Genomic DNA, 57,204 nt, shown 5'->3' with positions numbered 1-57,204 from the left:
CGGCAGCGTGGACGCGAACGCCCGGACCGGCCTGTACGTCTGGTCCGCCTGACCGGGCCGCCGTGTGTCAAGTCGAAATCCCGGCGTTGATCTGGCACAATGGACAGGTACTTGATCTGCGTGGCCCCTCTCTCCGCGTCCGGATCTTGTCCTTTTAGAACCCCCTAGTACGGCCCGCCCCACGGGTGCAGAACGCCGGGCTCGACCCCGTTTCAGAAACAGGAGTGACCACAAAAGTGGCCGTAAAGATTCGCCTTAAGCGCTTCGGCAAGATGCGCGCACCGTACTACCGCATCGTTGTCATGGACGCACGCTCCAAGCGTGACGGCCGTGCGATCGAAGAGATCGGCAAGTACCACCCCACCGAAGAGCCCTCGTACATCGAGGTCGACACGGACCGTGCCCAGTACTGGCTCGGCGTCGGCGCACAGCCGTCCGAGCAGGTCGCCGCGATCCTCAAGATCACCGGTGACTGGCAGAAGTTCAAGGGTCTCCCCGGCCAGGAGGGCACCTTGAAGACCAAGGCTCCCAAGGCTGCCTTCGTTACCCCGGAAAAGGGTTCCGTGATCATCCCGGAAGCCATCACCAAGAAGGCCAAGAAGGACGAAGCAGCCGAAGCTTCCACCGAAGCTGAAGCAGAGACCACCGAGGCTGAGTAAATTGCTGGCAGAAGCGCTCGAACACCTTGTCCGCGGGATTGTTGACAGTCCTGAGGACGTCAAGGTCAGCGCCAAGAACAACCGCCGCGGGGACACCCTCGAGGTGCGAGTTCACCAGGATGACCTCGGACGGGTGATCGGTCGTCAGGGCCGCACGGCACGCGCACTGCGCACTGTCGTGGCGGCCCTGGCCGGCGGCGAACAGGTCAGGGTCGACGTCGTCGACACCGACCGCCGCCGGTAAACGCCCCGCACTATTTGTCTCAAGTCCGGCCCCTTCACCAGATTATGGTGGAGGGGCCGGACTGTTTTCAGGAAAACCCGGCGCGGCGGCGGGCGCCCGGTGGAACAAGTCGCAGCAACCGGCCGCAGTAAAACCAGTACAGAACGAATCCCGGAACAGAGGAACAGATGCAGCTTCAGGTGGCACGAATCGGCAAACCGCACGGCATCCGCGGCGAAGTGACCGTCCAGGTCCTGACCGATGCGCCGGAGGACCGCTTCGTTCCGGGCACGGAATTCGTGGTTGAGCCCGCCTCGGTCGGAACGCTGACCGTGGACAGCGCCCGCTGGAACAAAGACATCCTGCTGCTGGGATTTGAGGGCGTCGAGACCCGCAACCAGGCCGAGGCCCTGCGCGGCGCCAAACTGTTTATCGAGACGGAAGAGCTTGACGAAGACGACGACGAGGGGTGGTACGAGCACGAGCTCGTCGGCCTCGAGGTCCGCGTAGGCGGCACCGTTGTCGGTAAGGTCTCCGGGCTCCGCACCCTGCCGGTCCAGGACCTGATTATGGTGGAGGCGGCGGATGGCAAGGAGATCCTGATTCCGTTCGTCGAAGAGATCGTGCCCGAGGTCAACGTGGGGGAGAAGTACATCCTGGTCACCCCGCCGCCCGGACTGTTCGAGATCAACCTTGAGGATTCCGGGGACGATGAGCCGGGCACAACAGGGCAGGGCACAGCAGAGGCCGGAGACAACGCCTAAATGAGGATCGACGTCGTCAGCATCTTCCCGGAGTACCTCGCGCCCCTGGAACTATCCCTGATCGGGAAGGCCCGCCAGGACGGCCTGTTGGACCTGAATGTCCACGACCTCCGGGATTTCACCACGGACAAGCACAGGTCGGTGGACGACACTCCCTACGGCGGCGGCGCCGGCATGGTGATGAAGGCGGAACCATGGGCGCTGGCGCTCAGTTCGGTAGCCGCAGGGAGGGAAGATGCCACCGACCGGAAGCCGGTGCTGATCGTCCCCTCTCCGGCGGGGGAACGGTTCACCCAGGCTCTGGCGCACGAACTCGCCGAGGAGGACCAGCTGGTCTTCGCCTGCGGCCGGTATGAGGGCATCGACGAGCGGGTCATCGAGTGGGCGGAAGAGCACTTTACGGTCCGGCCCATGAGCCTGGGGGACTACGTACTCAATGGAGGCGAAGTGGCCGTCCTGGCCATGACCGAAGCCATCGTCCGGCTCCTTCCCGGCGTTGTCGGCAACCCGGAATCCCTCATTGAAGAATCACACTCGGACGGCCTGCTGGAGTACCCCGTGTACACCAAGCCCTCCACCTGGCGGGACCGCGAAGTTCCGCCCGTCTTGTTGAGCGGCAACCACGGCAAGATTGCCCAGTGGCGCCGCCACGAGCAGTACCGCCGTACGGCGGAACGCCGCCCCGATCTGCTGGCAGAGTTCGACGCCGGCAAACTTCCCCGCGCGGACCGCACCGCGCTCGGGGACCTGGGGTACGACGTCGTCGACGGTCACCTGAGGCTCCGCCCGGCCGAGGGCGGGAACGGCACTCCGGCGGAAGGCTGACGCGGACTCTGCAGCGGCCTCGTCGCGGGCGGGACCGGATTAGCCGGAATCCTCCGGATGTGGCAAAATTAGTCCTTGTGCCTGCTGGGTGCGCACCTGCCACAGGGGGAGCGCCACCAACAGCCCGGCACCCCGGCGTCTTCAATCAGTGATGGCGCCGGATCAGAAAACTTTCGGCGGTGATTCCGGGCAAGTTCCCGGCTTGGCCGTCGTGACCCAAAGTGGATGACCTGTGGCGTTCACCAGGAGTGGATCAATGCATATCCTCGATACCGTAGATGCAGCCTCGCTGCGCACCGATGTTCCCGAGTTCCGCGCGGGTGACACCCTCAAGGTTCACGTGAACATCATCGAAGGCAAGAACTCCCGTGTCCAGGTATTCCAGGGCTTCGTCCTGGGCCGCCAGGGTGACGGCATCCGCGAAACCTTCACGGTCCGCAAGGTCTCCTTCGGTGTCGGCGTTGAGCGTACCTTCCCGGTACACTCCCCGATCATCGACAAGATCGAGGTCGTCACCAAGGGTGACGTCCGCCGCGCCAAGCTTTACTACATGCGTGCACTGCGCGGTAAGGCTGCGAAGATCAAGGAAAAGCGCGACTTCAGCACCGCCAAGTAAGTCCCCGGACTTCCACGGCGGGTCCAGAACCCGGATCCGGCCCGCGCCGGAGCTCTTCCGCAACAGCGCCACAGGATACGGATCATGGACCAGTCAGAACGCCAGCCCAGGAAACTGGGCTGGCGTTTTGCGTTGCTGGCCATCGCGCTGGCCCTGCTCATCAGCGGGCTTGTCCGCGGACTCTGGCTGGATGTCTACTACATCCCGTCCGCCTCCATGGAGCCGCTCTTCGGCGCAGGCGACAGGATCCTCGTTTCCCGCACCGACTTCCAGTCCGAGCCGGTCCGGCGCGGTGATGTGGTGGTCTTCGACGGTCGCGGGACGTTCGCCCCGCTCAACAGCGGCAACGGACCGCTGCAGGACGGCGCGGCGGCAGCCGGCCACTGGCTTGGCATCACAGGCAGTGATACAACCTACATAAAGCGGGTTATCGGGTTGCCCGGCGATCACGTTATCTGCTGCGATGACCGGCAGCGGCTCACAGTCAACGGTCAGGCGCTTGAGGAACCATACCTCTATGGCGGAGACGCTCCGAGCAAGCAGAAGTTCAGTGTGATCGTTCCGGCCGGACGGTTATGGTTGCTTGGAGACCACCGGTCCATGTCCGCAGACTCCCGAAGCCTGCTGGGCGCCCCGGGTGGCGGCATGGTGCCCCTGGACCGGATCATCGGCCGGCCGGTGCAGATTATCTGGCCACTCGACAGATTTGCGGCCGTACCCCGGCCCGCAGAAACCAGCACGACAACGAAGGACGGACAGTAGATGCCCGAGATTGACCCCCGGACTCCTGATCCGTTCAAGCGCGACCGCGCCGGCCGCGAACTCGCGGGGACTGCCACGGACAGGGATACGGCCTTTCCGGAGGAAGCTCCGGCTACCGGCCTGCCTGCAGAAGCCGATGCGCCCGCTCACCGGACCGACAGCCGGGCCGCCGGTTCGAGAGGCGCCCACTCGAAGTCGGGCCCGCCGAAGCCGGCGAAAGAAGGCAGGGCCCATGGCCCGGTGTACCTCTGGATCAAAGAGGTGCTCACGGTGGTGGCCATCGCTGTGGTGTTGTCCTTCCTGATCAAGACCTTCCTGTTCCGGGCGTTTTATATCCCGTCCGAATCGATGGTCAGCACGCTTGACGTAAACGACCGGATCTTCGTCAACCTGCTTGTTCCGGAGCCCTTTGCCCTCGAACGCGGCGACGTGGTGGTCTTCAAAGACACCAAGGGGTGGCTGGTGCCCACGCCGGAGAAGGCTGACGGACCCTTCACCTGGGTCCAGGACGGCCTGACGTTTGTGGGGCTCCTGCCCGATAATTCGGAGCAGCACCTGGTCAAGCGCGTCATCGGACTGCCCGGCGACCATGTGGTGTGCTGCGATGCGGGCGGCAAACTCACCATCAACGGCCAGGCCGTGGATGAAACGTACGTCAACCCCGCGGAGGTCCCGGACATCCGCAACTTCGACGTCGTTGTCCCCGACGGCAAGATCTGGGTCATGGGCGACAACCGGAACCACTCGGCCGATTCCCGGGCCCACCAGGAAAGCAACGGCGGCTTCATCGACATGCCGGACATCGAGGGCAAGGCGGCCGTGATCGCTTGGCCCCTCAACCGCCTGACAGGGCTGGGCAACTATCCCGATGTGTTCCGGAACGTACCCGCACCGGCTGGAAAATAAATGTCCCTTGCACCGACCCTCGACTACGAGCACCGCTTCCTGAGCTCAGGTGCCCGGCTGCTGGCCGGCATCGACGAAGTAGGGCGCGGCGCCATTGCAGGACCCGTGACCGTCGGAATCGCCGTCGTGGACCTGACCCGGCCGGTGCTGCTCGACGAAGTCCGCGACAGCAAGCTCCTGAAGGAAGCCGACCGGGAACGGCTGGAGCCCCTGGTGCGGAGCTGGAGCGTCGCGTCGGCGGTCGGCCACGCCTCCGCCGCCGAGATCGACGCAATGGGCATCATCGCGGCCCTGCGGACCGCCGGGACGCGGGCCTGGCTCCAGATCCTGGCGGCCGGCATCACCCCCGACGTGGTGCTGCTCGACGGAAGCCACAACTGGCTCTCACCGGAAACGCAGGCATCTCTCTTCGACGAGGCACCGGCCGGGCCCGGCTGCGACGCGCCGGTCCACACCCTTGTCAAGGCGGACATGCAGTGCTTGAGCGTGGCCGCTGCGAGCATCCTGGCCAAGGTGGAGCGGGACCAGCTGATGCGTTCGCTGCACGATGAGTACCCATCCTTCAGCTGGAACGAAAACAAAGGCTACGGTACGGCGTCCCACAAGGAGGCCCTCAAAGCCACCGGGCCAACCCCCTATCACCGGGTCAGCTGGCAGATTCTCTGACCCTGGATCTCCGACCTTGGCCGCGGGGCCGCGCGGAATGGTGCAAGATGGAACCATGAGTGCCGAGGATCTTGAGAACTATGAAACCGACATGGAGCTGCAGCTCTACCGCGAATACCGTGACGTCGTCGGGCTGTTCAGCTACGTAGTCGAGACCGAGCGGCGTTTCTATCTTGCCAACCACGTGGACCTGCAGGCGCGCAGCGCCGACGGCGAAGTCTATTTCGACCTCACCCTCCAGGACGCCTGGGTGTGGGACGTCTACCGCTCGGCCCGGTTCGTCAAGAGTGTGCGGGTGATCACCTTCAAGGACGTCAACGTCGAAGAGTTGCCCCGCAACGAGGAACTCGCCCTTCCCAAGGACGTGGACCTGGGCAACTGACCCCAGCGGCTGACGCGCGGGTAGCCGGGCCGGGCGCCTGAAGCGGGTAGCCGACCACCGTATCAGCGGGTGCACTACCTGTTTTTTGCCCGAGGTCTGGCATCCAGGCCGTCCTTGGCGCGAGACTACTGTAAGGGATTGATTCGTAGTTCTGTTCCGACGGCCTACCGCAGTGCGGGGGGTTCCGCGTCGTTCAGACAAATACTGGCGGTGCTTGAATCGAGCACCGCAGGCTCGTACTGGCACCGCCTACCAGGCTGAAATCAGAGAAGATCTCACCGTGAAAATACTCTGCTGGTTCCTAGGGCACATCTGGAGCAGCCATGCCGGATTCTATGATGAGCGGCCACACCAGTCTGCCCACTGCATGAGGTGCGGAACCCGCGCCTAGCGCCTCCCGCCACGCTGCAACATCTCCTCCACAGGACACTTTTGACCGGGTTTCCCACATAGCTCCCTCCGCCGGTTTGCCGGCCTCCGCCTCTCCAGCAGGCTGATGGCGGAGGTAACAATGAGAGCCAAAGACTTGCTTGGCCGGCGCGGCGAAGAATTAGCGGCCGGATATCTGGAATCACAGGGCATGCGGATCGTGGACCGCAACTGGCGCTGTCCCGAAGGTGAAATCGACATCGTCGCCCTGGACGGCGACTCGCTCGTCATCGCCGAAGTGAAGACGCGTAAATCCCTCGCCTACGGTCATCCCTTCGAAGCCGTCGGTGTTGCCAAACTGGCGCGGCTGCACCGGCTCGCGTCGGCATGGTGCCGCGACCACGAACTCCGCATGCCTTTCCGCCGCGTCGACGTCGTTTCAGTCCTGGACGACGGCGCCGGCCAGCCGCGTGTGGAGCACCTCAAAGGGGTGGGGTAGGTGGCCCTGGGCAGGACATACTCAGTGGCGCTTGTGGGACTCAACGGGTACATCGTCGAGGTCGAAGCCGACATCGGCCAGACCCTCCCGGCTTTCGTCATTCTCGGCCTTCCGGACGCCTCACTTAACGAAGCCAAGGAACGCATCCGGTCCGCCGCGCAAAACTCGGGCATCCCGTTGAGCCGGCGAAAGATCACCGCGAACCTTATTCCGGCCTCGCTGCCCAAACGGGGTTCCGGCTTTGACCTGGCCATCACCATGGCCGTCCTTCGCGCTGCGAATGACATCCGCTCCACAGAGCGGACAGTGTTTATCGCCGAACTGGGCCTCGATGGCAGGCTCAGGCCGGTCCGGGGAATCCTCCCGGCCGTCATGGCCGCCGTGCAGGCCGGGTATGCGGACATTGTGGTGGCGCACGCAAATGCGGCTGAGGCTGAACTCGTGCCGGGGGCCAGGGTCCGCGGGTACAGGACCCTGGCCCGGCTCGCATGTGACTTCGGGGCGGATCCGCAGGAGCTTGCCCTGGATTTCGAACCCGACGACGAAGATTCCTCCGACGCCGCCGCCTCCGGGGCCGGGGTGGCGCCGGATATGTGCGACGTCTCCGGGCAAGGTGATGCCAGGAGGGCGCTTGAAGTTGCTGCCGCCGGTGCCCACCATCTGCTCCTGTCCGGTCCGCCGGGAGTCCGATCTAAAGTGTCTATGCGTAAACGAGGCTCAGGCCCAACCACCTCACCGCGGTCTCCGGTGAAATCGAGGGGTGGGCAGAATCGGCCGAGTGTTCCGCCGCTCGAATGTCGGAGGCTCAAAGTATGCTGAACGAGCATCACGAAGGTCTGCAGAAGGGGAGCAATGAAGCTGGCATCGTTCCGGGTTCGCCGGTACAAGAACGTGTTGGACTCGACCGAGGTATCGGTGGAGTCGGATGTGACGACCTTGGTCGGTATGAACGAGTCGGGTAAATCGACGATGCTGGACGCGCTCTACCGGTTGAATCCGGTCTACGGAGATACGTTCGTAGAGCGGGACGACTACCCCCGCTGGCGGTGGAAGCGCGACGGTAGGAAAGAAGACCTCTCCGTGGTGTCGCCCATCCAAGCAACCTTCCAGCTGGACGAAGATGACCTCGAAGCGCTCCGTGACGAATTAGGTGAGGGCGTCGTCACGGCGGAGACCGTGACTATCGGACGACGTTACAATGGCAGTCTCTGGGTAGGGGTGCCGGTCGACGAGGCCCAGTTCTTGAAGAACGTGCTCAAAGATCATGCAGACGCCGAGGCCCTCTTGGAGGCGCACGACACAGTCGCATCGCTCAAGGAGGCCCTCGCAGCCAAGCCTAAGCCTGCGCCAGCCGTCGTCGACGCGGCCGGGGAGACCGAAGAGGTCCCTGACGAGAACGCCGCTGCCGACGCCGAGGTGTTGGAGAGGATCACGTCCCTGATCGGCGATGCAGAGGACCTGGGGGCGATCGCGAGGAAGACTGTGCGATCGCGGATGCCGAAGTTCTTCCGCTTCGCGTCATACCAGAACCTCGAGGGGCGAGTGGACGTCGCCACTCTGCGCACTCTGGACAACGAGCAGCCCGGTGCGTCGCCGAAGCAGACGGCCCGCGCGCTGCTCCGGCTGGCCGACACCGACATCGACTCCGTGACTGACGCAGAGTTCGAGTCCCGCACCGCGGAACTAGAGGCCGTATCCAGCGACCTCTCCCGCGAGATGGCTGAGTACTGGAGCACGAACCCTGAGCTGCGGATCAAGGTGGAGATCGAACCAGAGACCGTTGCAGCCTCGAACGGCCAGACGAGCGTCGTGCGCTACCTCAACTTCCGCGTCGAGGATCGCAAGCACGATTTCACGAACAACTTCTCCCTCAGGTCGTCTGGCTACCAGTGGTTCTTCTCCTTCCTCGCGGCCTTCAGCGAGTTCGAGGAGCGCGACGACGTGGTAATCCTGCTCGACGAGCCCGCGCTCACGCTCCATGCCAAGGCCCAGCGTGACTTCCTGCGCTTCATCAACAAGCGCCTCGCACCCGTCGGGCAGGTCATCTACACGACTCATTCGCCGTTCATGGTCGAGGAGATCGAGCGCGTGCGCGTTGTGGAGGACCGCGGTGAGGACATCGGCTCCGTGACGTCCTCAGATGCCCTGGAGGTCGGCGAGGACAGTGCCTTCCCGCTGCAGGCCGCCCTCGGATACGACTTGTCGCAGAACCTCTTCATCGGGGAACGGAATCTGCTCGTGGAGGGCCCGTCGGACTTGGCATACCTCGACGTGATCAGCCGGCACCTCCGCGACCAGGGACGCGACGGGCTCGACGAGCTCTGGCGGATCCTCCCGGCCGGAGGCGCATCGAACGTCCCCGCCTTTGTGGCCCTCCTCGGGCAGAAGGTGTCCGTCACCGTGCTCCTCGACTCCGGCACGGAGGGTGGCGGGAAGGTCGAGGCCGCGATGAAGGCGAACAAGATCGCCAGCAAACGTGTGGTGTTCGTCGGATCCGTCCTGGAGCAAAAGCACAGCGACATCGAAGATCTGTTCACCATAGGTGACTACCTCGGGCTGTACAACGAGGCATTTGGCACTTCGCACAAGGTGGGAGACCTGCCTAAGCATCCCGATCGGCTGATCCTCAGGCTGGAGGCGTTGGACGGCAAGTTCGATCATTGGCGTCCGGCGGAGATCCTGCTCCGCAACCCGGCCAAGGTCGGGAAGCTCTCGCAGACCACGCTGGGCAACTTCGAGAACCTGGCTCGGCGGATCAACGAGTCGCACGCGTGAGCAGTAACCCGTCGTATTCGGGTTACGCAATTGGTTGCCGGGAGGCACCCGCGTCAGGTGCGCCTGGGACGCACCTACCTGCCTTCTGGACGTTAACTGGCGAATGATGGGGCATGGGTGTCGCAGCCCTGCCGTGCCGCGTTCCCGATATCGGTGGGCGAGATGATCGTCTTGCCGGAAAGTGAATCTAGCTTTTTGGCCTTGGTCTGCACCCCCAGATGTAAAGAGCTCCCCTTCCAGTTGCAAGGGGAGCTCTTGAGGATCACGGGTTGGTTCAGTGTCCGCCGCCGAGTTTGCCGCCGAGCCGTTCACGCATCAGGATGCTGGCGTCGTTGAGGCCGACGATCTTCACGTCTTTACCGTGGTGGTGGTACTTCTCGGTAATGGCGTCCAGGGCGGCGATGGTGGAGGCGTCCCAAAGGTGGGAGGCGTGCATGTCGATGATGACGTGCTCCGGATCATGTGCGTATTCGAACTGGGTGTAGAGGTCGTTGGAGGAAGCAAAGAACAGCTCGCCGTCCACGGTGTAGGTGGCGGTCTCGTGGCCCTCAATGTTCTTGACGGTCCGCTCCACGGTGACGAAGTGGGCCACGCGGCGGGCGAACATTACCATCGCCACCAGCACGCCGACGCCGACACCAATGGCCAGGTTGTGGGTGGCTACCGTGACGATGACCGTGGCAACCATAACCAGGGTTTCGCTCTTAGGCATCATCTTCAGGGTGCGGGGGTGGATGCTGTGCCAGTCGAACGTTGCCCAGGAAACGAAGATCATCACCGCGACGAGCGCCGCCATGGGGATCACGGAAACGACGCCGCCGAGGGCTACGACGAGGATAAGCAGGAAAACACCGGCCAGGAACGTCGAGATCCGGGTGCGGGCTCCGGAGGCCTTGACGTTGATCATGGTCTGGCCGATCATCGCGCAGCCGCCCATGCCGCCGGTGAAGCCGGTGACGATGTTCGCCACGCCCTGGCCCCAGGCCTCGCGGGTTTTGTGGGACCGGGTGTCGGTGACGTCATCGACGAGTTTGGCGGTCATCAGGGATTCCAACAGGCCCACGAAGGCCATGGCCAGCGCGAACGGGAAGATGACCTGCAGCGTCTCAAGGCTGAACGGCACATTGGGGATGAACAGGGACGGCAGCGATTCGGGCAGGTCGCCCTTGTCCCCGACCGTGGGGACGGCGACGGAAGCCAGGACGGTAATGAGGGTCAGGACCACGATCGCGACCAGCGGGGCGGGAACGACGTTGGTGAGTTTGGGCAGGCCGAACACGATCACCAGCGCCAGCGCCACCAGCGGGTAGACCAGCCAGGGGACGCCGATCAGTTCGGGGACCTGGGACATGAAGATCAGGATGGCCAGGGCGTTGACGAAGCCCACCATCACCGAGCGGGGAATGAAGCGCATCAGCTTCGCGACCCCGGAGAGTCCGAGGATGACCTGGAAGATCCCGGCAAGGATGACGGCGGCAATGAAGTAGTCCACGCCGTGGGACTTCACCAGCGGCGCGATGACCAGGGCGATGGCCCCGGTGGCGGCCGAAATCATGGCGGGACGGCCGCCGACGAATGCGATGGTCACGGCCATCGTGAACGAGGCAAAAAGGCCCAGACGGGGATCGACGCCGGCAATGATCGAGAACGCGATCGCTTCCGGAATCAAGGCCAGTGCGACGACGAGGCCCGCGAGGACCTCGGTCTTGAGCCGGCGCGGGGACTTCAGGGTTTCCCGAACAGACTGAAGCTGTTCGGGAGTGTAAGCGGGGGCATCCCCGGCGGTTTTGGTGGCCATTGCTGGCTCCGTTCATGGTCAAGAAGACGCGCGGGTGCGGCTTCGTTTTTGCAAATGACTGGGGGGCGCAGCGCCGCGCCGGCAAGAAGGGGACCTAGTCTTGAAGGTCTCACCCGACCATAGATAACCCTACTCTAACGTGATGGTAGAGTTTAAATCCGAACAGGACGGAGGCGCTGATGACGGTCAAGACCAGCAGCACCAAAACCATGCATATCGGCGAATTGGCAGAGCGGACTGGCCTTTCCCTGCGGACCATTCGGCACTATGACGACGTGGGGCTGCTGCCTGCTACTGCCCGGACGGACGGCGGGTTCAGGGTGTTCTCGGAGGACGACTTCGAGCGCCTCATGGTCATCAAGCAGATGAAGCCTTTGGGATTCTCGCTGGAAGAAATGGCTGAAATCCTTGCCCTCCTTGGAGCGCCGGACAGCGCGTCGCCGGACAAATCCGTGGCGCTGGCGGAATTCCTGGAGAGGGCTGTGCAACAGCGGGCCAAGATGGCGCGGAACCTGGCCCAGGCCGATGAGTTCATTCAAAGGCTCAGCGGCCCGTCCTGAGTAGTCGTCCCGGCAGTGGGCCTAGCCGCCTTACGGCGGTGTCTGGCGAAAAGTTGTGAGGTAGGTGTTGCAGCCCTGCCGCGCCCCACGCCTAAGCAAAGCAGCCGATCAGGTGGTAGTTTCGCGACCCATCCCGGACTTGAGAGTTGGTGCGGACTCTGGCGATCCTCCAGGCTGTGCCTATGCATCACGGGCGTGGGTTCACGACTCCAGGCCCGGCCGGGTCACGAGGTCGAGGCTATGCAAGATGTCCGTCTACGACGTCGCGCTTGCCGTTGGCCCCTCCATGATCTGTTGCAGCGGGTTGCCGTGGCAGGTCGGCGGCAACTTTGCTGCGGTCGGTGCCAGGCCCGTTGCGTCGGAGAGTTCATGCAGCAGATTGCGAAGACTCTCCGGAGCCCGAGCCGGCCGCGCTGGCAGGCCGGGGCAAGCTGGCCTGTCGGTAGTGCCGGTTCCTGGGCAGCAGGACCGCAGCGGCCAGCAGTGAGGCGATGAGGGACGCCGCCAGGATCCCTGTCGTCGCCTGATCACCATAGTTGTTGCCGTGGCCGAAGCTGAGCTCCGCGACCAGCAGGGAAACCGTGAAGCCGATCCCGCCGAGGAGCGAAACCCCGAAAATATCGATCCATTTGATGGAGCGGTCCAGTCTTGCCCTGGTGGCCTTGGTCAGGAGCCAGACCGTTCCGAGGATCCCGACTGGTTTGCCCACGACCAAGGCGATGATAATCCCGACGGTCACCGGGTTAGCGAACAGGGAGCCGATCCCGTCCCGGCCGCCCACTTGTACACCGGCGGCAAAGAAGGCAAACACTGGCACGGCGATACCAGCTGAAACGGGCCGCAGCCCGTGCTCCAGGATCTCGGCCAACCCCCCACCCGGGTCCCGTCCGCTTTTGGAGTGAGCCAGCGGAACAGCGAAGCCCAGCATGACCCCTGCAACAGTCGCGTGAATTCCTGAATTGTGGACCAGCACCCAGGCGGCAGCGCCCAAAGGAAGCAGGATCAGCCAGGCCGCTCCTCGTGTGCCGAAGAACCGCCGGTACCTGTGTGCAAGAAGGGTGTAGGAACTCAAGGCGAGCAGCACAACCAGCAGCGGTTCCGGACGAATGTCGTGCGAATAGAAGACCGCGATGATGCCAATGGCGATCAGGTCATCAACCACGGCGAGTGTCAGGAGGAAAATCCGCAAGGCACCGGGCAGGTGCGAACCGATCAGGGCCAGGACAGCGACGGCGAACGCGATGTCCGTCGCCGTCGGGATCGCCCACCCCCTCAGCGTTTCGGGACTGGCCACGTTGACCACGGAGTAGATGATGGCGGGAACGGCGACCCCGCCGGCGGCAGCGGCAACCGGCACGACCGACTTGCCGGGCTCGCGCAGATCCCCGATCAGGAACTCCCGCTTAAGTTCCAGGCCAACGAGGAAAAAGAAGACGGCCAGCAGACCGTCCGACGCCCACTCGCCCAGGCTGAGCTCCAGATGCCACGGTTCGTATCCGACGCGGATATCCCTCAGCTGGAAGTAGCCGGCAGACAGCGGGGAGTTTGCCCAGACCAGCGCGATGATCGCAGCCACCACCAGCAGCGCGCCGCCGACAGTCTCTTTGCGCAGGATGGAACCGAGGCGCAGCAACTCAGAAGAACTCCCCGCTCCGAACAGGAATGAACGGGGGCGGGGGTCCGGTGACTTCTGGTCCATACGGTGAATCCTCGAGTTGTCCCGACAAACAATGTCCCGCGGCGACGTCCAGGTCAGCGCAGCCGCGTGAATGTCACGTCAGTTCCTCCATGAGCCGGGCCAGGATGTCATTCATGGCCAGCAGCCCGACGAGCTGATTGCCTTCGACTACGATGAGCCGGCTGAGGTGATAGCGGCTCATCAGGGCCGCCGCCTGACGCACCGACAGCTGCTCGTTGACGGTGATCGCAGGGATCGTGGCAGCATCATAAACGTTCAGGAGGTCCACATCGCCCTCCTGCGCAACGACTGTGTCCAGGAGTTCCCTGTAGCTCAACATGCCGTAGGCGTCGTGCGCGTGCTGCCGTTCCACCACCAGGCTCTTCACCTGGCGCTCCTTCATCATCGACAGTGCCTCCCGCAATGTGCTGTACGGGGAGATCGTGACGACCTCGGGGACCATGACATCTTTGACGGTGAGCATCTCTTTCCTCCTTGTAAAGTGCTGGACCGGGTTAGGAGCCCTCGCGGCGCAGATGCTCCTCGAACCTGACCACCTGCCGCATATCGATCCCGGTCAGGTGCTCGATCGGGATCGCGAAGGCCAGGCCGCGGGATTCCGTACCTTGAACCAATATCGAGTGCAGTTCCTTCAGGATCGGCGCTGTCAGGTGTGTCCCCACGATCATCAGCAGCACGGACTGCGTCCCTTCGAAGGTGAGCCCGAAAAACGTCTTCCTGGCCTCGCCCCCGATGCCCTTGCCCGGCAAAATTGTCACACCCGTGGCACCGGACTTCTGGGCGTGTTCAATCACCTTGTCTTCAAGCTCGTCCGGGGCGATCACGATGACTGCTGTGAATTTCACGGCGCTTCCTTCCGAAGCCGGGGAAATCTCTCCATCACCATGGCATACGCCATGACGGAGATGACAGGGAAGATGGAGGCGTAGGCGATCAGGCCAAAGCCGTCGATCAACACGTTCCGGCCCTCCACGGCGGCCGCAAGGCCGATCCCGAGGGCGGTTACCAGCGGCACCGTGACCTCCGACGTCGTCACCCCGCCCAGGTCGAAGGCCAGTGCGATGATGTACTTCGGGGCGAGGAACATCATCACGATAGCGACCGCATAGGCGGCCATGATGAAGTAGTGGAACGGTCCTCCCACCAGAATGCGGTAGACACCGAAGCCGATCCCGAGCGCTACACCAACGGCGACAATGACCCTGACGGCGAACGCGCTGATCTTGCCCGGAGACGCGTCCTGCGCCTGTTCTCCGATAGCCACCAGGGCGGGTTCTGCCATGGTGACCGCAAAGCCAATGAGCAGCGCGAAGAGCAGGATCAGGGCCGGGACTCCCTGCTCGATCAGCTGCTCCGCCATCAGGGTCCCGAGCGGGAACAAACCGAGCTTGAGTCCCACCACGAACGCATACAGTCCCACCAGAACCATGATGAAGCCGGTGACGACCCGCACCGGGTGGGGCAGCCTCCGCCGCAGGGCGACCCATTGGAAGAACAAGACAACGGCCACAATAGGCAGGACCTCCCGGACCATCGAGGCGAGGCCAAGGATCATGCCGACCACCCAATCCGTTGGGCCGTCCCCTGCGTCGGTCACCGGCGGAGACGGCCCGGAATCGCCGAAGCTGTAGACCCAGATGCCGTAGAGCTGAACCCCGATCATCGGCACCATTACGCAAAGCGCGACCAGGCCAAAGCCGTCGGCGAGCAGGCTGCGTCCCCTGATGGAGTTGGCCAGGCCGAGACCAATCGCCGCGATCAGCGGGACACTGACGATGTTGGTGGTGACCCCGCCCGAATCGTAGGCAAGACCAATGATCTCCGGCGGGGCAATATAGGTGAGTCCCAGCGCCATCGCGTAGCCGGCGATCAGCAGTTTGTACACCGCCCAACCCCGCAGGACACGCAGGACGCCCAGGATCAAGACCAGTCCCACCGACACGGCGATGACGAAGCGCAGCACCAGTGCATTGATCCGGCCACCGCTGACCAATTGGGCCTGCTCCGCGACAGCGATCACCGCCGGCTCAGCAACGGAGGCAGCAAAGCCAATGGCAAACCCAAAAGGCAGCAACAACCCCAGGGCCCCGCTCCGGACGAACTGGTTAGCCAGGTTCTTGCCCACCGGGAAGATACTCAGATCCAGGCCATGCAGGAACAGGGCAATGCCCACAGCCACAATCAGGAGTCCCGCCACCAGCCCCAGTGGGTCATCGGGCATCGAGCGGAAGACCAGCAGTTGGAACAGAACAACGACGAGAACGATGGGCAGAAGGTTCCTGAGCGCCTTAAGGAATTCGCGGGCGAATCTGCTGAGGTGCTCCATCGGGTCCTCTCCCGGAATGATCCTGCGAGTACCTGGCTTGTCAGTTCGCCGGTCCGGCCGAGTCGCGTCCATCAACCGAGCCTCCGGTGTGAATCGACGACTTGGGCGGGTCCACAATCGTCATCGCCCGCTCCCTGCCGTCATCGCCCGCTCTCTGCGAGCTGGGCGACCCGGCGTTCGAGTTCGGCTATGCGATCGGTGATCGGCTGGCTGTGCAGGAGCTCGGCGACCTGATCGGCCTCGTCCTCCTCGAGCACGATCCTTGCCACCACCCGGTCGGGGTCCGCCGGGTCGTAAACGAAGATTTCGCGTCCGCCGGGACGCGTGACGAGGATGCGGAATTGCTGGCCGTCGCGGGTCAGGCAGTCGTGCAGCACCCCGGAGCCGGGCATTGTGGAGTGGGTGGTCTCCAATTTGGCCCTCCGTTCCGCCGGTTCTTGGGGTACATTCAGTCTCCCCTCGCGGGTGTGGGGGTGCCATTGGGCCTGACACCCATTTCCGGTGCGCCTCGCGCCCGGGACTGCGACGCCCGTGGGTGCCAGCCCTCATGGACAAAGGACGCAAGCCGGGTCAGGCTAGTCGCATGCGGACTCCGCTCGAAACCAGGGCTGCCGGCGCGACATCCGGCCTGCCTCCGAAGGGACCGGCACAGTTGCTGTTCTGGCGGCTGTTCATCATCAATGGGTTGCTCTTTGCGATCGGCACGCTAGTGTTGGCGCTCTCGCCGGCGACGGTGTCCTCGCCCGTCCTGCTCACCGAGGTACCGGTCCTCCTCATTGGACTGGCTCTCATCCTCGCTGCCAACGCTGCCCTGGTTCGGGCCAGCCTCGCGCCACTCGACGAATTGACGACCGTGATGCGCCGGGTGGGCCTGCTGCGACGCGGTGGCGATCGGGCGACCGAGGCCGGCAATGGTGACCTCAAGGACCTCATCCGCACCTTCAATGAGATGCTCGACCGGCTGGAGGCGGAGAACAGTGCGAGCAGCGCCCTCGCGCTGGCCGCGCAGGAGGGAGAACGTCAGCGGATCTCCCGGGAACTGCACGACCAGATCGGCCAGAGCCTAACTGTCGCTCTCCTCAGTCTCAAGCGGGTTGTAGACCGATCTCCGGACGATCTCCGCGAGGAGAGCCTCGTCGCCCAGGAAGCGGTCCGCGCGAGCCTGGAGGAGGTCCGACAGGTGGCGCAGCGCCTGCGCCCGGGCGTGCTCGCGGACCTCGGCCTACGGAGCGCACTGAGTGCACTGGGCTCGGAGTTCTCCCGCTCAAGCGGGATCCCGGTGGTCTGGGAGCTCGACGACGAGTTCCCCGAACTCAGCGGGGAGGTCGAGCTCGTGCTCTACCGCATCGCTCAGGAGGCACTCACCAATGTCGCCCGGCACGCGCACGCGACACGAGTCCATTTCGCGCTCACCTCGACGACGAAAGGGCTGACCCTCCGGATTCTCGACGACGGGCAGGGCGGGGACCTCCGCGAGGGCGCAGGCATCCGCGGGATGCGCGAGCGCGCCCTGCTCATCGGTGCCGAGCTGACGATCACCGCACGACCGAACGGGGGGACCGACGTTCGCCTGGTCGTTGCCCGGGCAAGGGCAGAGAGCTAAGCCGATGGCCGAACCCACGCGCATCCTGCTCGCCGACGACCACGCCCTGGTCCGCCGAGGCCTTCGCATGATCCTCGACGCAGAACCCGACCTCACCGTCGTGGCCGAGGCCGCCGACGGCACAGAAGCAGTCGCCGCAGCGGCCGCAGGCGGGGTAGACCTCGCGATTCTCGACATCGCAATGCCCCAAATGACCGGAATCCAGGCGGCACGGCAGATATCACGCAGCGCCCCCGACGTACGGATCCTCATCCTCTCGATGTACGACAACGAACAGTACTTTTTCGAGGCGCTGCGCGCCGGTGCCTCTGGCTATGTGCTCAAGTCGGTCGCCGACCGCGACCTCATCGAGGCATGCCGCGCAGCGATGCGCGGGGAGTCCTTCCTTTACCCTGGCGCTGTCACGGCGCTCATCCGCGACTATCTGGAGCGCGACCGGCGTGGTGACCGGATGCCGGACAGCATCCTCACGCCCCGCGAGGAGCAGATCACGAAGCTCATCGCAGAAGGGAACTCCACCAAGGAGATCGCCGACATCCTCAGTATCAGCGTGAAGACCGTGGACCGGCATCGGGCGAACGTCCTGCAGAAACTAGGGTTGCGCGACCGGCTGGACCTCACAAGGTTCGCCATCCGCACCGGGCTCATCGAGCCGTAAGCGGTCTCCGGTTCGAACGCGCAACATCGCGAACCTAGGCAGGCCTGTTCGTGCTGGCCGGGGGTGCTGCAGGGGCAGTCGAACGTAGCCCGCAGCAGTTGAGGACGCACAAGGAAAAGCGGCCGGCCCAGAAGGAGAAACTGTCCAGCTCACCAATCCGGAGGGGCGACATTTACCCCGCCCCGTCGGGGAAGCTCGTAGCAGGTTGAGCTCGGCCAGGTCGGGGAGATGCTGCGAGGGTGCGGAGCACGGCAGCTCGCAGGCGCTTCCTGCCGTTGATGTCAAGGACGTGCTGCCGGGCGACGATCCGACGGCACTGGCAGCAGGATGCCGAAATGGAGTGTCCCGGTTCCGAAGGTGTGAGCAGGTTAGTTGGAATGACGGCTGGTCAGACACAGTTCCGACAGTGCTGTTGTCTCTGGATACGCTCCTGTAATGGGAACGGAACTTACGTATGACCTCTGGGCTACGGCAGCTGCGCGGGCCGCTGCAATGACAGCGGCGGGGCAGGAGCCAAGACGCCATCATCTCGTCCCCCGGTTCTACCTTGAGCGCTGGGCTGTCGATGGGCGAGTAAGAGTCGTTGACCTTCTGCGCGGGCGGAACGCTTACGAACTCTCTCCGGCCCAGGCCGCGTTGGAGACTGACTTCTATCGACTCGATGAGCCAGACGATGATTCGTCTCCGGTCTATTGGGAAGCATGGCTTTCCGAGGTGGAGAGGAAGGCCTCGGCCTCGATCGTACTCATGGATGCCGCCGGCCCGGGGGCCATGGACGACGAAGCGCATCAATGGCTGTGTCTCTTTCTGGCTGTGCAGATGACGCGCAGCCGTTCTGCGCGTCTGCGCCGGCGTGCAATGTTTGCCGAGCAGATGGCCCGGGTCTTGGAGGTCGGCGGACCTGGACATCTCGCGCGCGAATTGTCGGCCACTGACCGGTCGTTCCCTTCCAAGGACCTCGACGCACTTGTTGCAGATGTCGAACGTTTCCGCGCCGATCCGTCGCAACTGCCAATCCCTCGGAAAGAAGACTTGGAGTCTTCAGCAAAAACGGCGACACATATCGCCGGCATCCTCATGACACGCCATGTGACCCTTTATGGGACTCGAAGGGCGTTAATTACTTGTGATGAGCCTGTCGTCGAGCTACACGAGTACATGGCCAAGCCAGCCATATGGGGTGGAGTGTGGGGCGCTCCGATTTTGGCCTTCCCTTTTGGTCCCCATTCAGTGCTTGCTTTGTACCGACGCGATCTGGAACCTCCCTTGGAGCCGGGCTCGATGCTAACGGCGAGCGAAACGATCGACCTAAACAGTTCGGTCCTCGCGAATGCGCACAGCTTCGCGATTGCTCCCGCGGGAGACCACATTGCGGAGGGACTGTACCTTCCCGCTCTGCCGGTCAGCATCCGGTCTCAGCTGATCAACTTACCCAATTCGGACGAATCCCTATTTCGGTTCTGGACGCCGCGGAGGTGGGAAGGCCAGCACGATGCACCCGTCCGTGTGGTCAAACGGTGGTGGCCCAAGCAAGTGCCCGCAGCTCCTCGTCCGACTCCTGAGGAACAGAAGATAATTGACGCTTGGGATTAGTGGTCGCTGCCAAGCACCCATTGTGCGAGCAGGACAGGGATGTGCATTCAGGTCGCAAGCCATCGAAGCGAGCCGATGTTGGATGGGTCCCCACCCGGAAGTGCTCTATCTCAAGGTTCGCTTATCCCGAACGAGAACTTGCTGATTCCCCCGCTTGAGTTCGAACAGGCCTATTCCCTCAATGAGGTCACTCAGCTTCTGATAGCCATAGTTGCGGGGGTCCAGCGATGCTTGGTTACCTATTTGATTTCCAACTGCGGAGAGGTGTGCCCAGCCATCATCTCCGCTAGCAGCTTCGACGGCGTTGCGTACCAGAAGCACGAGTCTGGCGTCCCCGCGCAACTCCGTCATTCCACCAAGCCCGTCTAAAGACTTATCAGGGATCGTGTGGGGTTGCCCCAGTCCCTCGACATAAGTAAACAGCGAGCAAGCGTTAACAAACGGCTCCGGCGTTTTTCTCTCACCAAATCCATACACTTTTAGGCCGTCCGCCAAGATGCGCATCACCAACGGGGTGAAGTCGGCGTCGCTCGAAAAAAGGGCGAGCCCATCCACCGAGCCTGCCGTAAGCAGGTCCATAGCATCAATAACCATCGCCATGTCAGCCGCGTTTTTTCCAGTGCTGTACGCGAATTGCTGCATGGGCCGTATCGCGTACGGATGGAGAGCAGCTTGCCATTGCTGCAGGTAGGGGCTCTTCCAGTCCCCATAGGCCCGCCGCACGTTGGCCACGCCGTGACGTGCAACTTCAGCAAGGACGAGATCAATCTTCGACGCTGGCGCGTTGTCGGCATCAATGAGCAAGGCAATGCGCTTCTCGTCAGGATTCACCCTGTTGATCATGCAGGGAGACATGAGCCTGGTCAACTTGTTTGATGTGGCATCGTGAAGTTGAGATCTGAGAAGTGCAACGATAATAAATCGAATCAGACCACATGATGCAACTAGACCTCGGCGGAAGGCGCACTACGGTGTATGTACCGGCAAGACGTGATGAGATGCTCCGCTTCTTCCGGGCGCGGATTTTGGGTGATTTGCCCAGGTTCAGATGGGGTCTCTTTCAAGAGACTGTCCGGGCCAAAAACTACCCGCATGCGCTGGACATCGCCGCACAGGCGTTGGACGAAGAAGCACAGCGATACGCAGTCCGCAAGACGATGTTCGGCAGCAGCCACGTCAATGTGTCTGCACCGGACAGGGTTCCCCTTTACCTGGCCTCAATTTTCGGGCGGTTGGACGTTATCGATCGGGTAATAGCCCTTGAACGGTTCGCGCTGGATGAGGCAAAAAAGCCCTATGACGGAGCAGAGGGGGAAGCGGGACGCATCCGGCACGATCGCAACGCGGCCTTCGCCGTGGAAACCCACGAAAGTCGGCTGGAGCAAGCCCTCGAGCACAAGGCCGATTACGAACGCTTCGCAGCCATCCTGAGTGCGGTGCGCCAACGTCCCGGCATCCTCCAGGTGGACCTGACGGGAGTGGTCACAGACAGGGACACCAAAGGGGCAACCAGGATGGTGGACCAGCTGGAGGCCACCGATCTGGTGGCGACAAAGAAGGTCGGAAGCCGCGTCGGTGTCTGGCCCGCAGAACACCCGGAAGGTCCGTCCCCTTCTGATCGCCGCGAACAGCGATGGTATTGGGCAGTCGATGATTATTGGGAGGAGCGGCCTTTCGAGTGGCTGGATCTGTCCGCCACCATCTCCGGTATCGAAACCTTGGCGCGAACCGTGGAGGAAGCGGCACGGCAGACCGGCATTGACGGTGGCCTCCGACCAACACCGTTGGACTTTATCCAAGGCAGCAAATGGCATTTCGCTTCCCCCGCACTGTCCGGGGGAATACCCACTCATGAGGACCCTGATCAGCTTGCCATGGTCTTCTGGGGCCACCAGGACCTCACTCAGGCAGCTGCGATGGCCGGGAGGATCATTCACGACGGGGGAGCCCAAACGACTGCGAACCAGAAGAAGAAATGGTTGCTGGCCGAGCCGCGGCATACGCACATGGAACGGATGCCGTTCACCGAGGGTTTTAGCCTCGACACGAGCCGTCACACGGGGTGGCTCCTGCGTGAAGTCCCGGAACCGACCGCAGACAGTGTCCCGGCCACCGCATTCACCGCCGCCGGAGTATGCACGGACCAGGAGAAGGCAGCCGAGCTGGGGGTCGCATGCTGGCTGAAGCGGAGCAAGGCTCGGGCCCCAAGACCTGCTTGAGGTCAGCTGCGGATCCCTCGTAGGTAACGCGAGCTGTGAGGTTGCCGAAGCCTAAGATGCCTGGCTGAGCGATGTCATTGTCCGAATAATTGGCTTTCTCGCCTTTATCCCACAGCTCGTCATAGGTCATCGCAGCCTAAATAATGCGGCACCAGTAGAGGATCCTGCATTGGGAGAGCTTCAAGGTCGACCCAACAGCCCGGGATATGGGCAATCGCGGCGGCTGAGCAGGTCGTTGAAGTCCGAGTCGACGCTGTCAAAGTGCCGGCAGGCCCAGACGACGTCGGAGACCGGCGGCTTTGATCCTGTAGCGGACCAGCATCCCATCCATCGCGGGGGACGATGACCAACTTCGGTATGACTCGTCAGCTCGGCCTGCAAGCCGAGAAGAACGTCCGCCGAAACGGATCCCTCACTCACTGACCGCTGTCCGTCTGGACAAAGCACGAGGGCGTCGCGGCGAGCGGCAGGACCTGGTCGTCCAGCATCGGATTGCCCGGCTCCATCAAGAAGCCCCTCCGCACATCGCCACGGTCGGTCCGGCAGTCATGTTCCCTATTGCTCCGACGGCGTGGTCCCGAGCGAGTCAAGCGTTGAAACTTGGTCTTGAGGACGTGCAAGCAAGCATCGGCTTCACTGCACTACATCCAGGAGAGTGGCTAGCTCCGCCGACTGAAGCCGAGCTTGATGTTCATGTGATGATCGCACCCTTTCGCCTGGTATTGCAGCGGTTGCAGTATCACTCTTCATGCTGTTATTCGCACTCCTCCGGGGGTATGTCCTTAACCGTGTATGCGTGAAGGGCCAGCAGGCTAAGCCATCTCACCGCGGTCTCTGGTCAAATTTAGGGGGTGGGTGTTGCAGTCCTCCCGCGCCGCATGCCTAAGTAAGGTGGCTCCTTAGAGGAAATTCTCGCCAGCCTCCCCGGACTTGAGAGTTGGTACGCACTCTGGCTGTCCTCAGGTTGTGCCTATGCACCACGAGGGAGAGCGTTTCGCGACTCCAATCGCAGCAGGGTCCACTTGATTGCGGCTACACCAGGTGTCCGTCTACTACATCCCGCATTAGTCGCCTCTTCCTGGCTCCCGCGTTCGAAGCGCTGAACCTCTACTTGGGTACGTCGGGTGCTGATGTTGTTCCCATCCTAGGCGCTGTCCGGAGTCTGCCGTTGTTTACCATCAGGACAGGTCGTCCATGGAACCGCTCGGGGACATTCAGGACAATCCAGCGGCTGGCGCGGAAAGCAGGTGTGGACGGACAGATCAGTCCGCACAGCCTGCGGCACACCTTCGCCACGATCGCCCTGGACAACGGGGTGGCCCTGCACGATTTGCAGGACAGCCTGGGGCAGGCGGATCTGCGGACCACCAGACGCTATGACAGATTCACGGCACAAGCTGGCAAAGTCGGCCGGCTACGACGTGGAGCGGGCGCTGGCGTAAATAGACCTTGTTCAACAGGTGCCATGGGGCTAACTCTTGGCAAGGAATCGATTTTGATTCGCGATGACAGCTTTTGTCGCCTCCCTGATATCCGTTCCCCATGCCTGGGCCAGGACTTCGGCGACATCGCCGAGTTCGTGTGGATGGGCTGCGCGGCCCTGAACCTTCGCGAAAGGGCCGTCTGTCTCCAGAAGGACACGTTCGCGCGGGATTGCCCGGACCAGGGAAGCGAATTTTCGAGAGCGGGTCATTGCGATGTTCAATGAGAAGTACAGACCCGACTTCACGGCCTCATCGACAAGGTACAGGGGTCCTGTATACCAGTGAAGAACGGCCTGCGCTTCGGCTTCGGCCAGTTTCTGGATCACTTCCTTTTCGGCACCTCGGCTATGCACCGAGAGTGGGTGGTGCCCGCGCGGCGCTTCGGCAAGGACGGTGTCGAAGACCTTTTGTTGGGCTTTGGCCGTCCCTGCTCCCGCACGGGAAAAGTCGAGTCCTACCTCGCCGATCCATTTAGCCTGGGGCAGGAGGCGAAAGAAGCGGGCCAGATCGTTGGGTCCGAACGATGCCGCCCGGAGCGGGTGCAGGCCTATCGCGACATCGACGTGTTCCCGTCGCCCGAGACGGGTCTTGAGGCGCCGGTACTCATCGGGGTCTTCGGTAACGGCGACGACCCCGATGCCGGCCTCCTCCGCGGCACCGAGCATTGCTACGGGGTCGTCATAGGCGCTGACGTGGCAGTGCGTGTCGAGTAGGCGTTCCTGAGTCACTTCAGCACCCTTACGATCCGCTCGGTCTCACCCGTGGCGCCGTCGAACCAGGACCGCAGCTCGGTAATGCCTCCCCGCCAGACCTGCAGGAACTCCCTGTGTTCGCCGTTCGGGATCGGCCCGTTGCGGAGGATGTCGCGGTCAGGCCGATCTGCGTAAACGCCGTTGATGACGGCACGCAGGTCGGCGGCCCTTTTTGTGTCACGGTCGAGAAGGTTTTTACCGCTCAGGGCGTCCCAGGCGTAGCCGGCAGGACCGTCCCATCCGACATATGCCATGGAAGACCGCCGGATCAGGCACGGGAAGCAGTATCCGCAGTTGCCTTGCTCCCGGCCCGCGTAGCGTGCCGCTTCAGGATGGGAGCACGAGATGCTGTCGGGCGCCAGCTCTTTGAGCAACCCGGGATTGCGGGAGCCCGCAAGGATCTCGCCCTTGGTTTTGAGCCTGAACGGATTGAGAATCGGGTTGCTCACCCCTACCCGTTGTGCCTCCGATTGCAGCATGTCGATGAAGTACGGGTGTGTCGTGCGAGTACTGTAACTTCCAGACCGAGCCCGGGTGAGTGGAACATTGATTCCGATAAAGCCGTTCTCCGGGATGTACACCGGCACATCGGGCCCGACTGAGGCGGCGAGAGCGAGCCCTGCGGTGAGAAACAACATGGATCGCGAACGAGTCGTTGTCTCGCGGTGCTGGGGTAGTGGACGTGCCTGCTGCGGCGTGGTCGGCGCCGGGCGCAGAAACAAACGCTTGATCTTCAGACGGTCCTCACCGTAGTGCGACCGTAACTTCACCAAAAGCTTCTTTTGAGCTGTGGACGCCTGATCGCCCTCGTTGTGTGCGATGAGGCAAAGCCTGCGATCGGGTTCCTCTTCGAGCAGGTCGATGACGCCGGTGAGTGAGTCCAGCCCGCCCGAGAAGAGACTCACGGCGGCTATGTCCCCGACCGGCGTTACATCGTCCGGGACGAGGCGCATTCCTTCCACCGGCGAACGTTGCTCGTCGTAGGGAGTTATCGTCCACCGGTCGCCGGTGAGGAAGTTGAGCGTTTTGTTCCAGTGGGCAGCACGCCAGGCGTCTTCGTCCTGGACCGGCAGCTCTATGGAAATGTCGCGCGTCCACACATCGGACGAGGGGGAGCGTAACGCGGTTTTGTCGGCGCAGTAAAGCGATGCTCCGAGCAGGAACAGGTCGAGAGCTTCCCGTGGCGCGCGCCAACCGGTAAAGAATTCCGTTCCGGCCCGGTTGCCGAACTGGATCGTCGCCGCGGTGTTCCCTGGAGCCCAGTCCAGCAAACGGGTCTGAGCAGGAACGGTCAGCTCCGCGGTGAGTTGAGTCCTGACCCGGTACTCGGTCATGCCCGGGCCTCGCTGTCCAGCTCGGTCAGGAGTTCGTATGTCGACGTGACCGCACGCTCGGCTATGGAGCGACCCTCTGGACCTCTCCAGTCGATGTTGAACGGGTCCGATGGCAGGTGGATGGCGACCAGGTCGGCAATGATGTGACGCATTTCCTGGTCGGCTTGCCGCATTGCGGCGGGGTCTGTCATCCGGCTGAGGCGTTCGGCGACAACCGGAACGCGGTTGTAGACGTACAGTGCGAGGAAGCGTTCGAGGACGGTCCCAAGTTGTTCCCGGCCGACGCTGACATCGTCCAGCTCCTCCCACGAATCCGCGTCGCCGAACACTTCGTCGAGCACGTCGCAGGCAGCGTCGCGGGCTGCGACGGAGTCAAGGTCGTCTCCAGTGCCCGCGATATAAGTGACGAGCTCGTCGAGGACTGTGAATCTGTCCTGGCCGACGAGGTGGCCTAAACCAAGGGACGTGAACGCCTCACCCGCCTGCCCGGTCCCGAGACCGGCCAGCAAGCCACCGAGGCGGCTTATGCCAGCGGTGCCGGCACGGGCAGATGACGCAGCGCCATGTGTGCCGCCGAGTAATGGAACATGCCGTCCCAGGACGCGGCCTGCCCGGTCTTTGGAGCCGCCGTTCCCAAGGCCACGAACATACGTGGTCGTGGCCAGCTTGAGCGGGGTCCAGTCACCACCGGTGCCCGCGGAACGGTCAGCGGACGTTCCCACCAAGGCCGCCCTTCGCTTTGTCCGACGCCTTGCGGGCTTGTGAGACCACGATTCGGAGCCTTGCGTTATCGCTGGCTTCCCATCTGTCGAAAAGCTTGGCGACGTTGGGGTTGCCGTGAGGCAAACGGCGGACTGCCATGGAGCCGGCCGATGCCGGGATTGCTGACGGTGGTATCTGCTGCAGAGCAGATGACACCGCCGAGACCATGTCCTGGTTCTTTTCGGCCAGTTCCAGGGCCGCCGTCAGGGCCATGGACGCTGGATCTCGCTGAACCCGTTCAAGAAGCGCTTCGACAAACTGCGCCCGGTCATTAGAGTCTAGGGCTGAGACAGCAGCATACTGCTGGCGCCTGCTGGCATCGATGTCGGACTGGACGTCGGTGATCAGGCGCTGCAGGTGGGGTGCGAGACGGGAAGCGGACACTCCGAAGGAAAGCTTGTCCCGAGAGTAGGTGAAGTATGGGCGTAGGTCCGTGCCGGCAAACGCAGGGTCTGCCCGAAGCCACTCGGCGATGTGCGTCTTGCTGGCCCAGTTCTGGGCTCCATTCGGCGGGGCGGGGGCTTCCCTGGTGGTCTTGTTCTTTTCGGTTTGTTGCGGCGTCACGGTCGCCCCTGATTTCCCGGCTGTCACCGAGGCCTCAGCATCGATGTGTCCGATCCGGGCATGAGCCTCAGCGTCCCGCATTTCCGGACAGGCACCAGCGGCTGCCAGCTCCCAGTCGAAGAGCTTCTGGAAGTCGGTGTTGTATTGATCTTCCAGAACCATCAGTTTCGCGAGGACAGGAAGTTTGAGGTCGGCTCCGCGGCGGACCGCGCTTCGATGCTTCAGGAGAAGATTGTTCAGGAACCGTTTCAGCTGGCGGGGGTTACCACGCAACGAAGCTCCCATGACGGGGGAGATGTCGGCGGCCCACTTCAGGTCCGCCGCGAGCTTGGCTGGAATGTCTTTTAGGACATCACCGGCGATACCGGTGTTGAAAGCTACAGCCAGACCGTTTCCCCGGCGTACGTCGGCGGATTTTTCGAGGACCTTTGTGAAGCTCTCTTCGTCCAGGTGCAGCTCAGCGAAGAGCAAATTCACGTATGTCTCGGCCTCGGGCGCGGACAGGGGAGGGATAGCAATCTTGAGTTGGAGCATCTTCTCCAGATAGTCCCGACCGATGCCGGCACCGTCCGGCCTTTTCAGTTTGGGATAACGTGAGTCAACTGCGGACTCTACAACGTTCTGGTTCAAGGCCAGAACGTAGGCTGTCTTGGGCGTGTTCAGGAACAGGCGGATAGCTTCGAAGGTGTCGACCACGGTCTCAGGCAGGCAGCGGTCGAGATCGTCGATGAAGACGATGACGGCCTCGCAGCCAGGGATCCTCTTGACCAGCGCCGCGAACTCCCGGCGGAACGCATCGACGTCGCCGGTCGGCGTTCCTGGTTTTTCCGCATCGGGCTGCTTCTGCGGTGGGGGGTCGCCGAGAGCCTTGTGAGCTTCAGAGGCGGCGGCGTTGGTGGCTGCGGTTACAAGCTCCATGGTGTCGGGATCCATTTCCGGTATGGCACCTTGCAGCACTATTGGCACCACGGTAGGTGCGGCGGTGACCCCGGCGCGTCCTACGCGCCGGCTTACCCGCCCGAGTCTGTCCAGAATCCTGCGGAGACGCCCGACCTGCTCCTGAGCGTCGGGGACACGGGTTGCGATCGCGTCGAGGACCGCGGACATGAGGGCGATTTTGACGTCGTTGTGATCCTCGTACTGCCACGGGCTGAAGTTGATGGTCAGGTAAGGAGCGTTGGCGGTACCCTCGTCGTCGACCTGATCCGGTTCGTTGCGAAGGTCATTCAACTCCCGTGCAGCGATTTGCATCAGGCTACTCTTGCCGGAGCCCCAGTCCCCGAGAACCCCGATCGTCAACGGGAGCAGTCGGGGTTCGGTCAACGCGACAACCAGCTCGTCGACAAGGAAGTCGAAGCCCAGCAGATCCAGATCCGCTTCGTTATCAGCCCACATAGGTCCTCCTGACCTGGCTTTCGCCTGCAGGACCTGTAATGAGATGGCCGTCGGTACGTTCCATGTGATCCCCCATTGTTTCCTGAATCCTATCGAGGCGCCCGATGTGGAGCGCAACGAAGACGCCTACGTCGTGTCACACAACTTGGAATGGCTGCTGCCGCACCCGGAGGAGCGGACGAGAATCGGACATTGGTCCCACCGTACTTCGGCTGCCAGGGTCTATGGTTCTGATGCATCCACCGGATGAGGACTTGGGGCGTTCGCGAACGTCTTCGATTCTGCAGCGTCTGGACGGTCGTCACCACAACAACCAGGGCGGCTCCGAAAGTACAGGTAAAGACCCTGTCAACGATGGAATGCCCCACCCGAAACAAGGATTCGACGTCACGGGCCATTGCGCAGTGTCAGCCAAGATCAACACGAATCACAGGGCGACCAGCGCCAACGAGATGATGGACAGGTTCCGCGGGGCCATTGCCTTGCCGCGTAGACGACCAGTCCCAGGCCATTGATGCCTCAGCCGCAACCCTTGAGTTCCTGGGGCGGCCATCGGGCCTTGCGTGGTCACCTCGGGAGGGCAACCGCAACCAACGCAACGTCACGTCCGTTGTCAACGTCGTGTCCGGTCGGCGGGGCCGAGGCCTTTCAGCGGAATGTGCGCAACTGCTGCCGTGAAGAGCGCTTTCAGTGCCGGAAACAGGGTCTGGATCGCCTCGTATTCTTGATCATCGGTCTGGGCCCCGCAACTGGTCAGCGGATGCAACAACTCGTGGAACTTGCTGATGGGTGACGGGTGTCCGGGAACGGAACTCGCCAACCATTGTGTATGTGGTAATCGCAGTGGATTGGGCTTGTTTGTGCTGAATTCGCAGGAATGTGTTGTGTTCGTTTACGAGCACATAATCCTCCCATCGCATAGACCCCCGGATGTATGTCCTCAAGTGTGAATGCGGTCGGCTAGTCCGCAGCCAGCTCGTAGGCCCACTCATCGTGCGCGCAGCGGCCACAACTCGTGGTTCTGCACAGTCCTGGTGCGTCGGCTACCAGGCTGGGCTTCCATATGCCTGTCCTTGCAGTAGTCGCCGCGTTTGAACTCCTCTGGCGCGGTAGCCCAGTCTTCGGGGTGGGAGATGGGCAGCAGTCGATGCTGCTGCTCGTGGTGCTGTCGTACGGCGTCGCCGCGTAGAACTTCATCCGGCTGTGGTCTTTGATGAGCAGCATCTCGATAACCTGTGCTGCGGCCTGCAGGTCCTCGGCGATGGTCCCAAAGGTGATGTCAGTGGGGGAGAGGACCGTCTCTCCGGTCCCGCCCATGTCTACGTAGAAGCCCGCCATCCTCTCGTCGTTGGCGCGCTTTCCTGCAGCCGTGGCCTTGCTCTTTCTTTTGGCAAAGAAGGCTTCCCAGCCCTCCTGTGGAGGTCCAAGTGTCGCCAGTTCATCGCGAGGTCTGGCATTGATGACTGGTGCATCTCGCCCGGTAGTCAGCTATTCCCGTAGCGCTGTGCCGACTATAGTGCGGGAGCAGACCGAAGGGCGAGGCTGGTCGAGTTCCTCACAATGAGGCTTGTGGTCAATAGCCGCTGTTCGGCGCCTTTAGTGGCACGGTCGGCCGCATCGATTCTGCGAATCAGCATCTCTCCCGCGACTCGCCCCTTTTCAATCAGTGGCTGCGAAACGGTAGTCAGACCAGCCGCCCTGGCCGCCGGGACGTCGTCGAATCCCGTGATGCTGAGGTCATTCGGAATGGTCAGCCCGCGGTGAAGTGCCGCATCCATCGCGCCCAGGGCCAGGACATCGGCCAAGGCACACACGGCTGTGAGGTCCGAATCCCGCCCCAGGAGCGCGTTCAGGGCTGAGGCCCCCGCAGGCTCCGTAGCCTCATATCGCTCTTCGATGACCAGGTCGTCGGCACCGATGCCAACGTCGGAAAATCCCTCTACGAGCCCCCACAGGCGTTCGCGTTGGACGACATACCCTGCATCTTTCCAGCGGCCCTGGTCAACGCGACCATTGTGCCTCGCGGTTCCCAGCCGCGAGGTGATGACGCCGATACGCCGATGCCCAAGATCAGCAAGATGCCTCGCCACGTTTCTGGCTGCTTCCCTGTCATTGATGCCTACCCAGTCGGCTGGAGTATGCCTGGGCTGGTCGACAACCACGGCAGGAATGTTCCGATCCAGTGCGGACTGCAGGTATGGATTCTTGTCGGGGACGGAGTAGATCACGAATCCGTCCACGGCGGCAGACGCAAAGGACCCGAGCCCGAGCCCTGCGTGAGGAGGCCCCGCCGGCAGCAGCAATAGATTGCGGGAGGCGTTGGCGCAGGCAATGGCCAGCCCCTGCAGAAATCCCACCGAGGCCTGATCCTGAAAGGCGAAAGACATCTCGTCAGTGAAGATGAGCCCGATCGCCTCGGTGCGCCCACGCCGAAGCTGCCTCCCCGCCGGGTTGGGCCCGGAATAGCCAAGTTCCTGGGCCTTTGCCAGTACACGGTCCCGGGTCTTGGAAGTGACGACATCCGGCCGGTTATAGGCATTGGATACCGTCGCGGTCGACAGGCCAAGAGCCTTCGCAAGTGTCTGTAGGGACGGGCGACGCTCGGGGCTGGACATACATGCATCATACCCGAATGGGTCCAACGAATGCCTCACTGCATTCAATCGATTAAATTTTTTGCTTCAATATCTCGCCTCTCACATCCCCCGTGATTCCTGCGCAGACGGTAGTCGTTGACATCACAAATTTAATCGATACAATTTTTACACAAGCACCGAGGAACTGCTCGGTATCGACAAAGGAGTTGCAATGAGTGTTCTGGACAGATTTGACCTCACAGGCAAGGTTGCCGTGGTCACTGGCTCAACACGGGGCCTCGGCAGGGGCTTTGCCTCGGCGCTGGGAGAGGCCGGGGCACGGGTCGTTCTCGTCGGCCGTGACGAGGTGGCGGCCAAGGAGGTCGCCGACGAGCTGGCGGACAAGGGTATCGAGACGCACACGTTTATCGGCGATATCACCGAACGCCAAGCGGTGGAAAGGCTGCTGGCCGAGACCCTGGACACCTTCGGACAGGTGGACATCCTGGTCAACAACGCCGGCACCTGCGTCCACCGCCCCGCTGCAGAGGTCACGGATGAGGAGTGGCGCCACGTCATGAACGTCAACGTCGACGCCCTCTGGATCTGCTCCCAGGTCTTCGGACGCACGATGATCACCCAAGGCTCGGGCAACATCATCAACATCGGGTCCATGTCCGGCATGATTGTGAACCGCCCGCAATGGCAGCCGGCCTACAACGCGTCCAAGGCTGCCGTCCACCACCTGACCAAAAGCCTTGCCGCCGAATGGGCACCCCACGGCGTCCGGGTAAACGCCCTGGCCCCCGGCTACATGAAAACTGACATGTCCCCGGTCGATAACCCCGAGTTTCAGCGGTACTGGATCGAAGACGCACCCCAGGGCCGCTACGGCAGCGTCGACGAACTGGGCCCCGCGGTCGTGTTCCTGGCCAGCGACGCCTCCACCTTCATCACAGGAAGCGTGCTCGTGGCCGACGGCGGCTACACCGCCTTCTAGACTCTGACCCGGGACCGTCGACACCTCTGCTGACAACGGTTCCACCGAAAGGAGCCCGCCATGGCGGAGCACAATCCCGATGTGGCCTTAAGCTGCCGCGGAATCACCAAGAGCTTTGGAAGCTCTCCGGTGCTGAAAAGTATTTCCCTGGACCTTGAACTGGGCACAGTCACTGCCCTGTCCGGCGAAAACGGCGCCGGCAAGTCAACGCTCATGAAAATAATCTCCGGGCAGGTCCGGCCGGACTCCGGCGAAATCACCGTCCGGGGACACCAGCTACCGTTCGGTAACCCGAGGGCGGCGCACAAACTAGGCGTGGCTATCGTCCCCCAGGAGCTGGCTTCAATCCAGGATATGGCGGTATACGAGAACATCTTCGTCGGGCGGGAGATACGTAAGAAATCCGGGCTCCTCGACCGGCGGGCAATGATCGCTGAAGCACACACGCTGCTGCAGTCCTTTGACGTTGACATCGCCCCGCAAACGCTGATGCGGAAACTGCCGGTCGGGCTGAAACAGATCGTGGAAATCGTCAAGAACAGCTCCACAGGCGCCCGAGTGCTCCTCCTGGACGAGCCCACGTCCGCGATCTCGGACCGCGAGGTCGCCGGACTGTACAAAGTGGTCAGGCATTTGCGGGACCAAGGCGTCGCCATGGTCTACACCACGCACAAAATGGAAGAGATCCAGGCGATAGCCGACCGTGTGGTCGTCTTGCGTGACGGCAACCTCGTCATGGACCAGCCACTCGCTTCCATCAGCGACGACGACATCGTGACCGCCATGATCGGCAGGGAACTCGAGACCCTTTTCCCACCAACGCCCACACGCCCGGCCGATCCCGGTGAACCCCTGCTCCAACTGGATGACGTCCTCGTCGACGGCGCGGGAGGTCCGGTCTCCCTGGCGGTGGGCCGGGGCGAAATCGTCGGACTGGCCGGACTGGTGGGTGCCGGCCGCACCGAGCTGCTGGAAGCCGTCTTCGGAACCCGGAAGATTCACTCAGGTCACCTGCATGTAAATGGCAAGCAGATGAAAAAGCACCATCCGGTCGCTGCCATCCAGGCAGGCATAGCGCTGATACCCGAGGACCGGAAACACAGCGGCGCGGTTCTTTCCATGAGTATCCTCGACAACGGATCCTTGCCTCGACTCTCCAACTACACAGTCGCCGGCTGGCTCAACCGCGGCAAACAGAACGCAGAAGTATCTGCAGCAATGAAGTCCGTCAACCTCAAAAGCCGGGGTCTGAGCCAGCCCGTCGAGACACTCTCCGGAGGCAACCAGCAGAAAGTTGTCCTGGCCCGCTGGCTCACGGACAAGGTCGACGTCCTGCTGCTGGATGAGCCAACACGCGGCGTTGACGTCGGGGCGCGCAGCGAGATCTACAGAATCATCGTTGACCTGGCAGCCTCCGGAATGGCAGTCCTCATGGCTTCCTCAGACATGCAGGAAATCCTGGGCCTGTCACACCGCGCCATCGTCATGCGTGAAGGACAAATCGTCGGCACCCTCGACCGCGATTCCCTCACCAAAGAAACGGCCCAGGAAGAAATATTCAAGTATGCCTCGGGACTGGGCAGCACCCCGGCTCCCCTTTCACACACAGAAGGTGTGGCATGACCACCACAATCAGCAAACTCTTACCGAAACGCACCCCAGACTCAAACGGCACCAAGAGAAGCCGGATATTCAACAAGCACTGGGTCGCCGGCCAGCTATTCCGCCACTCCATGCTGGTGGTGATGCTGTTCGTCATCGTGTTCTTCCTCTGGCGCTCAGCCCGGTTCGGCACCGCCGACAACATGCAGACCATCCTCGTCGCCGCCGCGCCCTTCGCATTGATTGCCCTCGGGCAGACGCTCGTCATTCTGACCGGCGGCATAGACCTCTCTGTCGGATCCATCATCGCCATGTCCGGCATGACAGCGGCGCTGGTCGCCAAAGCCAACCCTGACCAAGTCTGGCTTGCCGTCATCGCCGCACTCATCGTCGGCCTCGCCGCCGGCGCCATCAACGGATTCCTCGTATCCGTCCTGCAGGTCCCTCCTTTCATCGCAACACTGGGGATGCTGACCGCAGGATCCGGTGTGGCCTTCGCGCTTGGAAACGGCGCCCCCATCAACGGGCTCCCCACCGAGTTCGGCAAGATCGCCAACACCCAGGTCCTCGGGCTGCCCATACCGGTCATCATCATGATCATCGGCATTGTCGTCATGGCGGTCATCATGAAACGGACAAGCTACGGACTGCGCGTCTACGCTGTCGGCGGCAACCCCATGGCCGCTCTCATCGCAGGCGTCAAAACCCAGCGGATCCTTTTCAGCGTCTACGCCATCTCCGGAATCCTTGCAGGACTCTCCGGTGTTCTGCTGGCCTCCAGAGTCATCTCCGGCCCGCCAACCCTGGGTGAGGGCTATGAACTGGACGCAATCGCCGCCGTCGTCATCGGAGGAGCCTCGCTTCTCGGCGGCCGCGGAACGGTCTGGGGAACCGCCCTGGGACTCTTGCTCATCCAGACCTTGAACAACGGCCTGGACATCCTCACCGTGCCCGCCTACTGGCAATCGATCATCAAAGGCATCCTGATCGTTGCCGCCGTCACCGTGGACGTCTGGTCCGCAAAACGACGCACCTAAGCCCAACCACTCTCAACAACAACCACAGAAGGAACACCATGTCATCAACAAAGTCGTTGGTCGCCCTCGGCCTCGCCGGAGCACTCACTCTCGGACTCACCGGCTGCGGAGCAGGAGACACCGCTGCTGCCAAAGACCCAAACACACCAACCATCGGCGTGACCGTCTACAGCATGTCCTCATTCCTGACGGAGGGCAAGGCCGGCATGGAAGCCTATGCGAAGGCCAACAACATCAACCTCCTCTGGAACACCGCTCAAATGGACGTCAACACCCAGGCGAGCCAGGTCGACCAGTACATCAACCAGGGCGTCGATGCAATCGTCGTCGTCCCGGTCCAGGCTGATTCCCTCGGGCCCCAGGTCGCCGCCGCGAAAGCCAAAGGCATCCCCATCATGGACCTCAATGCCGCCTTGGCCAGCGATGATCTGTCCGCCAGCGTCCAGCCCGACGACGTCGCGGCCGGCGCGCAGGAAATGCAGACCATGGTCGACGAACTCGGCGGCAAGGGCAACATCGTGATCCTCCAGGGCCCACTGGGCGGTTCCGGGGAAATCAACCGCGGCAAAGGCATTGACCAGGTACTGGCAAAGAACCCCGGCATCAAAGTACTGGCCAAAGACACAGCAAACTGGAACCGCGACGAAGCCGTCAATAAGATGCGCAACTGGATCTCCGCCTATGGCGAGAAGATTGACGGCGTCGTCAGCCAGAACGACGACATGGGCCTGGGTGCTGTGCGTGCCCTGAAGGAAGCCAACATGAAGAAGCCCGTCGTTGGCATCGACGGAATCCAGGACGGATTGGACGCGGTCAAATCCGGCGACTTCATCGGCACATCCCTGCAGAACGGCAGCGTCCAATTGGCCGCCGGACTCGCGGTCGCAGCAAAGCTGGCCAAGGGCGAATCAGTACCCAGGACGTTGACCTACAACATGCCAAAGGTCACCGCCGAGAACGTCGACGCCGCTATCCAGCACACCGTCACCGATAAGGAGGCATTCATCAGCAAGATCCCGGAGCTAACCACGGAAAACCTGAAGACCGGAAACATAGCTTTCGAGGATCTGCCAGGCCAGAAACGGTAGCCCCACTCCACAGCAGAGAACCAAGCTGCCACGCCGGACAGCGCGCCCTAATCCGCTGATCCTGCCAGCTGTCCTGCTCCACGGACGCGCGGGCAACCGATTCCCGATCCAGTTGCCCGCGCGTCCGCCCAGACAATCCGCTCAGATCCCATGAAGGACGGATTCCACACCGCCTTACCGAATGCCGGACCCAAATATTCAGCCAGCACCGACGGCGGGCGGGACCTTGAGAGCCATCTAGCTGATCGAGAAAGTGATATCCATGAAGACCATTGTTGATCTCCCAATAGCAGTCACCGCTGAGGACAGCGCCAGCATGGAACGACAACTCGACGAAGCTGTAGCGATCGCCAAGGCACGGGCAATGCAAGAACGACGTCATGGAATTCTGGTCACACGCCATGCCTATGGTTCATTCACGGTCGCCGTCAGCGATGCCGTGCCCTTCGGCCTGACACGCGAAAGCCAGGATTGGTGAAGTCACTGCGGTCCGCGACCTTAGCAACGACCCTAACCGGAGCGGTAACAGCTGCGCTGTCAGGGCACCGGCTGCTCCATCAGCAAATCAATAATCAATACTCCTCCCTATGGTCCACCGGTGAAAAATCCGCAGCCTGGGCACGGGGCCAGCACACGGCAATTAGCCGAATCTGCCGATTCCGCGACCCGAATTGCCACTTGGTTTAGCCAGCGCATCGGTACGACGACGCAATAGCGGAGGAGATCATGAATCCAGCTCCGCAGGCGCGCCCTCGGGTGGCGATCGAGCACCTTCAGCACCCAAGGCTTCTGTCCACGTCTTATGAACACCGAGCCCTCGGAGAAACCACTATGAGTGCTGCAGCCCCCACCGACGGAGCAACGGCCCGCTTGGCCGAAAGGCTGCTGGGCATGCGCGCCAACCGGGAAGTCGTCCCACCGGACCCCAACCATTCCATCCGGTGGCACGAGCATGACTATCCCAGCCCGCTGGCGCGGTGGAACTACCATCCCGAGTATGAGATCCACCTGATACGGAAGGGCACCGGCAAATTCATTGTGGGCGACCACATCGGCACCTTTGAAGCCGGCCACGTGTCGTTGATTGGGTCAGGGTTGCCCCATGACTGGGTCAGTGACCTTGAGCCCGGCGTAGTGCTGAAGCGGCGTGATGCCGTGATCCAGTTCGACGCGAAGTGGATCCAGCAAACCGCTTTGACTGTTCCCGAGATGGAGGAGGTCAAAGCACTGCTGGAGCTATCCGGACGTGGGATCGAGTTCCTGGGACGCTCGGCCCAAACCGCTGCCGCTTCCATCGAGGCGATGGGCACAACATCGGGTTTGGAGCGGTTCTGCCACCTCATGGAACTCTTCGCGATTCTTGCGCAGGCGCCGGAGGAAGAACGGCGTTACCTTGCCGCGGAATGGTTCCGGCCGCCGCAACTGGACGGCCAGGCAGCGGCCGTGGTCGACATCGTCTTTGAATACGTTTTTAGGAACCATGCCGGCAGCGTCAAGATGTCCGAAGCCGCCGCTCTGGTAGGAATGCCAGAATCGACATTCTCAAAATACTTCAAACGCTCCACCGGTCAGAACTTCAGCGACCTGGTCCGCAAACTTCGCTTAGCTCAGGCACGACGCCTGCTGGAACGTAGCAATAAAGCCATCTCCGACATTTGCTACGAGGTCGGATTCTCGAACCTGTCCAATTTCAACCGGCATTTCCGCAACGACAGTGGCGAAACTCCACGGCAATACCGCCAACGGATACAAAGATGATTTTTTCGGTGTCTTGTTCAAGCCCGGCACTCGTTTCCGCCAGTTCAAGCCTTCCAAGCCAGGCCCCCCTGGATTCGCGGTGCCACAGATGAAGAAACATGGAAAATTTGCATCAGAAATGAGAAACCACGGCGCTAGTTGTGCCCCATCCCACAAAAGTACCCTTGGATTTGCTGTCGTCACTGGACCGATGCCGGGCCGCGTCCCGCCTTGAGGGCGATATAGGCGACCCGCAAAGGCAGCCGTCCTACAACCAGTCCAATGCCACCGGAATCACCATGAAATACCTTCCGAAGGAAGTACAGAGAGGTACTGATGAAGAACTCAATTCCTGCGGTGCCGAGGCGCCGTATCCTGCAGTTCGGCGGCGTTGCCGCGGGTCTGTTGTCCGCAACATTCCTGAGCGGTTGTGGCTCGACGGCTCCGACTGCCGTGCCCGCCCTGGCCCCGGGGGCAGATCCCTGGAGGCGTTTTGCCGGAACAACGATTAACTTCATTTCCGAAAACACGTCGCCCACTGCAGCGATCGCTGCCAACCTTAAGCCGTTCCATGAGCTAACGGGCATCACCGTCAACATCGTAAGCCTTGAGCTGCAGGCCTTGGTGCAACGGGTGGCCTTGGATCTGGCCGGTGGTCAGGCCCAATACGACGTGATCTATGCCGACCCGTATCAGGTGCTCGCCCCTTACCGGGAGGGCCTTACCGACCTTCGCACCTTCATCAGTGATCCCGATTATCCCAAGATGGTCGACGTTTCCGACTTCATCCCGACCCAGCTGAAGGCCGCTGGTCAGTTCGGGAAGGGCGGAGAGATCTTCGCCCTTCCCTACGATGCGCCCACCATGGTGTGGCAGTACCGGGTCGACATCTTTGACAAGTACAAGGAGCGGATGCGCGAGGAACTCGGCTTCGATCCCACGCCTGGCCCGGACCGTACCTGGGCCGAATATTTGAAGATCGCTGGATGGATCAATGACAACGTCAGCGAAGTTCCCTATGGCACCGGGCAGCAGGCCAAACAGCATGATTCGCTCATGTGCGACTTTTCAAACCTGCTTTGGGCCTATGGAGGCGACTACTTCGAAAACGGCACGGAAGTGGGTCTTTACGGGTCAGTAGCCCCCGGCAAATGCTTGCTGCGCGAACCCGCCGCCATCGAAGCAGCCGCGGTCTACAACGAGCTGATTGCCATCGCCCACCCGGGATCCCGCGGATGGGATTGGGACGGCGTAGGAAATGCACTAAGCGCCGGCCAGATTGCAATGGCGCCCAACTGGCACGAGTATGCGGCGTCGAACGAGAAGAAAATGCCCGGCCTGATCGACTATGCACCCTTGCCCAAGGGACCCCACCGTTCAGCGAACATTTACGGAGGAACCGGCATCGCGGTCAGCGCCAACACCAACGGCGCCCGCCGAGGCGCTGCGTGGCTCTTCGTCAACTGGGCGACCTCGCCGGAAACCCAGCTGGCTAACCTCAAGTCCTCGGTCGGGGGCGGCACCCCCACCAGGGAATCCGTGTATCGACTCCCGGAGGTCGAAGGAGCCTCCCGCCGACCCTCAACGCTTCCCAACATGCTCACGGCAACCGCTGTGAATACGGCCTGGGAGGCCGACTACATCGGGCTTCGCCCAAAAATCCCCATGTGGAACGAATGCGACACGGCACTTTTCACGGAACTCTCCCGAATGCTTGCCGGACAGCAAAACCCGAAGGAAGCCATGACTCGCGCTGCTGACCGCATTGACCACATTGTTGAGAGGGGTTGGGTCGCGTGAGTACTCCCACCCTCCTGAAGGATCAGGCCGAGAAGGCCGCGCCCCTTCGGCCGACCATGCGCCAACGCCTCAGGCCCACCTTCAACGGCTGGCTGATGGCGCCAGGAATCCTCCTGCTGGGCGTCCTCTCGCTGTTCCCCTTGGTTACCCTCATCGCCATGAGCTTCAGTCGCGTTCGGCTGCTCGGAGGAGTCCGCCTTGAATGGGTGGGCCTGAACAACTGGGCCAGAGCGCTCGGGGACCCGGATTTGTGGCAGGGCTGGTTACTGACCATCGTATATTTCATAGTCACCCTAGGCGTAGAGATGGTCCTCGGTCTCTCCATTGCGATTCTGCTTTCCAAAATCACCCGAGGCCAGGGACCCATGATGGTCCTGGTGCTCCTGCCGATGTTCGTAGCCCCATCAATAGTCGGACTGGTCGGACGGTATCTAACAGACCCGACTTTCGGGCTCTATGCCTCGATAATGCAACGCCTGGGCTTTTCGGAAGACATTCTGGGTAACCCGGCAACGGCATTCGCTGCAGTCACCTTGATGGATGTCTGGGAATGGACCCCCCTCATTGTCCTCATCAGCCTGGCCGGCCTCAGCGGAGTCAACCCGTCAATGATTGAAGCCGCTTCACTTGACGGCGCCGGCCAGTGGAAAATGCTCCGCCACATCATCCTGCCCTCCATCACCGGGATCCTTCTCGTAGCCCTCCTGATCCGCTCAATGGATGCCGTCCGATACTTCGACATCATCACCGTCACAACGAACGGCGGCCCGGCAGACTCCACCAAAATCGTGCCGCTGCGACTCTATGAAGCAGGATTCCGTTTCTTCGATCTGGGATATGCCGCGGTCATCGGGCTCATGATGCTTGTCCTGACCATTGTCATCGCCCGGTTGTTCGTTCGCATGCTCTCTGGAAAGGGAAAAACCTCATGACGGCCTCCACCCAAACGATCCGCACCGGTGTCCGGCCCGGGCAGCAGAGGACTAACACGAAGAGGACGCTCGTCCGAGCAGGAGCCGTCGTCTCTGGAGCCGCGATCATCCTTTGGACCGTTGTTCCATTGGTCTGGATGCTGCTTGGCTCCTTCAAATCGGCCACGGATGTCACCTCACCCACGCCCAAATTCCTGTTCGCGCCGACCTTCGATAACTACGTGGCGCTATTCACCGGAGCGAACAACCTCACACCGTACTTGCTTCACTCCATAGTGGCCGCCGTAGGTTCAGCGATCATTGCCACAGTCTTGGGCGCCCTCGGCGGATATGGACTATCCCGGACCAAGATGAAGGGCAAAGCGTCCTTGTCGTTTTGGTTCATTTCGACCCGCATGGCTCCCATCGCTGCCGTCGTCCTGCCCCTGTTCCTTATGTTCCGCATCGCAGGGCTGATAGATACCCTGCCCGGGCTGATCCTTGCGTACCTCAGCTTCAATCTCCCGTTCGCGATTTGGATCATGAGTGCCTTCTTCGACGGCATCCCGCCTTCGCTGGAAGAGTCAGCCAAAGTCGCAGGCTGTACCCCGTGGCAAGCGTTCTGGTACGTAGCACTGCCGCTGACAAAGGCAGGCTTGGTGACTACAGCGGTCCTGTGTCTGGTCTTCGCCTGGAACGATTACGCATTTGCAACCGTCATTTCCGGACCCAATTCCCAGACCCTTCCCATCGCGGCAACACAGCTGGTCACCCAGACAGGAGTGGACTGGGGGCAGCTCACCGCCATCGGCACAATCGTTGTGCTTCCCATGATCCTCGCAGGAATCGCCGTCCGGCGCTGGCTCGTCACCGGGCTGACCCTCGGGGCAGTCAGCGGGGAATAGGGCGGATCCGCCCATACCTGACTTCCTCACAAGCAATTCTCCAACCCTTCAACACCTCAAGCATGCTGCTCGCCCACGGCCCGGTTATGCCGTCTTCCGGCCGAGCTGCACACCTCCCTTAGAACAAAGGATTCACAATGACCACCACCGTCGAACAAGCCGCCTCACCGGACACGATGCGCGCCGCCATCCTGAAGCGCCAGGGCGACATGGCCATGGAAACCCTGCCCGTCCCGCAGCTGGACGCCGACCAGGTCCTGGTCCAGGTCGCCGCCGTCGGCGTCTGCGGCAGCGACGTCCACTACTACGAGCACGGCCGGATCGGCCCCTACGTGGTGGACCACCCGCTGATCCTCGGCCACGAACTCTCCGGCCGGATCGCCGCCGTCGGAACCGCCGTGGACCCCGCGCGGATCGGCCAGCGCGTCGCCGTCGAACCCCAGCGCCCCTGCCGCACCTGCAAGCAGTGCAAAGCCGGCCGCTACAACCTCTGCCCCGACATCGAGTTCTACGCCACCCCGCCGATCGACGGCGCCTTCGCCGAATACGTCACCATCCAGTCAGACTTCGCCTACGACATCCCGGACAGCGTCAGCGACGAAGCCGCCGCCCTCATCGAACCGCTCTCCGTAGGCCTCTGGGCCTGCGAACGCGCAGAAATCCGCCCCGGAAGCCGCGTCCTCATTGCGGGTGCCGGCCCGATCGGCATCATCGCCGCCCAGGCAGCCCGCGCCTTCGGCGCCACCGAAATCTACATCAGCGACATCGCCGAAGACCGGCTGGCCTTCGCCCTCCAGCACGGCGCCACCCACGCCCTGAATGCGAAGACCGACAGCGTGGAAGGGCTCGACGTGGACGCCTTCATCGACGCCTCCGGCGCCCCGCAGGCCGTCCGGTCCGGCATCAAAGCCGTGGGGCCGGCCGGGAAGGTCATCCTGGTGGGGCTCGGGGCAGACGACGTCGAACTTCCGGTTTCCTTCATCCAGAACCGCGAGATCTGGCTCTCCGGAGTCTTCCGCTACACCAACACCTGGCCGCTGGCCATCCAGCTCATCGCCGACGGCAAGGTCGACCTCGACGTCCTGGTCACCGGCAAGTTCACCCTCGCCGAATCCGAAGACGCCCTCAAAGCCGGCAAACAGCCCGGCCAGCTCAAAGCCGTCGTCTACCCGGGCCGCTAAGCCCTACGGCCCCGGGGCATCACAAATCACGTTCAGCGCCGACCTGCAAGGAAGTAGCCATGCCATCACAAGAGCACGGTCCCAAACCAAACCTCTCGGACGACGGAGCCTTGGTTACCGTCATCGGCGAGTCACTCGTTGACATCATCGATGACCCCCGCCGGGGAAACACCGCGCCCGAAACGCATCCGGGCGGCAGCCCCCTCAACGTTGCCGTCGGCTGCGCCCGTCTGGACCTCCGGACCAAACTCATCACGCACTTCGCCGAGGACCCCTACGGGCAGATGATCGCCGACCATCTGGACAGCAACGGTGTCGGGGCCATCGTTGGCGGCTCGCTGCCGACCTCAACGGCCCTGGCGTCCCTGGACGCCACCGGAGCTGCGGAATACACGTTCTCCATCAGCTGGGATATTAACGGCGCCTCCATACCTGCCCTGGCAGCGGCAGAGGACTCGCTCCATGTCCACACCGGATCCATCGCGACGGCCCTGCCCCCGGGCAACCAGTCCGTACGGGGCCTGATCGAGGCGGCACGCCCTCACGCCACCATCAGTTTTGACCCCAACTGCCGGCCGGCGATCAGCCCGGACGCGGCCGCCGCCCGTGAACAAGCCGAAGACTTCGTGGCAGCCAGCGACATCGTCAAGGCCAGCGACGAAGACCTCCGCTGGCTCTACCCGCACAGGACGCTGGAGGAGTCCATGGCGGCCTGGCTGGACCTCGGACCGTCCCTTGTCGCCCTGACCCGTGGCGCCGACGGTCCAGTCATCCTGGCGCGGCAGGGACGCGTGGAGATGCCGGGGAAGTCCATCACGGTGGCAGATACTGTCGGGGCAGGGGACTCCTTCATGGCCGCCCTGATCTCCGGGCTGGCCCAGATGGGCGCACTCGGGTCCGCCGCCAGGCCACGCCTGCAGGACCTTTCCCAGGATGAACTGCATGCCTTGGCAACATATGCGAACGGGGCAGCGGCCCTCACCTGCTCCCGGCAGGGCGCCAACCCGCCGCAATCCGCGGAACTCGGTCCAATAACCGTCCGGGCACAGGGACGGGCAAGCTAAGACTACGCACGGCCGCACGCTGTCGAGACAGGACAAACCTGACCGACTGCACCGTGCACTTCGGTGGGGCGGTTTCCGCCTCGCCGAGCACCAATTGCGGGGGTAAGGAAGCGCACCCGTGAAACCAGACCGCCTGAGGCACCTGTACTTGTCGGAGGAGGACAACGTCCATGGACGCGCACGATGCCGTATCTGTTCCTCGAGGAACGACAGCCGGCGAGCCTGCAAACTGGTCGCTGCTGGAAGGCTGCCAGGTTGAGATACGGCTCAATGGCCGCGTCATTGACCGCGGCGTCGTAGACGCCGTTACGTCAGACGGGACAATCCTATGGCTGAAGCAGGACGGGGCAACTCAGCGGCGGCTCATCGAATACACCGCCGATGTTGACCTCCAGATCTGCCACATCAATCAAGCATGATGTCATCCTTTATGCTCCTCCGCAGAACCTGGGCGGCCGGAAGTAGCCCGGACAACTCAAATGCGTCGTTGCCCGGGCCACTGACAGCCTCTAGAAAACCAACGACCACGCGACGCTCAGCACCGACTTGCAAGGAACAACGACATGCCAAACCATGAGAACGCCCCCGCACGAGAGGCGACTCCCGACCGGGCGTTGCGCACCGTCCTCGGCAAACCCCTCGCCGATCCGCAGCAGCTCCCGCCTCAGGCGCACCCGGACGAGCCCACCATGGGAGCCATTCGTGCCATTTTCCTCGATGTGGACGGCACTTATGCAAACTACGGGGTTGTCCCTGAAGGCCATGTGCACGCTGTCCGGGCTGCCAGGGCGGGCGGCCACAAGGTTTTGCTTTGTACCGGGCGTCCGCTGGCCATGCTGTCGGAGAGCATTGTCGAAGCCGGGTTCGACGGCATTGTAGCCAGTGCTGGCGCCTACGTCGAAGTGGATGACGAGGTGCTCTTGGATCGTTGTTTCCCCGCTGAGCTTGCGTCAAGAACGATAGAGGCGCTCGATGCGCACAACGCTGCTTACATCCTTGAAGCGCAGGGTTCTCTACACGTCGCCCCGGCAGCGGAGGAGCGCCTCCGCGATATCATCGAGGAGCATTTCCAGAAGAGTCCGGATGGCTGCGCAATGGGCTCCTCGGCGATTCTCGGTAACCTGAGCGTCACCACCAACCGCGCCGATGTGTCCTTCGCGAAGGTCTCCGTTTTTGACGCCGCGATCCCCGTGGAACGCATTGCCGAACAAATCGGCGAGGGGATCGCTGTGGTCGCAAATTCAATCGCCGATGAAGGCAGGCATTCCGGGGAACTGTATCAGCGAGGGATAAGCAAAGCTGACGGTGTCGAAGTCGCCAGTGCCCGACTGGGCATCAACCGCGAGGACACTATTGCCGTCGGCGATGGCGAGAATGATTTGGAAATGATTGCGTTTGCGGGTGTGGGCATCGCTATTGAGGGCTCTCCGCCGGATCTCCTCGCCATGGCGGACCACACGGCTGCTCCTCCGCATCGTGAGGGCCTCGTGGCCGCCTTCGCGGATCTTGGCCTTATCACGGTGTGCCCGGGTGGGCTGGACGGACAAGAGACAATCAACCCGCGTTTGTACCGGCGCACAGCCTCAAACATTGCCGCTGGCGATCTCCCGGACGACGGGGAACAGGACAGCCAGTAGCCGTTTACTGGTGCGGCCTGATGATCAGGGTAGCGACCTGGGGTCGTTCAGGTCCGGGCTGGTGACGTTCAGGAGGTAGTCGTACTCGCCGTCTGTTCCTTTGGAATCGCAGGCGGTTGTGGGGCCGATGGCGTTTGACTGCCGCTGGCAGATCTGGCTCGTTTTCATCTCAAAGCCAACCTCTGAGACAACCGCTGCTACCTCTGGGGCGGTGAGCTCTTTGCCGGCGTTCCATCGCCGGTAGAAGCTGGGGCACGGGTTGGTACTGATGCACAGGACCAATCCGGTTCTGAGCTTCACTGGATCCCCCAATCCGACTTTGTTCCGCCAGCCTAGTCCTGGTGTCTCCCTATCTGGAGGACATGCCGTCGGAATTTGTAGGCCTGTCGGTACCCGCGAGAACGCAGGGTTGGTCGGATCGGGTCCTGGCTACCGTCCACGAATCAGCCAAACTTTCGATGTCAGCAGGGCGCGCACACATGGTCTTTACGCTTTCCTGCACCTCCGGGGGCCGGGAAGACAATGCTGGCTGAACGGCTTCCGGGCCTGCTGCCGGATTTGGCTGACAACGAGGCCATGGAGGTGACCGCCATCCACTCCCTGTGTGCGTTGCCGACTGCCGCCGTGCAGCTCCTTCGCCGGCCGCCGTTTGAGAATCCGCACCACAGCGCCACAGCCGCCGCCATCATCGGGGGTGGCTCGGGGTTGCCGCGGCCGGGAGCGGCGTCCAGGGCGCACCGTGGCGTGCTGTTCCTTGACGAGGCTCCGGAATACGAGCGGCGGGTCCTTGACGCGCTCAGGCAACCCTTGGAGAGCGGCGAACTGGTGATCCACCGGTCTGCGGGCACCGCCGCCTATCCGGCAAGGTTTCAGCTTGTGCTTGCTGCCAACCCCTGCCCTTGCGGTAAGGCTTCGGGCAAAGGGCTCGACTGCACCTGTACGCCGATGATGAGGCGCCGGTACCTGGCACGGATGTCCGGGCCTCTGCTGGACCGGGTGGACATCCAGCTGCAGGTGGAACGGGTTTCGCTTGCGGACTTCGGCCGGACGGGCGCGGAGGAAGACACTCCTGCAATCGCCGTCCGGGTCCGTGGCGCCCGGGAGCGTCAGCTGCTGAGACTTCGCCCCCTGGGGCTGGAAACCAACTCACAAGTGCCTGGCCGCGTGCTTCGCGGGGCATTGCGCCTCTCGTCACCAACCACGCGAATCCTGGACCACTCGCTCGAACGCGGCGTCCTCACCGCCCGCGGATACGACCGCGTTCTGCGCCTCGCGTGGACGCTGGCGGACCTGGCCGGCCGCGACTACCCGGACCACGACGATATCGGGCAGGCGCTGGGACTCCGGCAAGCTGCCTCGGCTGCGGCCTGAAAGGAAAACGATGACTGACACTGAACGCATAGCGCGGGCCGCCCTGTCGCGTCTGATGGAGCCCCAGGACGCCGTGGGCCTGGCGCTCGTGAGGACCGCCGGTGCCGTGGATGCGCTTCGAATCGCCACCGGACAGCTGGCAACCGGTCCCGAGCTTGAGCAGGCCATGACAGCGCTGCTGGCAGGGAACGGCACTAGCAGCTGGCCCGGAATGAAGGCCTCGCTCAGGCGCTGGGCCCCCCGGATACCGGACCTTGCTCCGGAGCGGGACCTCGCCACCATGCACCGGCTGGGCGGCCGCATGATCATGCCGTCCGACGCCCTATGGCCCAGGCAGTTGACCGACCTGGACCTTCATGAACCCATCTGCCTCTGGTGGCGCGGGGTGGAACAGCCCCTGCCCGCGGCTTCCAGGTCCATTGCGCTTGTCGGGTCCCGCGACAGCACCAGCTACGGTGCAGCCGTCACCGGCGACCTCGCCTATTCGCTGGCCCAACGGGGCTTCACCGTCGTCTCCGGCGGGGCCTACGGGATTGATGCCCACGCTCACAGGGCTGCGTTGGCGGGTACCGGCGACACCATGCCCACCATCGCCGTGATGGCCGGGGGAGTAGACCGCTTCTATCCATCCGGCAACGAGGACCTGCTCAGGGCCGTCGCAAACCAGGGTGCTGTCCTGGCTGAAGTCCCGCCCGGATCCGCTCCCACCCGGTACCGTTTCCTGCAACGGAACCGCCTCATCGCCGCGCTGTCCTCAGTCACTGTAGTGGTGGAGGCCCGCTGGCGCTCCGGTGCACTGAACACCGCCCATCATGCCGAAACCCTGGGCCGCGCCGTCGGTGCCGTCCCCGGATCAGTGCACAGCGCCAATTCCGCCGGCTGCCACCGGCTGATTCGCGAGGGGGGAGCCGTGTGCGTTACTGATGCCGGGGAAATTGCCGAACTTGCCTCTCCCAGTGGTGAGTCGCTGGCCAACCTTGGCCCGGGACAGCCCGCCGATCATGATGGCCTCACGCTGGAGGACCTCATCCTGCTCGACGCACTACCGCTGCGGACCACCAGTTCTGTCGAAAAGCTGACTTCAGTTGCCGGGTTAAGTGCTGATTCCGTCAGGGCGGGGCTGGGCAGGCTGGGGCTGTTGGGGCTCGCTGAATCCGAACGAGGCGGCTGGAAACGTTCCCGCAAGGCGTGTTGAGTCACGTGGTTCGTTGCGTGGCCGCCAAATGATGGGAAAGTGGGAGCGTGGACACCCCTGATCTTCCCGCAGCCCTCGCTGGCGCCGCACACGGCTTCGGCCGCTACCTCGAAAATGAACGCGCCAGGTCGCCCCACACCGTTCGCGCCTACCTGTCGGACGTCCACAGCCTGCTGTCGGCCGCCGCAGCCGACGGCGCCACCGACCTCGACGGGATCGAACTAGCAACGCTGCGGCGCTGGCTCGGCACGCAGAGTGAGGCCGGCGTGTCCCGTTCCACACTTGCGCGGCGGGCAGCCACCGCACGGTCCTTCACCGCCTGGGCTGTCCGTGAGGAGCTCCTCGAGGCCGACCCGGCGCTTCGCCTGAAGGCGCCGAAGCGGGAAAAGTCCTTGCCCGGCGTTCTGCACCAGCAGCAGGTTGTCCGTGTCATGGACGGGCTGAAGGCTGCTGCTGAAGACGGCGGAGTCCTCGCCCTTCGAGACCGCGCCATGGTGGAGTTGCTCTACGCCACCGGTGTCCGGGTGGGGGAGTTGGCAGGGATGGACGTTGATGATCTCGACCCCGACCGCCGGACGCTGAGGGTGGTCGGCAAGGGCAACAAGGAGCGGACGGTGCCGTACGGGCTCCCGGCTGCGGTCGCTGTCGACGACTGGCTGCGACGCGGACGGCCACTGCTGGCAGCCGAGGGGAGCGGTCCGGCACTCTTCCTGGGGGTCCGGGGCCGCAGGGTGGACCAGCGGCAGGTTCGTGCGGTGGTGAAGGACCTCCTTGACGCGCTGGGCGACACCGCTGCCACCGGTCCGCACGCGCTCCGGCACTCTACCGCCACCCATTTGCTGGACGGCGGAGCCGATCTCAGGGCCGTGCAGGAGATCCTCGGCCACAGCAGCCTGGCCACCACGCAGATCTACACCCACGTCTCGGTTGACCGGCTCCGGCGAAGCTACCAGCAGGCGCACCCGCGCGCGTGACATTTCCAGACCGCTTCCGGCGCGCCGAATTGCACTGGCGTAATTAGGCGGGGTACGGCACAATAAGAGTCATGCCCGGCAACTCTCAAGTCAGGCTTGAAGCTCGCCCTCAAGCAGTTTCAGGCATCAGCCGGCACTAATTTCATAGCTTTGCAGGGACCACGGCAGCATGCGGACCCGGCGCGGCAGACACACATCCAGGCAGAGGTCGTTGGGGAAGACGTACCTACAGCTATGGAGGATGGAATGTCTGTTGCAATGACCCGCGGTGTCTTGTTCGTTCACTCGGCCCCGACCGCCCTGTGCCCCCACGTTGAGTGGGCCATTGGGTCTGTCGTGGACAAGCGGACGGACCTTGAGTGGACTGCTCAGCCTGCTGCGCCCGGAATGTTCCGTTCGGAACTGTCCTGGACCGGCAGCCCGGGCACCGGCGCGCTGCTGGCGTCCGCCCTGCGCGGCTGGGCGCACCTTCGCTATGAGGTCACTGAAGAGCCCAGCCAAGGCGTAGACGGCGGACGGTGGTCGCACACTCCCGAGCTGGGAATCTTCCACGCCGTCACCGACGTGCATGGCAACATCATGGTCTCCGAAGACCGCATCCGCTACGCCTACGAATCCGGTGCCGGCGACCCGTCCGCCGTCTACCACGAGCTGTCACTTGCCCTCGGCGAAGCCTGGGACGAAGAGCTCGAGCCGTTCAGGCACGCTGCCGAGGGCGCACCCGTGCGCTGGCTGCACCAGGTGGGCTAGCCGGCCGCCGTTTTGCAACAACCTCCATAACGCGAGAGGCCCCCGCCGGACGGCGGGGGCCTCTTGCTATTGCTAGTGCGGACGTTAGATGCTGCGGACTGCAATCACGGCATTGTGGCCGCCGAACCCGAACGAGTTGCTCAGTGCCACGATGTTGCCGGAGGGCAGGTCGCGGGCAGTCTTGGTGACGACGTCGAGCGGGATCTCCGGGTCCTGGTTTTCCAGGTTGATGGTCACCGGCGCCTTGCGTTCGTAGACGGCCAGCACGGTCAGCACGGCCTCTACCGCACCTGAGGCACCCAGCAGGTGGCCCATCTGTGACTTCGTCGCGGAGACCGCAACATTGTCGACATGCGCCCCAAGGGCGGCACGAAGGGCAGTGTATTCCGGCTTGTCACCCACGGGCGTGGACGTCGCGTGGGCGTTGACGTGGACCACTTCCTCAGGCTGGATCCGGCCGTCGAACATGGCCGCTTTCAGGGCACGGGTGGCTCCCAGGCCCTGCGGGTCCGGGGCGGTGATGTGATAGGCGTCCGCCGTCACGGATGTTCCGGCGAGCTCGCCGTAGATCCGGGCTCCGCGGGCTAGGGCATGTTCCTCGGCCTCGATGACCAGGGCGCCGGCGCCTTCCCCCATGACGAAGCCGTCGCGGCCCGTGTCATAGGGGCGCGATGCGTGCTCGGGATCGTCGTTGCGGCGGGAAAGAGCCTGCATCGAGGCGAACGCGGCAATGGGCATGGGGTGGATCGCCGCTTCGGCGCCACCGCAGACCACGACGTCCGCCTTACCGGAACGGATCAGGTCCAGGCCGAGGTGCAGGGCTTCGGTGCCTGACGCACAGGCGGACACCGGAGTATGTGCTCCTGCACGGGCGCCAAGGTCGAGGCTTACCGCTGCTGCCACGCCATTGGGCATCAGCATGGGCACGGTCATCGGCAGGACACGGCGCGGGCCTTTTTCGCGCAGCGTGTCCCACGCGTCCAGCAGGGTCCATACGCCGCCGATACCCGTGGCGAAAGCCACAGCCAGACGGTCGTGGTCCACTTCGGTAATGCCGGAGTCGGCCCAGGCTTCGCGGGCAGCTACAACGCCGAACTGCGTGGACGGGTCCATGCGCTTGGCTTCCACGCGGCTCAGGACGTCCAAGGCGGGAGTGGAGGCGCGTGCTGCGAAGTGGACGGGCAGTTCATACTTCGCTACCCAGTCGTCCTCGAGCGTGCGTGCGCCGGAGACGCCCTTCAGCGCGTTATTCCACATTGTGGGGACATCGCCGCCAATGGGCGTGGTGGCACCCAGACCGGTAATGACTACTTTGCGTGCCATGGGATCACTCTCTATCGGTGCGCATGCCGAGTCCGGGAAATGCCTGGCCGGGGATGCGTGGGGAAAACTTGGGGTCATTCAGCGGTGGCCGGTCCGGAACGCTGTATCAGCGCCCCGGACCGAATACCGGATTCGGCCGTTGCCGGCAGGAGCCAGGACTAGGCCTGTGCGTCGGCGATGAAGCTGACAGCGTCACCGACGGTCTTGAGGTTCTTGACCTCTTCGTCCGGGATGCGCACGCCGAACTTTTCCTCAGCGTTGACCACGATGGTCATCATGGAGATGGAGTCGATGTCCAGGTCCTCGGTGAAGGACTTGTCCAGCTCGACGGCTTCGGTGGCGAGGCCGGTTTCTTCGTTGACGATTTCAGCCAGGCCGGCCAGGATCTCTTCGTTGCTAGCCATTGATGGCTCCTTTTCTTGTTGTTGCCGGCAGGTGCTGCCGGAAATGATTCAAGCCGCGGTTACGGCCTGGTTCGCGAATCCGTGCTTCTCAGAACGTATTCAGTTGTGGGTAAACGGTTCGGCTACGGGAGCACTATCACCTGGGCACCGAACACCAGTCCGGCGCCAAATCCGATCTGCAGGGCCAGTCCGCCGCTGAGTTCAGGGTTTTCCTGGAGCAGGCGGTGGGTGGCAAGCGGAATGGAAGCCGCCGACGTGTTTCCGGCTTCGGCAATGTCCCGGGCCACCTTGACGGTCTCGGGAAGCTTGAGCTTCTTGACCATCTCGTCGATGATGCGCATGTTGGCCTGGTGGGGGATGAAGGCTGCGAGGTCTTCCGCCGCAATGCCGGCGGCGTCCAGGGCCTGCTGGGCCACCTTGGCCATCTCCCACACTGCCCAGCGGAAAACAGTCTGGCCGTCCTGGCGCAGGGTGGGCCAGATGGCGGCGTCGGTGACCGCAGCCTCTTCGGTGCTCAGCGCACCGGACTTGTTCGCGGCAAGGGCAAGCTCACGGACATCGAGCAGGGAATGCGTCATACCGATGGCGTCCCACTTGCTGCCGTCCGAACCCCAGACAGACGGGCCGATGCCCGGGGTGTCGGAGGGACCGATCACCACGGCGCCGGCGCCGTCGCCCAGCAGGAAGGAAATCGTGCGTTCAGTGTTGTCTATGACGTCCGAAAGCTTCTCCGCACCCACCACCAGCACATATTCGGCTGCGCCGGAACGGACCAGTGCGTCGCCCTGGGCAATGCCGTAACAGTAGCCGGCACACGCTGCGGAGATGTCGAAGGCCGGAGCAGGCGTTGCTCCGATGCGGTCCGCCAGGCTGGCAGCAGCTGAGGGCGTCGCGTACGGATGCGTCACGGTGGAGACGATCACGGCGCCCAGCTGGCTGGCCTCGATGCCCGCTTTCGCCAGGGCTTCGCGGGCCGCGCCCTCAGCCATGTCAATGACACTGACGTCTGCGGGAGCCCGGTGACGGGTCACGATGCCGGTGCGCTGCCGGATCCATTCATCCGAGGAATCGATCCACTGGCAGACGTCTTCGTTGGTGACGATGACGTCCGGCCGGTAAGCACCGAGTCCGAGGATGCGGGTGTGTTCGCGCATTGGTGCCTGTTTGAGTGCGGGAGCGCTCATGCCTGTCCCTCCAGTTCTGCGAATAGGGCCAGGGCAGCGGTGAGGTCGTCCGGCGTCTTGACGGCAACGGTCTTGACCCCGGGCATGCCCCGCTTGGCGAGTCCAGCCAGGGTTCCGGCCGGTGCAAGTTCAATGACGCCGGTGACGCCGCGCTGCACCAGCGTTTCCATGCACAGGTCCCAACGGACCGGGCGGGAGACCTGGGCGATAAGGCTGCCGACAGCTGCGTCGCCGTCGGTCACTTCCTTGCCGTCATAGTTGGACAGGAGCGGCACCTGCGGGTTCCGGGGCTGCAGCGAGGGCTTCAGCGCTTCCAGCGCCGCAACCGCGGGTGACATGTGCGAGGTGTGGAACGCTCCGGCGACCTTCAACGGGATCACGCGCGCCTTAGCCGGAGGATTCGCCGCAAGGGCCTTGAGCTGTTCGAACGTGCCCGCCGCGACGGTCTGGCCGGCCCCGTTGACGTTGGCCGGCGTGGCGCCGGCTGCTTCAATGGCGGCCAGTACCTCGGCCGGGTCTCCGCCAACCACGGCGCTCATGCCGGTGGGGGTGACCGCGGCGGCCGCGGCCATGCTGTTGGCACGCTCCCGCACGAAGGTCATGGCCTCGGTCTCGGTCAGGACTCCGGCAAGCGCCGACGCCGTGATCTCGCCGACGGAATGTCCGGCGAGGATGACAGGGAGAGCGTTGAGTTCGACGTCGAACAGCGACTTTGCGGCCACCAGGCCGGCCGCCACGATCAGCGGCTGCGCCACCGCCGTGTCCTTGATGGTTTCCTCATCCGACGTAGTGCCGTGTGCGGTGAGGTCGATGCCTGCTATTTCACTGAGGGAGGCCAAATGGCCAGCGACGGGAGGCAGTTCCAGCCAGGGGGCCAGAAAACCAGGGGTCTGGGAGCCCTGTCCAGGGCAGACGATTGCAAGCACGTATCCAGCTTTCCAAATTACCGCGTGATTCTCGGTGTATTCATGCACCAAGCTCACTGGGTCAGTTTGTAGGAAGTCTACAACGGTTCAGTTGCCGTTCCGGGACGTTTGGCGTTCGGTGGGCGCCTTGGGCGGCACGGAAAGCCGTCCCACCACGAGGGCCGCCTGAAGCACAAACGCCTCCCGGGGAAGGAGCGGATCCCAGCCGGTGACGTCACAAACACGCTTGAGCCGGTAGCGGACGGTGTTCGCGTGCACAAAGAGCTCACGGGCCGTTGCTTCGAGCGAGTGTCCAAGCTCGAGATAGGTGCCCAGGGTCTCCACCAGTCCGTTGGACGCTGCAATCAGAGGCCGGTAGATGTTCTTGATGAGGGACCGGCGTGCGGCGTCGTCCCCGGAAATGACCCGCTCCGGGAGCAGGTCGTCTGCCGCCACCGGGCGCGGCGCCGAGGGCCAGGCCCGCGCTGCGGTCAGCCCAGCAAAGGCGGACTGCGCCGAGCTGCTGGCTTCCAGCAGTGAACCCGCTTCCGGTCCGTAGACAACAGGGCCGGGGGCGAAGAGTTCGCTGAGCTTCAGGTAGGCGCTCTCACGGTCCTGGACTCCGCCAAGGATCAGGATCAGGCGGTCCCCCTGGATCCCCACCAGCGCGTCCTCGGCGAACCGGCCGGCCGTCCGTCGCAGCTCGCTGACGTAGCTGGCGCTGGGTTCCGACGGCGAATTCCCCACCATTACGGTAAAGCGCTCCTGTGCTTTCCAGCCGAGGGCGGCAATGCGCGACCGCAGGGCATCGGTGTTTTCGCCGCGCAGGATGGCGTCAACAATCAGGGCCTCAAGCCGGGTGTCCCATGAACCCCTCGACTCGGCTGCCCGGGCATAGACATCGGCGGCGGCGAAGGCCACTTCCCGTGAATAGCGGAGCACGGCTTCCCGCAGCGCCGGCTGGTCCGCCTCCGGCGCGATGACGGGCACCTGGTCCTCCACCACCTCCACCACGATCCTGATGAGCTGGAGCGCCTTCTGCAGGCTGATGGAGCGGGTCAGCTCGGTGGGGGCGGTCCCGAAAACATCCGTGAGGATCCACGACGGCGAGCTGGGCCGCTCGTACCAGGTCACAAACGCGGCGATGCCGTTCTGGGCCACCATCCCGAGGGCGGACCGCTCATCGGAACTGAGCCGGCCGTACCAAGGCAGCGATTTTTCGAGCTGGCGCATGGTGGTGGTGGACAACTGCCCCACGCTGGCCCGGAGTTTCTTCAGCGTCTGGGTTTTTTCCGGCGTCAGGGCGCGCGAGGCCGGCTTGCGCTTTGCGGGAGTGGGGGTTGGCTCTGCCATGCATCGAGCATACGGTGCGCGCAGGCCAAGCTCCATTTGTGCAAAGGCTACAACTCGATTTGCGCTGCGTCACAAAGACCCGTAGTCCGCGTGACGCCGGGAACACAACGACGACGGCGGCCCCCGCCTTTTTGGTGGGGACCGCCGCCGTCGTGATTCACTGCAGCCGGATCAGGATTCGCCGCCAGCGTTTCCTGTGGAGCCGGCATTGACGTTGTTCAGCCGGTACTTCTCGATCGCCTGGGCAGGAGCCTGGGCGTCCACTTCGCTTCGGCGCGCAAGCATCTCGAGGGAACGGACCACTATGGAGTGGATGTCGTTCTTGAAGAAGCGGCGGGCCGCGGCGCGGGTGTCGGAGAAGCCGAAGCCGTCCGCGCCGAGCGAAGCGAACTCGTTCGGGAGGTACTGACGGATCTGGTCGGGGACGGCCTTCATGTAGTCCGTGACCGCCACGATGGGGCCGGTGGCCCCTTCGAGCTGTGCTGTCACGAACGGCAGTCGTGCCGGTTCGCCGGGGTTGAGGAACGCGTCCTCTTCCGCTGCCATGGCGTCGCGGCGCAGTTCGTTCCAGGACGTGACGGACCAGACGTCCGCTGAGACGCCCCAGTCCTCGGCCAGGAGGCGCTGGGCTTCCAGGGCCCACGGAACGGAAACGCCCGAGGCCAGGATCTGCGTGCGGGGGCCGTCGATCTTGGCCGGTGCAAGCAGGTAGATGCCCTTGATCACGCCTTCAACGTCCAGTTCATCCGGCTCGGCCGGCTGGGAGATGGGTTCGTTGTAGACGGTGATGTAGTACATCAGGTTCCGGTTAGTCGAATCCGGTCCGTACATGCGCTCGATGCCGTCGCGGACGATGTGGCCCATTTCGTAGCCGTAGGCGGGGTCGTAGGTGACCACTGCCGGGTTGGTGGCGGCGAGGATGGGGGAGTGGCCGTCGGCGTGCTGGAGTCCTTCACCGGTGAGGGTGGTCCGGCCTGCGGTGGCGCCGATGATGAAGCCGCGGGTCATTTGGTCCGCGGCTGCCCAGAAGGCGTCGCCGGTGCGCTGGAAGCCGAACATGGAGTAGAACACGTAGACCGGGATCAGCGGCACYCCGTGGGTGGCGTAGGCGGTGCCGGCGGCGGTGAAGGCKGCGACGGCGCCGGCTTCGTTGATGCCGGGGTGGATCAGCTGGCCCTGGGCGGATTCCTTGTAGGCCAGGACCAGGTCCCGGTCCACGGACAGGTAGTTCTGGCCGCCCGGGTTGTAGATCTTCGCCGTCGGGAAGAACGCATCCATGCCGAAGGTCCGGGATTCGTCCGGAACAATGGGAACGATCCGGTGCCCGAACTTTTTGTCGCGGAGCAGGTCCTTGAGGAGCCTGACGAAGGCCATGGTGGTGGCTGCCTGCTGCTTGCCCGTGCCGCGCTTGGCGACATCGAAGGTCTTGGCGTCGGGCAATTCAATAGCCTTGTGGTTGGGCCGGCGCTCGGGCGTGTAACCTCCTAGTTCCCTTCTTCGTTCAAGGAGGTAGGCGATCTCGGGAGCGTCCGCACCGGGGTGGAAATAGGGCGGGCTGTACGGGTCCTCTTCCAGCCGTGCGTCAGAAATCGGAATCCTCAAGTAGTCCCTGAATTCCTTGAGGTCATCCAGGGTGAGTTTCTTCATCTGGTGGGTGGCGTTGCGGCCTTCGAAGTGCGGTCCGAGTCCGTAGCCCTTGACGGTTTTGGCCAGGANACTTGAGGTCATCCAGGGTGAGTTTCTTCATCTGGTGGGTGGCGTTGCGGCCTTCGAAGTGCGGTCCGAGTCCGTAGCCCTTGACGGTTTTGGCCAGGATGACGGTGGGTTTGCCCTTGAATTCGGTGGCGGCCTTGTACGCGGCGTAGACCTTGCGGTAGTCGTGGCCGCCGCGCTTGAGGTTCCAGATCTGGTCATCGCTCAGGTCCGCGACCAGTTCCTTGGTCTGCGGGGTCTTCCCGAAGAAGTGCTCGCGGACGAACCCGCCGGACTCGGCCTTGTAGGTCTGGTAGTCCCCGTCCGGGGTTTCGTTCATGATCTTCACCAGTGATCCGTCGGCGTCCCGGGTCAGCAGGTCATCCCATTCCCGGCCCCAGACGACCTTGATGACGTTCCAGCCCGCGCCGCGGAAGAACGCTTCGAGTTCCTGCATGATCTTGCCGTTGCCGCGCACGGGTCCGTCCAGGCGCTGGAGGTTGCAGTTGATCACGAAGTTCAGGTTGTCCAGGTTCTCGTTCGCGGCGAGCTGGAGCAGGCCGCGGGACTCGGGCTCGTCCATTTCCCCGTCGCCCAGGAACGCCCAGACCTGCTGGTCCGAGGTGTCTTTGAGGCCGCGGTTGTGCAGGTACCGGTTGGACTGGGCCTGGTAGATCGCGTTCATCGGCCCGATGCCCATGGACACGGTGGGGAATTCCCAGAAGTCCGGCATCAGCCGCGGGTGCGGGTAGGAGGACAGGGCGTGCCCGGCCTTGGACTTTTCCTGCCGGAACCCGTCGAGGTCCTCTTCGGTCAGGCGTCCTTCCATGAACGCGCGGGCGTACATGCCGGGGGARGCGTGGCCCTGGAAGAAGACCTGGTCCCCGCCGCCGGGGTGGTCCTTGCCGCGGAAGAAGTGGTTGAAGCCGACYTCGTACAGGGTCGCGGCYCCGGCGTAGGTGGAGATGTGCCCGCCCACGCCGATGTTCGGCCGCTGGGACCGGTGCACCATGACCGCGGCGTTCCAGCGCATGTACGCCCGGTAGCGGCGCTCGTATTCCTCGTTCCCGGGGAACTCCGCTTCCTGGTCCACCGGGATGGTGTTCACATAGTCCGTGGTGGTGACCATCGGAACCCCGACGCTCTGGGCGCCGGCACGCTGCAGGAGACTGCGCATGATGTACTGGGCACGCTCGGTGCCCTGTTCCCTGATCAGCGTATCCAGGGACTCAATCCATTCGGCGGTCTCTTCCGGATCACGATCAGGCAGCTGGTTAGTCAACCCGCTGAGGATATGGGAGGTATCTTCTCCTGCAGCCACG

At 63.0% G+C, this 57,204-nt stretch carries 52 protein-coding genes and 5 pseudogenes (1 of these 57 only partly in view); 36 read left to right on the top strand and 21 right to left on the bottom strand.

Features of this window, described 5'->3' with window-relative positions; genetic code table 11:
* The 13 genes and pseudogenes from ASF98_RS00275 to ASF98_RS00215 all read left to right on the top strand — a co-directional run.
* Positions 1–52, top strand: the 3' end of a protein-coding gene (locus tag ASF98_RS00275) for a hypothetical protein (RefSeq protein ID WP_200939265.1). Its footprint begins 386 nt before the window's first position; 52 of the gene's 438 nt are visible here — the last part of the coding sequence; the start codon falls outside the window, past its left edge; its stop codon occupies positions 50–52.
* A gap of 184 nt (positions 53–236) precedes the next feature.
* Positions 237–659 carry a 30S ribosomal protein S16 gene (rpsP, locus tag ASF98_RS00270; RefSeq protein ID WP_028271661.1) on the top strand — a complete coding sequence of 141 codons (423 nt, stop codon included), beginning with the start codon at positions 237–239 and terminating at the stop codon, positions 657–659.
* A gap of 1 nt (position 660) precedes the next feature.
* Positions 661–903, top strand: a complete 243-nt coding sequence (locus ASF98_RS00265) for an RNA-binding protein (protein WP_011692324.1) — start codon at positions 661–663, stop codon at positions 901–903.
* A gap of 167 nt (positions 904–1,070) precedes the next feature.
* The gene (gene rimM, locus ASF98_RS00260) at positions 1,071–1,646 is read left to right on the top strand and encodes a ribosome maturation factor RimM (RefSeq protein ID WP_055795931.1); all 576 of its coding nucleotides are present in this window, start codon (positions 1,071–1,073) and stop codon (positions 1,644–1,646) included.
* Positions 1,647–2,471 (top strand): tRNA (guanosine(37)-N1)-methyltransferase TrmD, encoded by an 825-nt coding sequence (gene trmD / locus ASF98_RS00255; RefSeq protein WP_055795926.1) that lies wholly within the window; start codon positions 1,647–1,649, stop codon positions 2,469–2,471.
* Positions 2,472–2,727: 256 nt separating this feature from the next.
* A complete protein-coding gene (rplS, locus tag ASF98_RS00250; RefSeq protein ID WP_055795923.1) occupies positions 2,728–3,087 on the top strand; it encodes a 50S ribosomal protein L19 in 360 nt (119 codons plus the stop codon).
* An 84-nt stretch (positions 3,088–3,171) separates the two neighbouring features.
* Positions 3,172–3,849 (top strand): signal peptidase I, encoded by a 678-nt coding sequence (gene lepB / locus ASF98_RS00245; RefSeq protein ID WP_055795920.1) that lies wholly within the window; start codon positions 3,172–3,174, stop codon positions 3,847–3,849.
* Positions 3,850–4,755, top strand: a complete 906-nt coding sequence (gene lepB / locus ASF98_RS00240; RefSeq protein ID WP_055795918.1) for a signal peptidase I — start codon at positions 3,850–3,852, stop codon at positions 4,753–4,755. It begins immediately after the preceding gene.
* On the top strand, positions 4,756–5,421 hold the full coding sequence (locus ASF98_RS00235) for a ribonuclease HII (RefSeq protein WP_055795915.1): 666 nt from the start codon (positions 4,756–4,758) through the stop codon (positions 5,419–5,421).
* 55 nt (positions 5,422–5,476) lie between these two features.
* Positions 5,477–5,803 (top strand): DUF2469 domain-containing protein, encoded by a 327-nt coding sequence (locus ASF98_RS00230; RefSeq protein ID WP_003806068.1) that lies wholly within the window; start codon positions 5,477–5,479, stop codon positions 5,801–5,803.
* A gap of 511 nt (positions 5,804–6,314) precedes the next feature.
* Positions 6,315–6,671: a YraN family protein gene (locus ASF98_RS00225; protein ID WP_055795913.1), complete on the top strand. Its 357-nt coding sequence runs from the start codon at positions 6,315–6,317 to the stop codon at positions 6,669–6,671.
* Positions 6,672–7,355: pseudogene (locus ASF98_RS00220) on the top strand (magnesium chelatase domain-containing protein); the annotation flags it as partial. It lies immediately after the preceding gene.
* A 168-nt stretch (positions 7,356–7,523) separates the two neighbouring features.
* On the top strand, positions 7,524–9,446 hold the full coding sequence (locus tag ASF98_RS00215; protein WP_055795910.1) for an AAA family ATPase: 1,923 nt from the start codon (positions 7,524–7,526) through the stop codon (positions 9,444–9,446).
* A gap of 274 nt (positions 9,447–9,720) precedes the next feature.
* Here ASF98_RS00215 and ASF98_RS00210 read toward each other — a convergent pair whose 3' ends face one another.
* Positions 9,721–11,244 (bottom strand): SulP family inorganic anion transporter, encoded by a 1,524-nt coding sequence (locus ASF98_RS00210; RefSeq protein ID WP_055795908.1) that lies wholly within the window; start codon positions 11,242–11,244, stop codon positions 9,721–9,723.
* 179 nt (positions 11,245–11,423) lie between these two features.
* On the opposite strand from ASF98_RS00210, the gene ASF98_RS00205 reads away from it, so the two are divergent.
* Positions 11,424–11,804: a helix-turn-helix domain-containing protein gene (locus tag ASF98_RS00205; protein ID WP_055795904.1), complete on the top strand. Its 381-nt coding sequence runs from the start codon at positions 11,424–11,426 to the stop codon at positions 11,802–11,804.
* A gap of 367 nt (positions 11,805–12,171) precedes the next feature.
* Here ASF98_RS00205 and nhaA read toward each other — a convergent pair whose 3' ends face one another.
* The 5 genes from nhaA to ASF98_RS00180 all read right to left on the bottom strand — a co-directional run bounded on the left by nhaA (position 12,172) and on the right by ASF98_RS00180 (position 16,242).
* Positions 12,172–13,503: a Na+/H+ antiporter NhaA gene (gene nhaA / locus ASF98_RS00200; RefSeq protein ID WP_082506649.1), complete on the bottom strand. Its 1,332-nt coding sequence runs from the start codon at positions 13,501–13,503 to the stop codon at positions 12,172–12,174.
* A 73-nt stretch (positions 13,504–13,576) separates the two neighbouring features.
* A complete protein-coding gene (locus ASF98_RS00195; RefSeq protein WP_055795901.1) occupies positions 13,577–13,966 on the bottom strand; it encodes a CBS domain-containing protein in 390 nt (129 codons plus the stop codon).
* A 31-nt stretch (positions 13,967–13,997) separates the two neighbouring features.
* A complete protein-coding gene (locus ASF98_RS00190; RefSeq protein ID WP_055795898.1) occupies positions 13,998–14,348 on the bottom strand; it encodes a P-II family nitrogen regulator in 351 nt (116 codons plus the stop codon).
* Complete coding sequence (locus tag ASF98_RS00185) at positions 14,345–15,829, bottom strand: DUF1538 domain-containing protein (RefSeq protein ID WP_055795895.1); 1,485 nt, start codon at positions 15,827–15,829, stop codon at positions 14,345–14,347. Before ASF98_RS00185 ends, ASF98_RS00190 begins: the two co-directional genes overlap by 4 nt.
* Before the next feature lie 140 nt (positions 15,830–15,969).
* Positions 15,970–16,242 (bottom strand): hypothetical protein, encoded by a 273-nt coding sequence (locus ASF98_RS00180; RefSeq protein ID WP_200939264.1) that lies wholly within the window; start codon positions 16,240–16,242, stop codon positions 15,970–15,972.
* A gap of 170 nt (positions 16,243–16,412) precedes the next feature.
* On the opposite strand from ASF98_RS00180, the gene ASF98_RS00175 reads away from it, so the two are divergent.
* The 3 genes from ASF98_RS00175 (at position 16,413) to ASF98_RS00165 (ending at position 19,683) form a co-directional block, all read left to right on the top strand.
* Positions 16,413–17,432 carry a HAMP domain-containing sensor histidine kinase gene (locus ASF98_RS00175; RefSeq protein WP_055795892.1) on the top strand — a complete coding sequence of 340 codons (1,020 nt, stop codon included), beginning with the start codon at positions 16,413–16,415 and terminating at the stop codon, positions 17,430–17,432.
* Positions 17,433–17,436: 4 nt separating this feature from the next.
* Complete coding sequence (locus ASF98_RS00170; RefSeq protein ID WP_055795887.1) at positions 17,437–18,090, top strand: response regulator; 654 nt, start codon at positions 17,437–17,439, stop codon at positions 18,088–18,090.
* 435 nt (positions 18,091–18,525) lie between these two features.
* Complete coding sequence (locus ASF98_RS00165; protein WP_055795883.1) at positions 18,526–19,683, top strand: DUF4238 domain-containing protein; 1,158 nt, start codon at positions 18,526–18,528, stop codon at positions 19,681–19,683.
* 105 nt (positions 19,684–19,788) lie between these two features.
* On the opposite strand, the gene ASF98_RS00160 is transcribed toward ASF98_RS00165, so the two are convergent.
* On the bottom strand, positions 19,789–20,514 hold the full coding sequence (locus tag ASF98_RS00160; protein ID WP_200939263.1) for an NYN domain-containing protein: 726 nt from the start codon (positions 20,512–20,514) through the stop codon (positions 19,789–19,791).
* A gap of 104 nt (positions 20,515–20,618) precedes the next feature.
* Here ASF98_RS00160 and ASF98_RS00155 point away from each other — a divergent pair, with 104 nt between their 5' ends.
* Positions 20,619–21,902: a hypothetical protein gene (locus tag ASF98_RS00155; protein ID WP_055795875.1), complete on the top strand. Its 1,284-nt coding sequence runs from the start codon at positions 20,619–20,621 to the stop codon at positions 21,900–21,902.
* A 937-nt stretch (positions 21,903–22,839) separates the two neighbouring features.
* Positions 22,840–23,277, top strand: a pseudogene (locus ASF98_RS25105) (tyrosine-type recombinase/integrase); the annotation flags it as partial.
* A gap of 96 nt (positions 23,278–23,373) precedes the next feature.
* Here the strand turns inward: ASF98_RS25105 and ASF98_RS23520 are convergent.
* The 6 genes from ASF98_RS23520 to ASF98_RS00120 all read right to left on the bottom strand — a co-directional run bounded on the left by ASF98_RS23520 (position 23,374) and on the right by ASF98_RS00120 (position 30,808).
* Positions 23,374–24,114 carry a TatD family hydrolase gene (locus ASF98_RS23520; protein WP_082506648.1) on the bottom strand — a complete coding sequence of 247 codons (741 nt, stop codon included), beginning with the start codon at positions 24,112–24,114 and terminating at the stop codon, positions 23,374–23,376.
* Positions 24,111–25,472 (bottom strand): Qat anti-phage system QueC-like protein QatC, encoded by a 1,362-nt coding sequence (gene qatC, locus ASF98_RS00140; RefSeq protein WP_055795866.1) that lies wholly within the window; start codon positions 25,470–25,472, stop codon positions 24,111–24,113. Before qatC ends, ASF98_RS23520 begins: the two co-directional genes overlap by 4 nt.
* Positions 25,469–26,194, bottom strand: coding sequence for a hypothetical protein (locus ASF98_RS00135; protein ID WP_055795863.1), 726 nt, complete (start codon positions 26,192–26,194; stop codon positions 25,469–25,471). The genes qatC and ASF98_RS00135 overlap by 4 nt, the downstream gene beginning before the upstream one ends.
* Entirely contained in the window at positions 26,178–28,193 is a 2,016-nt protein-coding gene (locus ASF98_RS00130) for a KAP family P-loop NTPase fold protein (RefSeq protein WP_055795860.1), read from the bottom strand. The genes ASF98_RS00135 and ASF98_RS00130 overlap by 17 nt, the downstream gene beginning before the upstream one ends.
* Positions 28,194–29,153: 960 nt before the next feature.
* Positions 29,154–29,630: a hypothetical protein gene (locus ASF98_RS24390; RefSeq protein WP_235505582.1), complete on the bottom strand. Its 477-nt coding sequence runs from the start codon at positions 29,628–29,630 to the stop codon at positions 29,154–29,156.
* 74 nt (positions 29,631–29,704) lie between these two features.
* The gene (locus ASF98_RS00120; RefSeq protein ID WP_055795857.1) at positions 29,705–30,808 is read right to left on the bottom strand and encodes a LacI family DNA-binding transcriptional regulator; all 1,104 of its coding nucleotides are present in this window, start codon (positions 30,806–30,808) and stop codon (positions 29,705–29,707) included.
* 193 nt (positions 30,809–31,001) lie between these two features.
* On the opposite strand from ASF98_RS00120, the gene ASF98_RS00115 reads away from it, so the two are divergent.
* The 13 genes from ASF98_RS00115 to ASF98_RS00060 all read left to right on the top strand — a co-directional run bounded on the left by ASF98_RS00115 (position 31,002) and on the right by ASF98_RS00060 (position 44,731).
* On the top strand, positions 31,002–31,769 hold the full coding sequence (locus ASF98_RS00115) for an SDR family NAD(P)-dependent oxidoreductase (protein ID WP_055795853.1): 768 nt from the start codon (positions 31,002–31,004) through the stop codon (positions 31,767–31,769).
* Between the two features lie 60 nt (positions 31,770–31,829).
* Positions 31,830–33,392 (top strand): sugar ABC transporter ATP-binding protein, encoded by a 1,563-nt coding sequence (locus ASF98_RS00110; RefSeq protein ID WP_055795851.1) that lies wholly within the window; start codon positions 31,830–31,832, stop codon positions 33,390–33,392.
* Positions 33,389–34,408 (top strand): ABC transporter permease, encoded by a 1,020-nt coding sequence (locus ASF98_RS00105; protein ID WP_055795848.1) that lies wholly within the window; start codon positions 33,389–33,391, stop codon positions 34,406–34,408. Before ASF98_RS00110 ends, ASF98_RS00105 begins: the two co-directional genes overlap by 4 nt.
* A 38-nt stretch (positions 34,409–34,446) precedes the next feature.
* Positions 34,447–35,496 (top strand): substrate-binding domain-containing protein, encoded by a 1,050-nt coding sequence (locus ASF98_RS00100; protein WP_055795846.1) that lies wholly within the window; start codon positions 34,447–34,449, stop codon positions 35,494–35,496.
* 262 nt (positions 35,497–35,758) lie between these two features.
* Positions 35,759–35,974, top strand: coding sequence for a hypothetical protein (locus ASF98_RS23515; RefSeq protein WP_082506647.1), 216 nt, complete (start codon positions 35,759–35,761; stop codon positions 35,972–35,974).
* 353 nt (positions 35,975–36,327) lie between these two features.
* On the top strand, positions 36,328–37,254 hold the full coding sequence (locus ASF98_RS00095) for an AraC family transcriptional regulator (protein ID WP_082506646.1): 927 nt from the start codon (positions 36,328–36,330) through the stop codon (positions 37,252–37,254).
* A gap of 432 nt (positions 37,255–37,686) precedes the next feature.
* On the top strand, positions 37,687–39,033 hold the full coding sequence (locus ASF98_RS00090) for an extracellular solute-binding protein (RefSeq protein ID WP_200939262.1): 1,347 nt from the start codon (positions 37,687–37,689) through the stop codon (positions 39,031–39,033).
* A complete protein-coding gene (locus ASF98_RS00085; protein ID WP_200939261.1) occupies positions 39,030–39,965 on the top strand; it encodes a carbohydrate ABC transporter permease in 936 nt (311 codons plus the stop codon). Before ASF98_RS00090 ends, ASF98_RS00085 begins: the two co-directional genes overlap by 4 nt.
* Positions 39,962–40,849: a carbohydrate ABC transporter permease gene (locus ASF98_RS00080; RefSeq protein WP_082506645.1), complete on the top strand. Its 888-nt coding sequence runs from the start codon at positions 39,962–39,964 to the stop codon at positions 40,847–40,849. The genes ASF98_RS00085 and ASF98_RS00080 overlap by 4 nt, the downstream gene beginning before the upstream one ends.
* Positions 40,850–40,986: 137 nt before the next feature.
* Positions 40,987–42,030, top strand: coding sequence for an NAD(P)-dependent alcohol dehydrogenase (locus tag ASF98_RS00075; protein WP_055795838.1), 1,044 nt, complete (start codon positions 40,987–40,989; stop codon positions 42,028–42,030).
* 59 nt (positions 42,031–42,089) lie between these two features.
* A complete protein-coding gene (locus tag ASF98_RS00070; RefSeq protein WP_055795835.1) occupies positions 42,090–43,094 on the top strand; it encodes a carbohydrate kinase family protein in 1,005 nt (334 codons plus the stop codon).
* 170 nt (positions 43,095–43,264) lie between these two features.
* Positions 43,265–43,513 carry a hypothetical protein gene (locus ASF98_RS00065; protein WP_055795833.1) on the top strand — a complete coding sequence of 83 codons (249 nt, stop codon included), beginning with the start codon at positions 43,265–43,267 and terminating at the stop codon, positions 43,511–43,513.
* 144 nt (positions 43,514–43,657) lie between these two features.
* Positions 43,658–44,731, top strand: a complete 1,074-nt coding sequence (locus ASF98_RS00060; protein WP_055795830.1) for an HAD-IIB family hydrolase — start codon at positions 43,658–43,660, stop codon at positions 44,729–44,731.
* Between the two features lie 24 nt (positions 44,732–44,755).
* On the opposite strand, the gene ASF98_RS23940 is transcribed toward ASF98_RS00060, so the two are convergent.
* Positions 44,756–44,899, bottom strand: coding sequence for a hypothetical protein (locus tag ASF98_RS23940; protein ID WP_156372231.1), 144 nt, complete (start codon positions 44,897–44,899; stop codon positions 44,756–44,758).
* Positions 44,900–45,226: 327 nt separating this feature from the next.
* Between ASF98_RS23940 and ASF98_RS00050 the strand changes: the two are divergent.
* The 4 genes and pseudogenes from ASF98_RS00050 to ASF98_RS00035 all read left to right on the top strand — a co-directional run.
* Positions 45,227–46,102, top strand: a pseudogene (locus ASF98_RS00050) (YifB family Mg chelatase-like AAA ATPase); the annotation flags it as partial.
* 10 nt (positions 46,103–46,112) lie between these two features.
* The gene (gene dprA, locus ASF98_RS00045; RefSeq protein WP_055795824.1) at positions 46,113–47,297 is read left to right on the top strand and encodes a DNA-processing protein DprA; all 1,185 of its coding nucleotides are present in this window, start codon (positions 46,113–46,115) and stop codon (positions 47,295–47,297) included.
* A gap of 47 nt (positions 47,298–47,344) precedes the next feature.
* The gene (locus ASF98_RS00040) at positions 47,345–48,271 is read left to right on the top strand and encodes a tyrosine recombinase XerC (RefSeq protein ID WP_055795822.1); all 927 of its coding nucleotides are present in this window, start codon (positions 47,345–47,347) and stop codon (positions 48,269–48,271) included.
* 246 nt (positions 48,272–48,517) lie between these two features.
* On the top strand, positions 48,518–49,021 hold the full coding sequence (locus tag ASF98_RS00035; protein ID WP_011692312.1) for a DUF3145 domain-containing protein: 504 nt from the start codon (positions 48,518–48,520) through the stop codon (positions 49,019–49,021).
* 84 nt (positions 49,022–49,105) lie between these two features.
* Here ASF98_RS00035 and fabF read toward each other — a convergent pair whose 3' ends face one another.
* The 7 genes and pseudogenes from fabF to ASF98_RS24600 all read right to left on the bottom strand — a co-directional run.
* Positions 49,106–50,344, bottom strand: a complete 1,239-nt coding sequence (fabF, locus tag ASF98_RS00030; protein WP_055795818.1) for a beta-ketoacyl-ACP synthase II — start codon at positions 50,342–50,344, stop codon at positions 49,106–49,108.
* A 158-nt stretch (positions 50,345–50,502) separates the two neighbouring features.
* Complete coding sequence (locus tag ASF98_RS00025; protein WP_028271673.1) at positions 50,503–50,748, bottom strand: acyl carrier protein; 246 nt, start codon at positions 50,746–50,748, stop codon at positions 50,503–50,505.
* A gap of 122 nt (positions 50,749–50,870) precedes the next feature.
* Positions 50,871–51,932, bottom strand: coding sequence for a beta-ketoacyl-ACP synthase III (locus ASF98_RS00020; RefSeq protein ID WP_055795815.1), 1,062 nt, complete (start codon positions 51,930–51,932; stop codon positions 50,871–50,873).
* Positions 51,929–52,858, bottom strand: coding sequence for an ACP S-malonyltransferase (locus tag ASF98_RS00015; RefSeq protein ID WP_055795811.1), 930 nt, complete (start codon positions 52,856–52,858; stop codon positions 51,929–51,931). The genes ASF98_RS00020 and ASF98_RS00015 overlap by 4 nt, the downstream gene beginning before the upstream one ends.
* An 87-nt stretch (positions 52,859–52,945) precedes the next feature.
* Positions 52,946–54,190, bottom strand: a complete 1,245-nt coding sequence (locus tag ASF98_RS00010; RefSeq protein ID WP_028271676.1) for a PucR family transcriptional regulator — start codon at positions 54,188–54,190, stop codon at positions 52,946–52,948.
* 171 nt (positions 54,191–54,361) lie between these two features.
* Positions 54,362–55,905 (bottom strand): annotated as a pseudogene (locus tag ASF98_RS24605) (transketolase-like TK C-terminal-containing protein); the annotation flags it as partial.
* A 1-nt stretch (position 55,906) separates the two neighbouring features.
* Positions 55,907–57,203: pseudogene (locus ASF98_RS24600) on the bottom strand (pyruvate dehydrogenase (acetyl-transferring), homodimeric type); the annotation flags it as partial.
* Position 57,204: the final 1 nt, after the last annotated feature.

Source organism: Arthrobacter sp. Leaf337 (assembly GCF_001423745.1).
Lineage (GTDB): Bacteria > Actinomycetota > Actinomycetes > Actinomycetales > Micrococcaceae > Arthrobacter.
The sequence above is the reverse complement of the archived record's forward strand: the minus strand, read 5'-3'. Positions and strand labels throughout refer to the sequence as shown.

Excerpts from the sequence above, each read along its gene's own strand:
- rimM (WP_055795931.1), top strand. The coding sequence starts at position 1,071 with ATGCAGCTTCAGGTGGCACGAATCGGCAAACCGCACGGCATCCGCGGC.
- trmD (WP_055795926.1), top strand. The coding sequence starts at position 1,647 with ATGAGGATCGACGTCGTCAGCATCTTCCCGGAGTACCTCGCGCCCCTG.
- rplS (WP_055795923.1), top strand. The coding sequence starts at position 2,728 with ATGCATATCCTCGATACCGTAGATGCAGCCTCGCTGCGCACCGATGTT.
- lepB (WP_055795920.1), top strand. The coding sequence starts at position 3,172 with ATGGACCAGTCAGAACGCCAGCCCAGGAAACTGGGCTGGCGTTTTGCG.
- lepB (WP_055795918.1), top strand. The coding sequence starts at position 3,850 with ATGCCCGAGATTGACCCCCGGACTCCTGATCCGTTCAAGCGCGACCGC.
- ASF98_RS00235 (WP_055795915.1), top strand. The coding sequence starts at position 4,756 with ATGTCCCTTGCACCGACCCTCGACTACGAGCACCGCTTCCTGAGCTCA.
- ASF98_RS00230 (WP_003806068.1), top strand. The coding sequence starts at position 5,477 with ATGAGTGCCGAGGATCTTGAGAACTATGAAACCGACATGGAGCTGCAG.
- ASF98_RS00225 (WP_055795913.1), top strand. The coding sequence starts at position 6,315 with ATGAGAGCCAAAGACTTGCTTGGCCGGCGCGGCGAAGAATTAGCGGCC.
- ASF98_RS00215 (WP_055795910.1), top strand. The coding sequence starts at position 7,524 with ATGAAGCTGGCATCGTTCCGGGTTCGCCGGTACAAGAACGTGTTGGAC.
- ASF98_RS00210 (WP_055795908.1), bottom strand. The coding sequence starts at position 11,244 with ATGGCCACCAAAACCGCCGGGGATGCCCCCGCTTACACTCCCGAACAG.
- ASF98_RS00205 (WP_055795904.1), top strand. The coding sequence starts at position 11,424 with ATGACGGTCAAGACCAGCAGCACCAAAACCATGCATATCGGCGAATTG.
- nhaA (WP_082506649.1), bottom strand. The coding sequence starts at position 13,503 with ATGGACCAGAAGTCACCGGACCCCCGCCCCCGTTCATTCCTGTTCGGA.
- ASF98_RS00195 (WP_055795901.1), bottom strand. The coding sequence starts at position 13,966 with ATGCTCACCGTCAAAGATGTCATGGTCCCCGAGGTCGTCACGATCTCC.
- ASF98_RS00185 (WP_055795895.1), bottom strand. The coding sequence starts at position 15,829 with ATGGAGCACCTCAGCAGATTCGCCCGCGAATTCCTTAAGGCGCTCAGG.
- ASF98_RS00175 (WP_055795892.1), top strand. The coding sequence starts at position 16,413 with ATGCGGACTCCGCTCGAAACCAGGGCTGCCGGCGCGACATCCGGCCTG.
- ASF98_RS00170 (WP_055795887.1), top strand. The coding sequence starts at position 17,437 with ATGGCCGAACCCACGCGCATCCTGCTCGCCGACGACCACGCCCTGGTC.
- ASF98_RS00165 (WP_055795883.1), top strand. The coding sequence starts at position 18,526 with ATGGGAACGGAACTTACGTATGACCTCTGGGCTACGGCAGCTGCGCGG.
- ASF98_RS00155 (WP_055795875.1), top strand. The coding sequence starts at position 20,619 with ATGATGCAACTAGACCTCGGCGGAAGGCGCACTACGGTGTATGTACCG.
- qatC (WP_055795866.1), bottom strand. The coding sequence starts at position 25,472 with ATGACCGAGTACCGGGTCAGGACTCAACTCACCGCGGAGCTGACCGTT.
- ASF98_RS00130 (WP_055795860.1), bottom strand. The coding sequence starts at position 28,193 with ATGTGGGCTGATAACGAAGCGGATCTGGATCTGCTGGGCTTCGACTTC.
- ASF98_RS00120 (WP_055795857.1), bottom strand. The coding sequence starts at position 30,808 with ATGTCCAGCCCCGAGCGTCGCCCGTCCCTACAGACACTTGCGAAGGCT.
- ASF98_RS00115 (WP_055795853.1), top strand. The coding sequence starts at position 31,002 with ATGAGTGTTCTGGACAGATTTGACCTCACAGGCAAGGTTGCCGTGGTC.
- ASF98_RS00110 (WP_055795851.1), top strand. The coding sequence starts at position 31,830 with ATGGCGGAGCACAATCCCGATGTGGCCTTAAGCTGCCGCGGAATCACC.
- ASF98_RS00105 (WP_055795848.1), top strand. The coding sequence starts at position 33,389 with ATGACCACCACAATCAGCAAACTCTTACCGAAACGCACCCCAGACTCA.
- ASF98_RS00100 (WP_055795846.1), top strand. The coding sequence starts at position 34,447 with ATGTCATCAACAAAGTCGTTGGTCGCCCTCGGCCTCGCCGGAGCACTC.
- ASF98_RS23515 (WP_082506647.1), top strand. The coding sequence starts at position 35,759 with ATGAAGACCATTGTTGATCTCCCAATAGCAGTCACCGCTGAGGACAGC.
- ASF98_RS00095 (WP_082506646.1), top strand. The coding sequence starts at position 36,328 with ATGAGTGCTGCAGCCCCCACCGACGGAGCAACGGCCCGCTTGGCCGAA.
- ASF98_RS00080 (WP_082506645.1), top strand. The coding sequence starts at position 39,962 with ATGACGGCCTCCACCCAAACGATCCGCACCGGTGTCCGGCCCGGGCAG.
- ASF98_RS00075 (WP_055795838.1), top strand. The coding sequence starts at position 40,987 with ATGACCACCACCGTCGAACAAGCCGCCTCACCGGACACGATGCGCGCC.
- ASF98_RS00070 (WP_055795835.1), top strand. The coding sequence starts at position 42,090 with ATGCCATCACAAGAGCACGGTCCCAAACCAAACCTCTCGGACGACGGA.
- ASF98_RS00065 (WP_055795833.1), top strand. The coding sequence starts at position 43,265 with ATGGACGCGCACGATGCCGTATCTGTTCCTCGAGGAACGACAGCCGGC.
- ASF98_RS00060 (WP_055795830.1), top strand. The coding sequence starts at position 43,658 with ATGCCAAACCATGAGAACGCCCCCGCACGAGAGGCGACTCCCGACCGG.
- ASF98_RS23940 (WP_156372231.1), bottom strand. The coding sequence starts at position 44,899 with ATGAAAACGAGCCAGATCTGCCAGCGGCAGTCAAACGCCATCGGCCCC.
- dprA (WP_055795824.1), top strand. The coding sequence starts at position 46,113 with ATGACTGACACTGAACGCATAGCGCGGGCCGCCCTGTCGCGTCTGATG.
- ASF98_RS00035 (WP_011692312.1), top strand. The coding sequence starts at position 48,518 with ATGTCTGTTGCAATGACCCGCGGTGTCTTGTTCGTTCACTCGGCCCCG.
- fabF (WP_055795818.1), bottom strand. The coding sequence starts at position 50,344 with ATGGCACGCAAAGTAGTCATTACCGGTCTGGGTGCCACCACGCCCATT.
- ASF98_RS00025 (WP_028271673.1), bottom strand. The coding sequence starts at position 50,748 with ATGGCTAGCAACGAAGAGATCCTGGCCGGCCTGGCTGAAATCGTCAAC.
- ASF98_RS00020 (WP_055795815.1), bottom strand. The coding sequence starts at position 51,932 with ATGAGCGCTCCCGCACTCAAACAGGCACCAATGCGCGAACACACCCGC.
- ASF98_RS00010 (WP_028271676.1), bottom strand. The coding sequence starts at position 54,190 with ATGGCAGAGCCAACCCCCACTCCCGCAAAGCGCAAGCCGGCCTCGCGC.